This is a genomic window from Lacrimispora sp. YZC11 (genome assembly GCF_057543815.1).
Map to the genome: position 1 here is coordinate 57,672 of NZ_BAAJYQ010000008.1, position 57,671 is coordinate 115,342.

47 protein-coding genes and 1 tRNA gene (2 of these 48 cut by a window edge) are annotated in these 57,671 nt (G+C 43.4%); 7 read left to right on the forward strand and 41 right to left on the reverse strand.

The genetic code is table 11. From position 1 onward, the window contains the following. The 11 genes from gap to AC27IJ_RS12540 all read right to left on the reverse strand — a co-directional run. Positions 1 to 816 carry the 5' portion of a type I glyceraldehyde-3-phosphate dehydrogenase gene (gap, locus tag AC27IJ_RS12490; protein ID WP_312447672.1) on the reverse strand. It extends 216 nt beyond the left edge of the window, so 816 of the gene's 1,032 nt are visible here — the first part of the coding sequence; the start codon lies at positions 814 to 816; its stop codon lies off the left edge, out of view. Between the two features lie 120 nt (positions 817 to 936). Continuing rightward, complete coding sequence (locus tag AC27IJ_RS12495) at positions 937 to 2,607, reverse strand: Na/Pi cotransporter family protein (RefSeq protein WP_312447674.1); 1,671 nt, start codon at positions 2,605 to 2,607, stop codon at positions 937 to 939. 223 nt (positions 2,608 to 2,830) lie between these two features. Further along, positions 2,831 to 3,358 carry a GNAT family N-acetyltransferase gene (locus AC27IJ_RS12500; RefSeq protein ID WP_487149135.1) on the reverse strand — a complete coding sequence of 176 codons (528 nt, stop codon included), beginning with the start codon at positions 3,356 to 3,358 and terminating at the stop codon, positions 2,831 to 2,833. Between the two features lie 62 nt (positions 3,359 to 3,420). Further along, positions 3,421 to 6,540 (reverse strand): hypothetical protein, encoded by a 3,120-nt coding sequence (locus AC27IJ_RS12505; RefSeq protein WP_487149137.1) that lies wholly within the window; start codon positions 6,538 to 6,540, stop codon positions 3,421 to 3,423. A 7-nt stretch (positions 6,541 to 6,547) separates the two neighbouring features. Continuing rightward, complete coding sequence (locus tag AC27IJ_RS12510) at positions 6,548 to 7,369, reverse strand: carbohydrate ABC transporter permease (protein ID WP_312447677.1); 822 nt, start codon at positions 7,367 to 7,369, stop codon at positions 6,548 to 6,550. Positions 7,370 to 7,385: 16 nt separating this feature from the next. Further along, entirely contained in the window at positions 7,386 to 8,279 is an 894-nt protein-coding gene (locus tag AC27IJ_RS12515; RefSeq protein WP_312447678.1) for a carbohydrate ABC transporter permease, read from the reverse strand. Positions 8,280 to 8,348: 69 nt separating this feature from the next. Further along, the gene (locus tag AC27IJ_RS12520; protein WP_487149140.1) at positions 8,349 to 9,674 is read right to left on the reverse strand and encodes an ABC transporter substrate-binding protein; all 1,326 of its coding nucleotides are present in this window, start codon (positions 9,672 to 9,674) and stop codon (positions 8,349 to 8,351) included. Between the two features lie 104 nt (positions 9,675 to 9,778). After that, positions 9,779 to 11,347 (reverse strand): response regulator, encoded by a 1,569-nt coding sequence (locus AC27IJ_RS12525; protein WP_487149142.1) that lies wholly within the window; start codon positions 11,345 to 11,347, stop codon positions 9,779 to 9,781. After that, entirely contained in the window at positions 11,319 to 13,058 is a 1,740-nt protein-coding gene (locus tag AC27IJ_RS12530) for a cache domain-containing sensor histidine kinase (protein ID WP_487149144.1), read from the reverse strand. Before AC27IJ_RS12530 ends, AC27IJ_RS12525 begins: the two co-directional genes overlap by 29 nt. Before the next feature lie 58 nt (positions 13,059 to 13,116). Continuing rightward, the gene (locus AC27IJ_RS12535; protein ID WP_312447684.1) at positions 13,117 to 13,521 is read right to left on the reverse strand and encodes a cupin domain-containing protein; all 405 of its coding nucleotides are present in this window, start codon (positions 13,519 to 13,521) and stop codon (positions 13,117 to 13,119) included. Positions 13,522 to 13,587: 66 nt separating this feature from the next. After that, positions 13,588 to 16,290 (reverse strand): GH36-type glycosyl hydrolase domain-containing protein, encoded by a 2,703-nt coding sequence (locus tag AC27IJ_RS12540; protein ID WP_487149148.1) that lies wholly within the window; start codon positions 16,288 to 16,290, stop codon positions 13,588 to 13,590. A gap of 198 nt (positions 16,291 to 16,488) precedes the next feature. Between AC27IJ_RS12540 and AC27IJ_RS12545 the strand changes: the two genes are divergently transcribed. Genes AC27IJ_RS12545 through sdaAA form a run of 3 tightly spaced genes read left to right on the forward strand, consistent with a single transcriptional unit; the run spans position 16,489 to position 18,877 of the window. After that, a complete protein-coding gene (locus tag AC27IJ_RS12545) occupies positions 16,489 to 17,286 on the forward strand; it encodes a histidinol-phosphatase HisJ family protein (protein WP_487149150.1) in 798 nt (265 codons plus the stop codon). 39 nt (positions 17,287 to 17,325) lie between these two features. Further along, positions 17,326 to 17,985: an L-serine ammonia-lyase, iron-sulfur-dependent subunit beta gene (gene sdaAB, locus AC27IJ_RS12550; protein WP_313258817.1), complete on the forward strand. Its 660-nt coding sequence runs from the start codon at positions 17,326 to 17,328 to the stop codon at positions 17,983 to 17,985. A 13-nt stretch (positions 17,986 to 17,998) separates the two neighbouring features. Next, positions 17,999 to 18,877: an L-serine ammonia-lyase, iron-sulfur-dependent, subunit alpha gene (gene sdaAA / locus AC27IJ_RS12555; RefSeq protein ID WP_312447688.1), complete on the forward strand. Its 879-nt coding sequence runs from the start codon at positions 17,999 to 18,001 to the stop codon at positions 18,875 to 18,877. Between the two features lie 72 nt (positions 18,878 to 18,949). Here the strand turns inward: sdaAA and argH are convergent, their stop codons facing one another. The 10 genes from argH to AC27IJ_RS12605 form a co-directional block, all read right to left on the reverse strand. Next, complete coding sequence (gene argH / locus AC27IJ_RS12560) at positions 18,950 to 20,323, reverse strand: argininosuccinate lyase (RefSeq protein ID WP_487149153.1); 1,374 nt, start codon at positions 20,321 to 20,323, stop codon at positions 18,950 to 18,952. Between the two features lie 126 nt (positions 20,324 to 20,449). After that, the gene (locus AC27IJ_RS12565) at positions 20,450 to 23,347 is read right to left on the reverse strand and encodes a YfhO family protein (protein WP_487149155.1); all 2,898 of its coding nucleotides are present in this window, start codon (positions 23,345 to 23,347) and stop codon (positions 20,450 to 20,452) included. 15 nt (positions 23,348 to 23,362) lie between these two features. Next, complete coding sequence (locus tag AC27IJ_RS12570) at positions 23,363 to 23,788, reverse strand: GtrA family protein (protein WP_312447693.1); 426 nt, start codon at positions 23,786 to 23,788, stop codon at positions 23,363 to 23,365. 274 nt (positions 23,789 to 24,062) lie between these two features. Further along, entirely contained in the window at positions 24,063 to 25,028 is a 966-nt protein-coding gene (locus AC27IJ_RS12575) for an FAD:protein FMN transferase (RefSeq protein WP_487149218.1), read from the reverse strand. 32 nt (positions 25,029 to 25,060) lie between these two features. Further along, positions 25,061 to 25,858 (reverse strand): sirohydrochlorin cobaltochelatase, encoded by a 798-nt coding sequence (locus AC27IJ_RS12580; protein ID WP_487149157.1) that lies wholly within the window; start codon positions 25,856 to 25,858, stop codon positions 25,061 to 25,063. A gap of 237 nt (positions 25,859 to 26,095) precedes the next feature. Beyond that, complete coding sequence (locus tag AC27IJ_RS12585; protein ID WP_312447819.1) at positions 26,096 to 27,286, reverse strand: iron-containing alcohol dehydrogenase; 1,191 nt, start codon at positions 27,284 to 27,286, stop codon at positions 26,096 to 26,098. 129 nt (positions 27,287 to 27,415) lie between these two features. Beyond that, positions 27,416 to 28,330, reverse strand: coding sequence for a LysR family transcriptional regulator (locus tag AC27IJ_RS12590; protein WP_312447821.1), 915 nt, complete (start codon positions 28,328 to 28,330; stop codon positions 27,416 to 27,418). A gap of 17 nt (positions 28,331 to 28,347) precedes the next feature. Next, the gene (locus AC27IJ_RS12595; RefSeq protein WP_312447822.1) at positions 28,348 to 29,010 is read right to left on the reverse strand and encodes a redox-sensing transcriptional repressor Rex; all 663 of its coding nucleotides are present in this window, start codon (positions 29,008 to 29,010) and stop codon (positions 28,348 to 28,350) included. Positions 29,011 to 29,088: 78 nt separating this feature from the next. Then, entirely contained in the window at positions 29,089 to 30,138 is a 1,050-nt protein-coding gene (queA, locus tag AC27IJ_RS12600) for a tRNA preQ1(34) S-adenosylmethionine ribosyltransferase-isomerase QueA (RefSeq protein ID WP_487149160.1), read from the reverse strand. Positions 30,139 to 30,202: 64 nt separating this feature from the next. Next, positions 30,203 to 30,970, reverse strand: a complete 768-nt coding sequence (locus tag AC27IJ_RS12605; RefSeq protein WP_487149162.1) for a hypothetical protein — start codon at positions 30,968 to 30,970, stop codon at positions 30,203 to 30,205. A gap of 112 nt (positions 30,971 to 31,082) precedes the next feature. Here AC27IJ_RS12605 and AC27IJ_RS12610 point away from each other — a divergent pair. Continuing rightward, positions 31,083 to 31,154: transfer RNA gene (locus AC27IJ_RS12610), tRNA-Arg, on the forward strand. Positions 31,155 to 31,477: 323 nt separating this feature from the next. On the opposite strand, the gene AC27IJ_RS12615 is transcribed toward AC27IJ_RS12610, so the two are convergent. From AC27IJ_RS12615 to AC27IJ_RS12625, 3 genes are all read right to left on the reverse strand, one after another. Then, the gene (locus tag AC27IJ_RS12615; RefSeq protein ID WP_312447826.1) at positions 31,478 to 32,575 is read right to left on the reverse strand and encodes a tyrosine-type recombinase/integrase; all 1,098 of its coding nucleotides are present in this window, start codon (positions 32,573 to 32,575) and stop codon (positions 31,478 to 31,480) included. Between the two features lie 854 nt (positions 32,576 to 33,429). Next, the gene (locus tag AC27IJ_RS12620; RefSeq protein WP_312447829.1) at positions 33,430 to 34,575 is read right to left on the reverse strand and encodes a PspC-like choline-binding domain-containing protein; all 1,146 of its coding nucleotides are present in this window, start codon (positions 34,573 to 34,575) and stop codon (positions 33,430 to 33,432) included. 663 nt (positions 34,576 to 35,238) lie between these two features. Beyond that, complete coding sequence (locus tag AC27IJ_RS12625) at positions 35,239 to 35,793, reverse strand: hypothetical protein (RefSeq protein ID WP_312447830.1); 555 nt, start codon at positions 35,791 to 35,793, stop codon at positions 35,239 to 35,241. Positions 35,794 to 37,381: 1,588 nt separating this feature from the next. Here AC27IJ_RS12625 and AC27IJ_RS12630 point away from each other — a divergent pair. Continuing rightward, on the forward strand, positions 37,382 to 38,011 hold the full coding sequence (locus AC27IJ_RS12630) for a hypothetical protein (RefSeq protein ID WP_487149165.1): 630 nt from the start codon (positions 37,382 to 37,384) through the stop codon (positions 38,009 to 38,011). A gap of 2,251 nt (positions 38,012 to 40,262) precedes the next feature. Here AC27IJ_RS12630 and AC27IJ_RS12635 read toward each other — a convergent pair. The 3 genes from AC27IJ_RS12635 to AC27IJ_RS12645 all read right to left on the reverse strand — a co-directional run bounded on the left by AC27IJ_RS12635 (position 40,263) and on the right by AC27IJ_RS12645 (position 41,216). Then, positions 40,263 to 40,718: an HNH endonuclease family protein gene (locus AC27IJ_RS12635; protein ID WP_442913732.1), complete on the reverse strand. Its 456-nt coding sequence runs from the start codon at positions 40,716 to 40,718 to the stop codon at positions 40,263 to 40,265. Beyond that, entirely contained in the window at positions 40,706 to 40,879 is a 174-nt protein-coding gene (locus AC27IJ_RS12640; RefSeq protein ID WP_312447836.1) for a cold-shock protein, read from the reverse strand. The genes AC27IJ_RS12635 and AC27IJ_RS12640 overlap by 13 nt, the downstream gene beginning before the upstream one ends. A 136-nt stretch (positions 40,880 to 41,015) precedes the next feature. Beyond that, on the reverse strand, positions 41,016 to 41,216 hold the full coding sequence (locus tag AC27IJ_RS12645; RefSeq protein WP_487149168.1) for a hypothetical protein: 201 nt from the start codon (positions 41,214 to 41,216) through the stop codon (positions 41,016 to 41,018). A gap of 372 nt (positions 41,217 to 41,588) precedes the next feature. Between AC27IJ_RS12645 and AC27IJ_RS12650 the strand changes: the two genes are divergently transcribed. After that, positions 41,589 to 42,554, forward strand: coding sequence for a DUF5688 family protein (locus tag AC27IJ_RS12650; protein WP_487149170.1), 966 nt, complete (start codon positions 41,589 to 41,591; stop codon positions 42,552 to 42,554). Here AC27IJ_RS12650 and AC27IJ_RS12655 read toward each other — a convergent pair. The 5 genes from AC27IJ_RS12655 to uvrB all read right to left on the reverse strand — a co-directional run bounded on the left by AC27IJ_RS12655 (position 42,517) and on the right by uvrB (position 48,078). Then, on the reverse strand, positions 42,517 to 42,936 hold the full coding sequence (locus AC27IJ_RS12655) for a threonine/serine exporter family protein (RefSeq protein ID WP_312447840.1): 420 nt from the start codon (positions 42,934 to 42,936) through the stop codon (positions 42,517 to 42,519). The two genes, AC27IJ_RS12650 and AC27IJ_RS12655, sit on opposite strands and share 38 nt — an antisense overlap. Then, positions 42,930 to 43,706 carry a threonine/serine exporter family protein gene (locus AC27IJ_RS12660; protein WP_312503700.1) on the reverse strand — a complete coding sequence of 259 codons (777 nt, stop codon included), beginning with the start codon at positions 43,704 to 43,706 and terminating at the stop codon, positions 42,930 to 42,932. The genes AC27IJ_RS12655 and AC27IJ_RS12660 overlap by 7 nt, the downstream gene beginning before the upstream one ends. Before the next feature lie 23 nt (positions 43,707 to 43,729). Next, positions 43,730 to 45,727 (reverse strand): ferrous iron transport protein B, encoded by a 1,998-nt coding sequence (gene feoB, locus AC27IJ_RS12665; RefSeq protein WP_312447844.1) that lies wholly within the window; start codon positions 45,725 to 45,727, stop codon positions 43,730 to 43,732. Beyond that, a complete protein-coding gene (locus tag AC27IJ_RS12670) occupies positions 45,720 to 45,959 on the reverse strand; it encodes a FeoA family protein (RefSeq protein ID WP_312447933.1) in 240 nt (79 codons plus the stop codon). The genes feoB and AC27IJ_RS12670 overlap by 8 nt, the downstream gene beginning before the upstream one ends. A gap of 133 nt (positions 45,960 to 46,092) precedes the next feature. Next, positions 46,093 to 48,078 carry an excinuclease ABC subunit UvrB gene (gene uvrB / locus AC27IJ_RS12675; protein ID WP_312447846.1) on the reverse strand — a complete coding sequence of 662 codons (1,986 nt, stop codon included), beginning with the start codon at positions 48,076 to 48,078 and terminating at the stop codon, positions 46,093 to 46,095. A 230-nt stretch (positions 48,079 to 48,308) separates the two neighbouring features. Between uvrB and AC27IJ_RS12680 the strand changes: the two genes are divergently transcribed. Then, positions 48,309 to 49,331, forward strand: a complete 1,023-nt coding sequence (locus AC27IJ_RS12680) for a threonine aldolase family protein (protein WP_487149173.1) — start codon at positions 48,309 to 48,311, stop codon at positions 49,329 to 49,331. A gap of 77 nt (positions 49,332 to 49,408) precedes the next feature. On the opposite strand, the gene AC27IJ_RS12685 is transcribed toward AC27IJ_RS12680, so the two are convergent. The 9 genes from AC27IJ_RS12685 to AC27IJ_RS12725 all read right to left on the reverse strand — a co-directional run. Then, positions 49,409 to 50,716, reverse strand: coding sequence for a S41 family peptidase (locus AC27IJ_RS12685; protein WP_312447850.1), 1,308 nt, complete (start codon positions 50,714 to 50,716; stop codon positions 49,409 to 49,411). A gap of 48 nt (positions 50,717 to 50,764) precedes the next feature. Further along, positions 50,765 to 50,905 carry a M23 family metallopeptidase gene (locus AC27IJ_RS12690; RefSeq protein WP_312503698.1) on the reverse strand — a complete coding sequence of 47 codons (141 nt, stop codon included), beginning with the start codon at positions 50,903 to 50,905 and terminating at the stop codon, positions 50,765 to 50,767. Positions 50,906 to 51,214: 309 nt separating this feature from the next. Next, the gene (ftsX, locus tag AC27IJ_RS12695) at positions 51,215 to 52,123 is read right to left on the reverse strand and encodes a permease-like cell division protein FtsX (RefSeq protein WP_312447854.1); all 909 of its coding nucleotides are present in this window, start codon (positions 52,121 to 52,123) and stop codon (positions 51,215 to 51,217) included. After that, positions 52,113 to 52,799, reverse strand: a complete 687-nt coding sequence (gene ftsE, locus AC27IJ_RS12700) for a cell division ATP-binding protein FtsE (RefSeq protein WP_312447856.1) — start codon at positions 52,797 to 52,799, stop codon at positions 52,113 to 52,115. Before ftsE ends, ftsX begins: the two co-directional genes overlap by 11 nt. Positions 52,800 to 53,026: 227 nt before the next feature. Further along, a complete protein-coding gene (locus AC27IJ_RS12705; RefSeq protein WP_312447858.1) occupies positions 53,027 to 54,115 on the reverse strand; it encodes a PucR family transcriptional regulator in 1,089 nt (362 codons plus the stop codon). 103 nt (positions 54,116 to 54,218) lie between these two features. Continuing rightward, the gene (locus tag AC27IJ_RS12710; protein ID WP_312447859.1) at positions 54,219 to 55,331 is read right to left on the reverse strand and encodes an ABC transporter ATP-binding protein; all 1,113 of its coding nucleotides are present in this window, start codon (positions 55,329 to 55,331) and stop codon (positions 54,219 to 54,221) included. 416 nt (positions 55,332 to 55,747) lie between these two features. Continuing rightward, a complete protein-coding gene (locus AC27IJ_RS12715) occupies positions 55,748 to 56,332 on the reverse strand; it encodes a class I SAM-dependent methyltransferase (RefSeq protein ID WP_313155696.1) in 585 nt (194 codons plus the stop codon). A gap of 29 nt (positions 56,333 to 56,361) precedes the next feature. Next, positions 56,362 to 57,201 carry a CvfB family protein gene (locus AC27IJ_RS12720; RefSeq protein WP_312447863.1) on the reverse strand — a complete coding sequence of 280 codons (840 nt, stop codon included), beginning with the start codon at positions 57,199 to 57,201 and terminating at the stop codon, positions 56,362 to 56,364. Position 57,202: 1 nt separating this feature from the next. Then, on the reverse strand, positions 57,203 to 57,671 hold the 3' portion of the coding sequence (locus tag AC27IJ_RS12725) for an acyl-[acyl-carrier-protein] thioesterase (RefSeq protein WP_312447865.1). The gene runs 257 nt beyond the window's last position; only the last 469 of its 726 coding nucleotides appear in the window; its start codon lies beyond the right edge, outside the window; its stop codon occupies positions 57,203 to 57,205.

A 57,671-nucleotide genomic window follows, 5' to 3' on the forward strand; every position in this document is an offset into this window, starting at 1 on the left:
TGCCTTCATAACTGCGTTAATGCTTTCCTTGGTTACGTCTGCACCCTTAACAACTGCTGTTAAGATGGTTGTGGAGCCTGTAGGAACCGGAACACGCTGTGCGGAACCGATTAACTTGCCGTTTAAATCCGGAATAACCAGACCGATTGCCTTAGCAGCACCGGTGGAGTTAGGAACGATGTTGGCAGCGCCTGCTCTTGCTCTTCTTAAGTCGCCTTTTCTGTGAGGTCCGTCAAGAATCATCTGATCGCCTGTGTAAGCATGGATTGTGCTCATGATACCAGACTGGATCGGTGCATAATCGTTAAGAGCCTTAGCCATAGGAGCCAGGCAGTTTGTTGTACAGGAAGCAGCGGAGATGATCTTATCATCTGCTGTTAAGACATTCTCATTTACGCTGTAAACGATGGTTGGAAGATCGTTTCCTGCCGGAGCGGAGATAACAACCTTCTTAGCGCCTGCATCAATGTGAGCCTGAGCCTTGTCCTTGGAGCAATAGAATCCTGTACACTCAAGAACTACATCAACACCGATTTCTCCCCAAGGAAGCTCTGCAGCTTTTGCCTGAGCATAAATTTTAATAGTCTTTCCATCTACAGTAATGGAGTCCTCGGAAGCCTCTACGGTGTGAATACCCTCACCATAGTATCCAGCGTATCCGCCCTGTGCAGTGTCATATTTTAATAAATGTGCTAACATCTTTGGATCTGTTAAATCGTTAATAGCTACTACTTCATAGCCCTCTGCGCCAAACATCTGTCTGAATGCAAGACGGCCAATACGGCCGAAACCATTAATCGCCACTTTTACTGCCATAATTCAATTCCTCCTAAGAATAAAATTAAATTTGATTGTTAAATATTAATCAACTACCCTTTATTCTACCTAATATTCCACTAAATAGCAAGTCCTTTTTTATTTTTAATCCTGTTCCCCTTAAATCTCATTCTTTACATAGCTGGCAAGATTATAGGAATGATCAGAAATACGTTCCAGATTGCTTATAAGCTCCAGGAACACAACGCCTGACGAAGGATTGCACTCGCCTGAGGAAAGCCGTTCGATATGCTTTTCCCTCAGTTCCTCTTCAAGAAGATCCACCTCATCCTCCCACTGGCTCACCTTACGGACATCTTCCATGTCCCCTTTCCTTCTGGCTTCTATGGAATGGAAAAAGGATTTGTAAGCCGCCTGACAGATGACCTCTAAATCAGAAGCACCAGTACCGGAGAAACTGACTTCATGCTGGACCATATATTCTGCCTGTTCGGCCAGGTTTTCCGCGTGGTCTCCTACCCGCTCTATATCATTAATGCTGTAAAATAAGTTGTTGACTACCAATTTTTGCTCCTCTGTCAGGGACAGATTGTTGATTTTGACCAGATATTCGATCAGCATCTTTTCCATATTATTGATCGTCTTTTCTGTTTTATACACTTCCTTTACTTTATCCGCATTTTTCGTGAGAACTGCGTCCATGGCCCGCTTCACGTTTTCCAGGGCGATCTGTCCCATATGCACTACCTCCATGGAGGCTGTTTCCACCGCAAAAGCCGGGGATTCAAAGATTCTCTCATCCAGGTGCTTCATGGTCACAGCTTCTTCTCCCGCCAGCTCTCCATCACCGGTTCCTCTTTCCGGAACAACCAATCCGGATAAGTCCACCAGCTGCTTCGCAAAGGGGAACAGGAGGAGTGTATTGGTCAGGTTAAAGAACGTATGGAATATGGAAATCTGAACTGCAGTTATGTTATGGGCCGCCAAAACCGGGGTGGCCATAAAAAGGAGGAAAGAACCGATGCCAAATATAACTGCCCCCATCACATTAAAAGACAAATGGATCACTGCCGCGCGCTTTGCTGTCCTGGATCCGCCGATACTGGAAATGAGGGCGGTTACGCAGGAGCCGATGTTTTGCCCCAGAGTGATAAAGATAGCGGCATTGGTAGTGACCACACCGTTCATGGCAAGGGTCTGCAGGATACCTACCGATGCGGATGAGCTCTGAAGGAGAGCCGTAACTATGGCGCCGATCAGCATGCCCAGCAAAGGATTTTTCCCTAAAATACGGAATGCCTCAGAAAAAATAGGGGCATCAGTATAAGGAGAAATTGCTCCTGACATAAAATCCAGGCCAATAAACAGCATGCCAAGGCCCACCAGGATCTCCCCTATGGTTTTCATCCTCTGCTTTTTGCTAAACAGCAGAAGGACAGCTCCGATTCCGATAAAAAGAGGGGCTGAAAAGGACGGCTGCAATATGGAATATGCATCTCCTAACTGATTCATGGATACGATCCAGGCCGTAATGGTGGTACCAATATTGGCTCCCATGATAACGCCGACAGCCTGAGACAGATTAAGCACTCCTGCGCTTACAAAGCCGACTACCATGACCGTGGTCGCTCCGCTGCTCTGGATGATGGCTGTAATGAGAGCCCCCAGGAGCACTGCCAGAAAACGGTTGTTAGTAAGCATTCCCAAAAACTGGCTCATCCTGCTTCCTGCACTCTTCTGCATTCCATCTGCCATGGTGTTCATGCCATACAGGAACATTCCCAGTCCCCCTAAAAAACCAAACAGACTCGATATGTCATTTATAGACATGTGTTACCTCCTTATAAACACTGATTATGGTTTTATTCCGGCTCGTCTCCCTCTTTCCGGAAGGCGCACCGTTTAAAATATAGCATAGGCGGAATTGCTTTTTCAATGTTTTTTAAAAATTATGTAAAATTTTGGTGAAATTTAAGTAAAACCAGTGCCCCATGAATGCCAAAAAGCCGCTCTGCTGATTGAAAATCAGCGGGCAGCTTTTCCGTGGTGAAATTTAAAGTATCTTTTCATATAACTTAAAACAATGCAATCCATATTTTCCAAGTCCCAAATCTACGGTATCCACATACTTAAATCCGCATTTTTCATACAGCCTGACAGCAGGTAAGTTCTTTTCATAAACATCAAGGCGGATAGCTTTTGCGTGTTCTTTCATGCCATGCTGGACTGCAAAATTCATAAGTGCCATGCCAATTCCATTTTTGAGATACGCAGGATGAACAGCAAACGTATAAATCACAAATATACCAGAATAGTCAGTATTTATTCCCCATTGAACCTTATGATATACAGGTTCCGGCTTATGGCTTAATATCATTGAACCCACGATCTTTCCTGCTATCTTTGCGACATAAAGATTGTCATTTACAACACCATTAACTGCGTCTTCACGGGTAGGATAGATGCCTTTCCTCCAACCGGGATAGTTAATGCTATTCTCAAGATAATCATTCAGATCGTCATAGAGCTGCTCAAGTTGATCAATATCGTATTTTGTTCCCTTTTCAATAAGAATGTTCATATAAGACCTTTCACCTTTTAAAATTTTTCAACTGGTATGAATGCAGGAGCAGGCCTTTTAACCTATGAGATACCGTTTGCTTTTCCAATCTTTATAACAAGAGATTTCACCTTACCGTCTCTCAGATTTATGGCAGCCGCTCCAAAAAGTCCTGCTTCCTTTACTTGCGACCTTTGCCCATCCAAGTATTCCAGTTCCATCTCCTCAATGCGGTAGCATCCCGGTATCATATCCTGCTTTTCAAAAAACTCATAAACGATCTTGGTTTTTCCTAAAAAGATGGCTTCAACGGTTTTGTCCTCCGGTATAAGATACCCGGGGATCGCCGGCTCAAAAAAGCAGCAAAGCTGCCCCTCTTCCATGCGGAAGGGTTTTTCTCCGAACATCATAATCTGCCACATTTGCAGGAATTCAGCCGTGGAACCGCTCAGTCTTGCCACAAAGCCTCTTCCATGAAGCTTATCATCGGCATTTGCGCTGCTTACAAGAAAAGAGGAATTCTCCAACAAGCTTCTTCCGTATACCTCCTCATCCAAAAAAGGAATGCAGGCATTGTGGAAATCCCGGAAGAATTCATCATATAATTTTGATTTGAGTAATTCCAGCAGATACTTATATTCCATGTGAAGCCAGATGGACTCATTTTCCAGCCAGCCGGGTGAAAATGCTTTTGCTCTCCCGATCTCAAAGGAGGCATTGTCCAGAGATTCATTGACTTTGTACATCTTTAATTTTGTATCATATAATCCGGTTTCCTTAACCTTATGATACAAGGATAATTTTTCTTCCCTGGATACCGGCAGTTTCATATACCGGACAAATCCTTCCAGGAACAGAGGAAGCGCAGTGACCTGCAGATTTTCAGGAATGATATGATTTCCAGCCATTTCATAGCTGTCAAGCTGATGAATATAATAGGTGGGAATCCCTCCATCTTTTTTGCAGGCTGATTGTATGCCGTCTTCCACATAGGAAATCCACTTTAAAAGAATTCCCCGAAACTCCCGTCCAGACATGAATATCTCATCTCCCCGGACTCCTTTCGCCGTAATCGCTCTGTAGCGCTCCTTGTAACCATTGCACTCATTCCATACCCACAGCCTGCTCTTAGCCTTTTTTTCATAGGAAGCAAAGGTTTTATCCTGACCTTTGATAAATTCATACAGCTCGGCCGGTACCGTAACCCCTTCTTCAAACCGTTCCAGAGCGCTTTCCATAAATTTCAGCAGACGGTACAGCTCAAAGGTTTCCGGCATAGAGGAGCCTAAAAGTCCTGGCAGGCCATTTAAGGCGTCATACCAGCCCGGCTTTCCCGCCTCCATTTCTATCCCTAAGCCGGACATGTCCAGAGAAGCGGTTTTATTGGCAGCCACCACCACAAGCTTTGTCATCAGGTTTGTGACATAAACGGTTCCTTTTCCATAATCAGTGGATACCGTATCCTTTAATACTTCCTTTTTCCGGTCCTCACAAAGGGCGTGGTACTGCCTGATTCCCCGTTCCGTCTTCACATAACGCTCATGGCGTGGCCTCACAGACGCTCTTGATTCATAATACGTGTAGCTTTTATCAGAAAACAGCAGGTGTTCTTCCATTTCAGGATAAACGGAAAGGTAAGTTTCAATCAAATCAAGATGATATGTCCAGTGATCAGTCCAGTATCCTTCGCCAAAATCTGCGTGGAACTTAAGAATGCTGTGTTCCACCACTGCACTTAAGAATTCCTCCCTGCCGCATTCTAAGGAAATGGAATGCTGCTCCAGAAAGGCAAACAGGCTTCCAGGCGAAAATTCCTTGCGAAAAAATTCTTCCATAAGGCTTTTGCCTCCCTGTTTCACAACCTTAAGAATCTTATCCAGCCGCACGGCTTTATAAGTAACCTGGCGTACTACCAGGGGATTATACCCATCCAACTGCAGCAGATTGTAAAACAGCTTGATGTTATGGTCCTTCACATAAGGCGTAAACAATACATCGCTTCTCCGGTTTTGGTTTACATCTCTGAAATTTCCGTTACCCTGAGTGTAATACTCCGGAACCATGGAAAAATCATTGTAATCCCGCTCCATATCCCCATGCTTCCTGGAATACACGTAAAAAACAGAATCCTTCCCTGTTTTTATTGGAAACCCGCCCCGCAGTACGTTATCCACATAGGTCTGTTCACAATAGGCATCAAACACCGGATCAGAGGTTTTCGTGTGGATAAAGCTTCCCAGTTCCCGTGTTTTTTCAGCCGCCTTGTTGTATTTCTCCTCAAAATAGCTCCTGTCTAAGTGACCTTCCCCATAATCGGACAGGATCTTCTTGGTTGAGGCCTGACCTGCCACACTGTTCCAGCCCACAGCCTCCCCAGCAGGCAGAACACTTGTCAGGCAGGAAAAGCCGGAAGGCACAATATTTTGAGTGATCTGCTTTTTTTGAAGAAGCTCATCAAGACTGTGGCGGATCAGGCCCACCGGATGTTCCATTGCCGTATCATGTTCAAACACAAGCTCAGGATCTGCAATAATGGGTAGCAACTGACCGGATTCTGATAAGGAGAGCATGAAATTCCCTTCTTCCACCCTTGAAACAACCGCCGAATCTCCTGTGCTGTACCGCACCCGGTAATAAGGCATCCTCTTCTCCACATCCTCCACCTGCATCCAGGCTTTCATGGTCTGGGCCATTTCCTTCATTTCTTTTAATCCGATTCCATAAGGGATGACTCCAGGCATTCCATCCAGTATCTGCAGGTCCAGCTCTTGTTTGGAGATATTTTGTATGGTCACCCTTCTCACCAGACCAGCAACCGCTTCATCGGGAAGGGTATAAAACAGAACATTGGTTTTTAAGCCTCTTTCTTCGTTGATTTCTTCCAGCTCCAACTCATTCATGCCCACATACATACGGGTTTTCACAGAATCCAGACGAAAGGGTTCGTATACTTCACTCCCAACCTTTATAAAGGTGCGAAACCCCATGTTCCTCACAAGCTGGTATGCCTGATGGGCCGGATAAAATTCCATAATGGAATGATTTTTGTTTTCTACACCAAAGCTTGCAACTGCCTGGCCCCGGTTCGTGTAGAAACACCAGAGAGGAATGCCGTAAATTCCGCTGATCCCGGGCAGAAAACTGGAGAATACCGGTTTCTGATTAAAATTCTCTATAATAAATCTTCCTCTTGAATCAAACATAATCCTATCATCCTTTCACCGCACCTGCAACCAGACTATCCTGGATTTGATTGCTCAGTATAAAATAAATTACAATGGTGGGCAGGGTGGCAATGACCATGCCCGCTCCGATCAGACCCCAATCAGTGGAATATTGACCCGCAAAGGACATGATTCCCACGGGCAAGGTCCGGTACCGGTCGCTGTCCACAAAGGTATTGGCTAACATCAGCTCATTCCAGGTCCCTAAAAATGTAAATATAGAGGCAGTGGCAATCGCCGGCTTGACGATGGGAAGTATAATGGTTGCAAAGCACCGGAAAATCCCGCAGCCATCAATACAGGCTGCCTCTTCTATTTCTATGGGGATGCTTTTGTAAAATCCGATTAATATCATGATGCTCATGGGAAGAGCTCCCGAAATATAAGGAATAAGCAGCCCTAAGTATCCGCCCTTTAATCCAGTTTTATCAAGGACCTGAAACAGGGGCAGCAGGGCGGCCTGAGCCGGAATCATGATTCCCAATGCGAAAACTCCAAATACCAGGGATTTAAGCTTCCATTTCATTCTGGCTATGGCATAGGCAGCCATAGCGGACAAAATTCCTGCAACGGCCACGGTTGCCATGGAATAGAATACGGAGTTTAAAAAGTACCGGATTAAGTTTGTCTGGGTAAAAGCATTTCCGTAATTTTCCCATCTCCAGACCTGGGGAAGCCCGATGGGGTTTACCCCAAATATCTCTCCATTGCTTTTTAAGGAAAAGGTAAAAAGCCAATATAAGGGAAAAAGCTGAGTCAGTGCAATGAGGCACAGCAGCAAAAACTTTATCTTTTTTTTCATCTTCATAGGACCGTCTCCTCATTTATATGGCTGATGCATTTTCTTCCGCTTTTTTAAACAGCCTGCTCACAATAAAGGTAAACAGCAGGCATTCCACTACAATAAAAAATGCCTGCGCGCTTCCATACCCGTATAGGCCTCTGCGGAATAAATTGTTGTACATCAGGGTTGCAGGCACTTCACTGGCATGGTTTGGGCCGCCTCCGGTCATGACATAGATTAAGTCAAAGGCCCTTAGGGAACCGGTAATTGAGAATATGACACAGGTCTTGATAACCGGTGCAAGGAGAGGCAGGGTAATCTTTGTATTCACCTGCCACTTACTGGCGCCATCGATTTGAGCCGCCTCATAATAATCCTGGGAAATGGATTTGATCCCTGCATAAAAAATCAGCATGTGATAGCCGATGTACTGCCACACCGCAGGAATCAGAGTGGAAAGAAATGCGGTTTTGGGATTGGAAAGCCAGGAATAGTTGAAATCAGAGGCTCCCAGGGCACGGATTAAATGGTTTAAAAGTCCATATTCGCTGTTGAACATCTTCATCCAAAGCTGACCGATCACCATACTGGAAATAACCACCGGCAAAAAGTAAACGGTACGAAAGAACTTTTCTCCTTTCACCCCCCTTGCCAGAACCATAGCCAGAAAAAGGGAGATGGGCAGCTGAATGAGTAAGGATGCGCCCACTAAAAGAAAGGAATTTAAAACGGCGTTCACAAAGTGGCGATCCTCTGCAAGCAGCCTTATATAATTTCCAAGTCCGATAAACTTCATTTCCCCCATGCCATCGTACTGGAATAGACTGTAGGCCCCGGAAATAAAGAGGGGTATCATACTAAAGCTGATAAACAGGATGAGCGCAGGCAGCACAAAGCAGGCCACAAAGCTCTTTTTTCCCAACATGTTATTCATGATCAATCTCCTTTGGGCAAAAAATGGGTATCGCCTGTTTTTTGTAAGCGATACCCCCTTTGCTCTTACTTACTTATTGATAGCTGCTTCATGTTCCTTTATAAACTCACCCGTATCGGCGCCTGGAGCGAACAGGGTCTGCACCTGCTCATTGTGAATGGTGGCAGGTTCCGCATCAAGTGAGGTATCCCATGCAAGGACTGAGGTCTTTCCTTGGGAAAGGAGATCCTTGATCTGTACGAAAAGAGGATTTAAGCCCTTTTCATCCACCTCTGTTTTCCAGCCGCTGAAGCCTGTGCCTGACTCATAAGCAGCTTCTCCCATCTTTTCGTTTATGTAAATTGCGAATTTAGCAGCCTCATCCGGGTTCTTCGTGCTCTTATTTACCCAGAAGGATTCTACGAATCCACCGCAATAATCGGTCTCATTTCCTTTGCCGGTAATCATGGGGATTTTCATTGCCACCACATCCTCCGGATTGATGGTAACGGCTTTATCCGTATAAATGCCGTTTGCAAACCAGCTTCCCATAAGCCTCATAGCTGCCCTGCCGGTTCCAAAAGCTGCATTGGCATCATCATTGCTCTGCTCCAGTGGATTGGCTCCAAATGCGCCCATCTTGTATAACTCCTGGACCTTATCAGACGCTTCTGCGTAGCCCTCTCCTTCAAAGGGAGCCTGGCCGGAGAGCATCTTGTTGATTCCCTCTGCCCCTACAGTTCGAAGTGCCAGCGCCTGATAGATGAATGCCGCATTCCAGCCATCCTTTGCGCCGGAAGCCAGAGGAGTTACCCCTTCAAGAGCCTTCAGCTTTTCAACTGCGGATACCATTTTGTCGTATGTATCGGGAAGCTCTGCTCCTGCCTGATCAAATAATGCCTTATTGCAGTATAAGGTCATGTACCAGGAAAAGGAAGGAAGAGAATAGGTGTTTCCATTGTATTCAAAAGCTGCCGTAGAACCCTCCAGAAGTTTTCCCTTGATATCATCTGTGATATAAGAATCCAGAGGAAGGAGTTTATCCGCATTGATCATCTTTCTAGCGGTTCCTGCCCCCCAGTAATAGAACACATCAATTCCCTTTGCATCTCCTGCAAACTCTGCGGAAATCTTAGTCTTATAAGCCTCCGTATCCAGGGTCTGGGTGTTGATTTCCACATTTGGGTTTTCCGTTAAGTAAGTTGCAACCGCCTCGTCATATTTTTTCTTTAGTTCATTGGTATCATTGGACCACTGGTGCCAGACATTTAACACGGTCTTTTCCGTCTTTCCCTCCCCTGAACTGCCGGCGTTTGTTGGAGCAGCACTGCCTTTGCTTCCACAGCCTGTCATACCTGCTGCCAAAGCTACCGTAAGTGCCACGGCTGAAACTCTTTTTAATAAACTTTTTTTCATCTCAATCTCCTCCTGGGTTTTCTTTGTTTCCTTCTGATATCAGTATACCGAAACTCCTATTTTAACTCAATTTAATATTTTGACCCAAAAGGTTAGAAATTTTACTACCTTTGCTTAAATTCCTTAACGGTTACTCCCACATGCTTTTTAAAGCAGATGCCAAAGTAATGGGAATCCCGGAATCCCACCTTTTCCGCTATTTCGTATACCTTGAAATCCGTTGTATTAAGAAGGCGGATGCTCTCTTCAATCCTTTTTTTCAAGACATATTCAATAAGGCTCTGACCTGCCTCTTTTTTAAATACCCTGCTTAAGTAGCTTTCATTGGAAAAGACAGCCGAGGCTACGGTTTTAAGAGAAAGAGCGGGGTCACAAAAGTTTTTATCGATATATTCCAGGGCCTCGTTTACCACCTTATTTCCTTGCTTTGCTTTCTTGCTGTTATGATAGTTTAAAATCATACGGATGGAATCATCCAGAAACGGACGGCACTCCTCCACCGTCTGTATGGATTGTATGGATTCATACAGACGGTCTTCTCCTATGAGCTGTTCCAAGCTGACCCCATACTTATTAAGGGTGCTTCCGGCCTTGGACATTAAATCCATAACCGTAAGCCTTAAATATTCCACTTCCGTTACCCTTGAATTCCTGACTCCTTCCACATAATCCTCGATTGCAGCAGACACCCTGTCGGAAATTCCATTGGTCAGGGAAAAAAGGAAGTCCTCCCAGTCAAAGGCCAGCTTATCCGGATTTTTCTCCATAATATGCATATATTCTTCGTACGTGATGATCCGGTTATCCCCTAAAAGCACCGATGCGCTGAGGGCATGTTCCGACTCGGCAAAGGCCTCTGCAATTCCCCCATAGCCCTCATGGCTGCGGCTGATGCCAATGGTGGAATCAATGTGGTTTTCCCTCAGCCTTTGATGGATTTGCCGTGCAATTTCCCCGCTGTCCTTTAAGCGCCTGACCGTACAAAACAAGATAATATTTTTCATGTAATGAAGAAAGGATATGGTTCCGTCAATGGGATCCCTGCCAAGGAGTTCCATGGCCCTTTTATGGAGGCTGCCGTCTGCTTCCCCTGACCGTTCCTCCTTTAAGTGGAGGTTTAAGCAGCAGCACCCTTCTAACAGCGCTTCACAGCCATAGGCAAGAAGCTTTTTCTCTGCTTCCTCCTCACTGGTCCGCTTTTCCACCAGCCGCTGAAAGAAGCTTTCCATTAAAATGTCCTGGTCGGCGGAAACGCTCTGCTTTAACATCTCCACCTCCTTGCGGCGGGCCTTTTCCTTTATGATTTTTCCCCTGATCTTAAGAGTGATTTCCTTTAGTTCATTCATATCAATGGGCTTTAAAAGAAAATCCTCTACTCCCAGCTTTACCGCCCGCCTTGCGTATTCAAATTCCCGGTATCCTGTGATCATAATTACATGAATGCTCTCATCCAAAGCTGAAATATGTTCCGCAAGCTCAAGACCATCCATATGGGGCATATTGATATCAGTTAAAACCAGCTCCGGCTTTCTGTATTTTATAAATTCCAATGCTTCCGTACCGGAGGAAGCCTCCCCAATGACTGAAAACCCATGATCTTCCCAAGGAAATCCCCGTTTGATCAGCACCCGTTCCAGTTTTTCATCATCCACAATCAGTACCTTGATCTCCATGTTCCAACCCCTTTGCTTCCATACGCTTTACTCTTACCGCTATTTCCGTTCCATTTCCGATCTCACTGTGGATAAGGACCGGCTGCCTGATTCCATGGTAGAGGGTAATCCGCTGCATCAGGTTATAAAGTCCGAATCCTGACTTACCGGTCACTGTCCTGCCTTCCATGATTTCTTCGATCTTTTCCTCGCTCATGCCGATCCCGTCATCAGACACCAGAAAAATAATTTCATCCTCATCGGAAAAGGCCTTGATGGAAATGGTTCCTTTTCCTTCCCTTGGCTTGATTCCATGGTGGACGGCGTTCTCCACCAAAGGCTGTAAAAGCAGCTTTAATATCCTGCAATCCTTCACCTCTTCTTCCACGTCCACCTCTACCTTTATTTCATTGTCATAGCGGATATTTAAGATGGTTAAGTAGCTTTGTATACAACTTATTTCATCCTTTACCGTAATAAAATCCAATCCGCTGTTTAAGCTGTTCCTGTAAAAACTTCCAAGGGCCTGGGTCATTTTAAAGCAATTATCATAATCCCGCATGAGGGCAAGAGCGGATACCGCATCAAGGGTATTGTACAGGAAATGGGGATTGATCTGAGCCTGGAGCAGATCTAGTTCTACCTTTGCAATGATCTGCTCTTCTTCCTTTACCTTTTGGATCAGGTTTTTAATGGATCTTGCCATATGATTAAATACCCGCTTCAGATTATTGATTTCATTTTTCTGCTGGTCCACCTCCATTTCATCAAACTGCCCCTTTTCCACCAGCATCATATGCTTTTCCACCTTTAACAGGGGATGGAAGATAAAACGGGTGAGCATGACCGAGCAGACAAAGACAAAAGCAACATTCATACACATGATCAACAGGATAACGGTGGAATAATAGGGCGCCATGGCAGTCATATTATCCAACTGAAAGGATCCGGCCAGCTTCCAGTTTTCTATGCCGATGTCCTGGGTGATCACCAGCCGGTTTTCGCCGGTCCGCTGTCCGGGATTCCCAGGAGCTACAATGTATTCATCCTCATCGCCCAGGATATAAAAATCACTGTCACTGGAATTGCTGACTCCATTGAAGTAATTGCGTATTGTTTCCTCATTGACCGTGACCAGCAGGATGGCCAAAGGCTTATATGTATTTTCATCCCGGATTTCCCGGATATAGGTAATATAAGGAGTGTCTCCATAAAATTCAATGACCCCCTCGCTGCCTTTCATAAAAAAACCGTTTCCTCTGTGCTCACTTAAGTGCCGGTACCACTCAGAATCCAGAATCTTTTCACCGTAAATGCCCTTGGGAGTCTTTTTATAAGAGCTGTACACATTATGATAGGAATCCATAATCAGGACGCTGGAAATATATTCCCCTGACAGAATCATATTCACCAGACTCTGCTTAATGGTTCGCTGGATAGACGGATCAATGGCCCTGTTATCTACATTTCTTAAAGCCTCCTGAACATTTTTATCAAAATAGATCAGGTTTGAGAACTGGGTCACATTATCAAAGATCAGGGATAAATTACCCTTAAGGGCGCTGACCGTCTGAGTGCCTGCTCCCAGAATTTCTCTTTTCGTGTAGGAGCTGTTAATGACAGATATGACCGAAAAGGTGATTACAAAGGATAATAATACGACCGTTAAATACATAATCAGGATCTTTGTCTTAATCCTCATATTCTTCCATGCAGCCATCAGATTAGTCATAGCAACCTCCCATTCATATGATTTTTCACCCTTATTCTAACGAGTTTGGCAGGGGATGTCAAAAGAAAGTTCGGATTGCCTCTATCTGCTCCTTGTTTAAAAGCTCAGTAGGGGAATTCTTATCGCAGGTATCCTGATTCTCAATAATTAGGACGCTCCCTTCCTCATCCAGGGCATGAGTATGCCAGACGCCTTTCTTCACGTTATAGAGATGGTTTTTTACCATTCTCACACACTCCACCTCTCCAGGCCGTTCTCCGTTCCCGCCACAAATCAGGACGCAGCTGCCTTCCAGCAATACAAATACCTCATCTGTTTCCAAGTGCCTCTGCATGGAAACCAGGCGTTCTGCTCTTACATCATCGCAATACTTAAGCACTGCCACTCTCCATGTCTGATAATCCACAAGAGGGGTATACCCCTCTTGTGAAATCTTAATGATATCAATCAATTCTTTTTCCATTCTGTCCTCCTAAATAAAGCAAATATTCCAAATCCGCTCCCATACCTGGTTTTAGACACTGACCGCTTATTCTGCGTTCAAATCAACCGTAATGGTATGAAGCTCCTGATCCGGAAGTTTTAATAGCTCTTCTCTCTTAATGCTCCAATCCCCACCAAGGCACCGGCAGGGAATCCCATTCAATGAAATACCGGTTATCCCATAAGTATCCGGGTCCAAATTCTTAGGATTTTTGTAAATGACCTTTATGTTTTTTCCGGCAAATATTAGAGAAACCGAAGCCTCATGCTGTTTGTCAAACTGTTCCTTCAAAAGCTGGGGCTTAAAAACCAGATTCCCATAATGCCCTCTGATTCCAAACATCTGGGTGACAACCGTAACCAGATACCAACTGGCGGCTCCTGTCAGATAATGATACATTCCTCTTCCCCTGGCATCCACATATTCAGGAATTCCCGGATATATTCTGCTCTTCCCGGAATCGCTGCAATGGTCAAATAAGGACATGAGAGCATGATATCCTTCCTTTGAAGCGTTTCGCCTGTACAAGGCATTCCCAAACATGGTGGCCATATGGGAGAATACTGCTCCGTTTTCCTTGTGTCCGTAAGCAAAGCCAAACATCCTGCCTAAGTCCATTTTTACCTCATGGAAATCCGTATTTAAGCGGTATCCTCCGATTTCCTCCCTGTAAAGATAAGCATCGGAAGCCTCCACGATCTCCCTGACCTGCCGGTCCGTTGCAACTCCCGACATAAGGGAAAATACCTGGCTGGTGAGCATCATGCGCACCCCTGCTTCTGTTTCACCCTCCACTTTGTTTCCGGAATTGTCGTAATATCCGTTATACCATCCAAACCCTTCCATAGAAGCGATCCATTCCGTTTCCCGTATATGATCGTATATCCAGGAAGCCTTTGCCCGCAGATCCTCCTGTAATTCCTCTCCTTTTATCATTGCCTTTTTTCCTGAAATATGGTGGGAGCAGTTTTTGCAATAACGTGCCAGTACTTCCTGTTTCTTCCCGATGTCATCATAAACTGTCCTGTCCTTTATCAGCAGATGCCTTATTTCTTCGGCAACTTCAAATTCCTCCACTCCCTGTGCTTTCAGCTCTTTAAGGAAATCGGCAAGCCCCATTAAGTTATACCCATACATACAGGTAAATGCTACGCTCTCCCCTCTCTGGGAAGCTAAGTCCAGGGCATCATTCCAGTCTGCGCCTCTGAGCCTGATGTGGTTGTGCTCTCCCACATCATAAAAGGATGTGAGATTCTGAACCAGCAGATGTTCCAGGACGGTTCCAGAATAAATCTGGTCCCCGTCATCCCGAAGCCGTTCCCCGTCTTCTGTCTTCCACTTAAGATCTTTTTCCTCCCCACGGCAGACTTCCATATCCTTAAAATAGCTGTTGTTTTCCAGCAGGATCCCAAGATCTCCGGTCTGGTGGATGTATAATTCCGTGGTCAAAAAGGGCCATACCCCATGGTCCATCCAGACCCTTGTAATGTTGTTTCTATCCGCAATAAACTCTCCCTGCCCGCTTCCAATGATTGTGGCATTGGTCCCATCCATCCGTACACCGCCAAAATTATCAATTAACATCTGACGGACCCCTGACGAGTCCATCATCAGCAATGCCAGGCAGTCCTGCCATAAATCTCTCCAGCCCCGTCCGCCTTTTCCATAGTCATGATGGGGCAAAAAGGAACATCCATAAATTCTCCGCAGCATGGGCTGAAAGCTTACCCATCGCATCCAGCGGTCGAAAACAGAGTTGCCTGTGTTCAGTCTCACATTGACCTTTTGGTTCCAATATTCTGCGGTCTGTTTCCAGCACCTGTCAAATGCTGTTTCATTAAGAAACTGCACACAGCTATGCATCAGTTCTTCTTCCGTATTTCCATATCCCATGGCCACAAGATAAGTTATCTTTTCCTTAGGCCCTATCCGGCATTCCTGAAAGCAAAGCCCTCCCAGAGCTTCATAGCCGCCTGTCTCAAAATCCACCCCCTGAGGCTTTAAAGGGGTTTCATATAAGGCTTTTGGATTTTCAAGATTGCCGCCTTCCCCAGTAAAATCCTCTAAAACCGGATAATACCCCACAGGATGCTGGGATTCATTCCCTCCGAATACGCCGTAAGCCCGGTGGTTCCTCTTATGGCCCCGTTCATCAAAGGTCATAGTGGGAGTCACAATGACTCCGGAAGACGTCGTCTTAATTCTATGGAGAAGGGATGTCACATGCCGGTGGTCCCTGATATTATCCGCAGAACGGGCATAGAGAGGAATGGCCGTGACGACCTGAAGACTTTTATATTCTTCAGAGGTATTTTCAATCTGGATTTTCATCAGCTCCACCTTCTCTCCGGTGGCCGGAACAAGGCTGCTTATTGACCCTTTTATGCCCAGTTGATTTGAAGTTCTGGTCAACTTATGATGCATGAAGCCAGCTTCCACAGCCACTTGCTCCTTGTTTTCGGAAAAAAGCTGGGCCTGCTGCCAGGAGGAACGGCCGGTCAGGGACCATAATACCGTCCCGTTAACCCTGCACCATACATTTCTGGAGGATTTGTCGTTATGTAGATTTTCACAACTGGCAGGAGGCATAAAAAAGGAATTCTGATCCATCTTGCTGTCCCCTCCCAGATCAGGAGATACGCAGCTCATTACCCCGGACTCATTTGCCAGGGGAAAATACAAATAGCTGGTCAGATCCGGATTTTCCATATAAAAATCGCCCTGATTTCCTTTAAACTCATATTTCATCCCAATTTCCCATCCTTTCATACCGGTAGTTTTATTAAAGTATATCCCAGGTGGATGGATTACTAAATTTAATTATTTTGCTGAAAAGGTGATTTTTTTTACTTTATTAAATTCCTTTCGTTAAAAACTCCGCTTCCCTGCGTTGCTTTTCTTCCTGAGATTGATTATAATGAATTTAATTTTTGAAAGGAGAACCCCATGCTGCCAGATTATCATTTTCATACAAATTTTTCAGGAGACTCCGAAACCCCTATGCGGGCCCAGCTGGAACGGGCCATAAGCCTTGGAATGGCTTCCCTCTGTGTTACGGACCACCACGATTATGACGTGGACTCTGTCATCGATTTTACCCTTCAGACGGACCAGTATTTTGAAGCAATGTCTGCCTTAAGAGAAGAGTTCAAAGACCGGATCGACCTTCACATAGGGATCGAGCTGGGACTTCAGACCCATTTAAAAGAATACTACAGGGAATTGTTATCAAGCTATCCCTTTGATTTTGTCATCGGCTCCACCCATTTTATTAACAGAAAGGATCCTGCTTATCCTGAGTATTTTGAAGGAAGAGAGGAGCAGAAAGCATATCTTCAGTATTTCCAGGCCACACTGGATAATGTGAAAAATATTGACAACTATGACGTAGCAGGCCATATTGACTACATCGTCCGTTATGGCCCGAATAAGGCTCTTTACTACAGCTATGAAGCATACCGGGATATTTTAGATGACATTTTAAAAGTGATTATAGAGCGGGGCAAAGGAATTGAATGCAACACAGCCGGTTTCCGGAAAGGGATCGGACAGCCAAACCCATGTGCTGATATTTTAAAGCGTTATAAGGAATTAGGCGGGGAGATCATAACCATCGGTTCCGATGCCCATATACCGGAAGATTTAGGAGCAGACTTTCATACAGCGGGTGAACTTCTTAAGCAATGCGGATTTTCCTATTATACAGAATTCCGAGGACGGAATCCGAAATTCAAACCCCTGTAAACAAATGAGAGAAACAATACTCGGAATTGGAGAATTGCCATGAATGTATTTGATATTATCGGTCCTGTTATGATCGGACCTTCCAGCTCCCATACGGCCGGGGCTGCCCGCATCGGTAAAACGGCTGCCCTGCTTTTAGGTGCTCCAGTGGCTAAGGCAGATATCCTGTTTCACGGTTCCTTTGCCAAAACCTACAAAGGGCATGGCACAGACAAAGCCATTGTGGGGGGAATCTTAAAGCTGGACCCCTGGGACCCGGGAATCCGTACAAGCCTTGAAACGGCCAAGGAGCAAGGGATAGCCATCACGATACACACCGGAACCATTGAAAATGCCCATCCAAACACGGCGCTGATCACCCTTACCTCAGATCATGGCAGCACCATCTCCGTCCAGGGAGCATCGGTGGGAGGCGGCAACATCGTCATAAACAAGGTAAATGACATGGAGGTTTATTTTACCGGGCAAAATACCACCCTGATCGTCATGCATCAGGATGTCCCCGGAATCATCGCCCATGTTACGAACCTGGTGGCCGTGGGCAATGCCAACATCTGCAATTTCCGCTTAAACAGGCAGGAAAAACGCGGACTTGCCATTATGACCATTGAAATGGATTCTGACTTCGACCAGTCCCTGGTCTCCCAAATTCAAACCATCCCTCATGTATACAACACGATTTTGTTAAAATTAAACTGACCAGGAGGATCCTATGCAATTAAAATATAATTCCGTGGAAGAGCTTGTGGCAGCCGCTTCATCTTCCAATAAAAAAATATCGGAAATTGTGCTGGAGCAGCAGGCCGAGGATATGGAGACCAGTCCGGAAGATGTCTACTCCACCATGGAAAGCAGTTTTGAGGTCATGAGACAGTCTGTGTTAAACGGCATGGATGAGACCCTCCGTTCTTCCAGCGGACTTTCCGGAGGAGCTGCCGCCAAATTAAAAAAGGCGGTAGAGGAAGGAAAAAACCATTACGGCCATCTCCTCGGCAATGCCATAAGCATGGCCCTGGCCGTGACAGAATACAATTCCTGCATGGGGCAGATCGTGGCGGCTCCTACGGCAGGATCCTGCGGAGTCATTCCGGCAGCCCTCATATCCGTTATGGAAGAATTTGACTTACCAAAACATGATATCATCATGTCCCTGTTCACCGCATCGGCCATTGGCATGGTCATTGCCAAATGCGCCAGCATCGCCGGAGCCGAGGGAGGGTGTCAGGCCGAGGTGGGATCAGCGTCAGCCATGGCTGCTGCAGCTCTAACGGAAATCTTTGGCGGAACGCCCCAGATGGTTTCCGACAGCTGTGCCATCGCCCTGAAAAATACCATGGGCCTGGTGTGCGACCCGGTGGCAGGTCTGGTAGAGGTTCCCTGTATCAAACGCAATGCCATGGGAGTTGCTAATGCATTTACCGCTTCAGAGCTTGCCTGTGCCGGAATCACAAGTGCCATTCCCGCAGATGAGGTGATCTTTGCCATGAAGCAGGTGGGCAACCTCATGTCTTCCTCCTTAAAGGAAACTTCAGAAGGCGGCCTGGCTGCAACCCCTACCGGCTGCCGCTTGCGAAAGCAGATCTTCGGATAAGCAAAGAATACCATAAAAACAGGAAAACAGCGGTTCAATCTTCCGCTGTTTTCCTGTTTTTTCTAAATGATTCTATTTTTCAAGCTTCTTCTTATAAATTTCAATGACTCTTTTCATTGCCTCCTGACCAGGAGCTCCAATGGTCATTCTTTTTTCCACACAGGTTTTTAAGCTGATGGCTTCATAAATATCTTCCTCAAACACCGGACTGATGGCCTTATATTTTTCCAGGCTCATATCATCCAGGGCGATGCCCTTTTCAATGCAGAAAAGCACAAGCTGCCCAACGATCCCATGGGCATCCCGGAAAGCCACCCCATGATTTACCAGATAGTCAGCCGCATCGGTTGCATTGGTAAAGCCGTTTTTGGCGCTGGCTTCCATCACATCCTTTCGGAAGGTCATGGTGGAAATCATTCCTGTAAACAGGGCAAGACAGCCTTTTACCGTGTCAATGGCGTCAAAAGCCAGCTCCTTATCCTCCTGCATGTCCTTATTGTATGCAAGGGGAATCCCCTTCATAGTGGTCAGCAGCGATACCAGCGCGCCGTAAACCCTGCCGGTCTTTCCCCGGATCAGTTCTGCAATGTCCGGGTTCTTTTTCTGAGGCATGATGCTGCTTCCGGTACTGTAGGAATCATCAATTTCCACAAAACGGTATTCATTGGTATTCCAGATAATGATCTCTTCGCAGAATCTGCTTAAATGCATGGCAATGGTGGATAAAGCACTTAAAAGCTCGATTAAGTAATCCCGGTCGGCCACGGAATCCATGCTGTTAAGAGTCGGCCCTGCAAATCCCAGAAGCTCTGCCGTATATTCCCGGTCCAGGGGGTAAGTGGTTCCAGCCAGGGCGCCAGAGCCAAGGGGACAATAGTTCATTCTTTTTTTAATGTCATGAAGGCGGGAATGATCCCTGTCAAACATCTCAAAGTAAGCACCCAGATGGTGAGCCAGAGTGATTGGCTGCGCTTTTTGCAGATGGGTAAATCCAGGCATGTAAGTGTCAAGATTTTCTTCCATGAGCTTTAAAAGCTCTGAGAGAAGTCCTTCCACCAAAAGGGTAAGCTCATCGATCTCATCTCTGGTATACAGCTTCATGTCAAGAGCCACCTGGTCATTGCGGCTCCTTCCGGTATGAAGGCGCTTTCCGGCCTCCCCGATCCGTTCCGTTAAAACTGCTTCCACGAAAGAATGAATGTCTTCATGCTCCCCTGTTATTACCAGGGCACCGCTTTCTAAATCCTCCCGGATCTCCATAAGGCCTTTTACGATCTTGTCCTTATCTTCATCCGTAAGAAGCCCTTGTTTTGCCAGCATCTTCACATGAGCAATGCTGCCCTCAATATCCTGATGATAGAATTTTTGGTCAAATGATATGGATGCATTAAAATTGTGAACCAGCTGATTGGTTTCCTTTGTGAAGCGTCCGCCCCATAGTTTCATAATTCAGAATTCCCCTTTCTTTTTCTGCATGTAATGAGCCAGGCGCAGATATAAAAGCATCTCTACGGCTGGCGGATGCTGCAGGGGCTAAATTCCCCGCAGCCTTCTACATAAACAAGTGGTTATTTAACCTGTGGAATGAACCCGCATGGGTCTGCGCTTTTTTCCTTTTCCTGCGGATACACCTGCAAGTATCAGCAGAAAGACCACGCTTCCAGCCGTAATCATACCGCCTGTTTTAAGTCCCTGGGGCATATATTCCAGAGTAATATCATGAGTACCGGCGGTCATATGCACACTTAGAAACGTATCAAATAATTTATAAGGCTCCACCATTTTCCCATCAACCTTGACGGTCCAGCCCTTGTCATAGGGAATGCTTAAAAACAGCAGCCCGGCTTTATCGGCCGTGACGGTACCATGTATCTGTGTATCCGTCCATTTTGTAAGCTTCATGGAATTCCTGTTTAAAATATTATACACAGATTCGAGGCCTTCAGGCTGAAAACGGTAAGCGGCCGCTACCAGATCCTGATCATTGTCATCGTTGCGCAGGGTAATCTTTTCCCCGGATTTTAAATAGCCCAGTTCCAGCAGAAAGCCGCGGCTCACATTATCAAAGCTTTTGGTCTTTTCTCCCAATTGGGCGTTTACCTTTTCCACCTTTTTATTGCTGACAAACACATAATAGTCTCCATCCGCTTCCGGTGTAAAGGTAAAGCTGGTTCCGGTGATTTCGCTCGGAACCTCAGAAAGAACAGGGTTGGCACCTAGTACCACAGAAAGATCATTCTGAACCTCCGCCGGATTTGTTAAGTCCAGCTGCCAGTTATTCTCAAGGTCATAAGGCACCATAAAGCCCAGGGACAAGGCATAGGTGTTCTCTCGGAGATACATCTCATCCTTTGAAGAAACCGGTACGGATATGCCATCATCCTCTGTTTCCTCAGAGTACAGCCCGTATTTAACCGCAAACAGGGCATCTACCAAAGGCGTGCTTCCAGTAATGCTGTAAGCATTAGTGGAGCTTTCACATCCCAGCTTTTTAAAGAAAGCCGTAAGGTCTGAATTAGCTGTGGAAGAAAAGAGAGAGACCGTGGGGAAGTTCAACCAGGCACCATCATTCTTGGTTTTCCGGGTGACCTTCTCGATCCGGTAAAAGGATGTCCCCGGCATTAAGCTGTCTGCCAGCTCCGAAGACGCTTTATTATCCTTCACATAATTGGTCCTGCTGGTTGTCGTCACACTGGTGACCGTGGTATTAACCGCAGCTTCCAGGGAAACCACGCCAAGGGCCAGTAGCACCAGCACGTTCCGGCTGATCCCTTTCTGGTAAAGGCTGATAAGGCCGGCATAAATGGAAAGGAACAAAATAGCCACGTAAAATACGGAAAAATGGTAGGCCTCATCGGTTATAAGCTTCTGCGCCATTAAAACAAAGATCACCGAAGCAAAAAAGGCCGTTACTACATGCTTCCATGGAATTTCATGTAAGTGGATATAAGCCTGATAGCAGGTAAACAGCATGAGAAAAATATAAATAAAGGACTGTCTGCATGGCAGGCTGTTGGGAAAATGAAATCCATGCCAAATAAAATTCAGAGTATTAACGGAAAAGCTGGCAAAGAAAAACAGCAGCAGGGAGCACATAACAATCTTTTCTTTCTGCCTGATCTGCCTGCAACCCAGGTAAAGAAGGAAAAACATGAGGACAGCCACACCACAGTAGATATTTGGCCAGTGATCCAGTCCGATTTCCGGCTCTACCGCCGGAAGATGTCTGGCAATCATATCAAATATGGAAAAGTAGGAACTGATTGTCTGGGGAAAATTAAAATCTCCCGATGCAGTCGACTGCAGCGCATAAATTTCAGGAAGCAGGACTGCTGCTGAAAGACCTCCTGCCAGCAGGGAAAACAGGGCAAACAGCCCCCCGCGGATGAGGATTTCCTTCCAGGATTTCAAACCTTCTAATATAAGAAGAGCAATAAAATAAAATACCATAAAAATACATATCATAATAGATATGTAATAATTAGATAAAATTGATAATCCCAGTGTTAAACAATATAAAAAACACTTCTTTTCTTTTACCAGCTTTTCAAGGCCCAGCATAATGAGCGGGAAGAGAAGAATGCAGTCCAGCCACATGATATTCCAGCTGTAAGCCGCCATATATCCGGACAGAGCATAGAAGATGCCAAAAAAAGCCACACCAAAGTCCATGGTCTTGTTATGCCTGCGCAGATACCAGGAAAAGGAAAGACCGCTTAATCCGATCTTAAATACGATCAGATAGGTCATAAATTCTATGACATAATTCTTCGGACAAAGTACCAGCAGCCAGTTTAAAGGGCTTGCCAGATAATAGGCATAAAGGGCTGCAAAATTCACGCCCATGCCGATATCCCAGCTGTACAGCAGGCTCCCTCCATGGGTCAGCTTATAACGGAACTCAGAAAAGAATGGAGCATACTGATGATACATATCAGTCCTTAAAAAGCTTTCCTCGCCAAAAGGAAAAATCCCCCGCTGGGCAAATATGATGACCATGATCACCATTGGCACAAAAAAAGCTGCAAGGAGTCCGTCGGAAGGCCTTACCAGGCTGCTGGCTATCCCTTCTTTTTTACCGGTTATCCTTTCTTTAAAGCTTTCTGACTGCCCAATTTCCAATTCTTCCTCATCTTCATCGTCTTCCGGTTCCTCAGGAATGTCCATGAAATCCTGATCAGGAAAGGCCTCTTTCTCTTTCTCCTGCTCCAAGTCCTCTCCATAATCCAAATCCCTGTCATACAGCTCCTCCATACCGTCAACCGGAATATCAAGGCGTATCCTGGGCGCGGAAGCCAGGTCAAATTCCTGTTCCGCCCGTTCCACCTGGGGATCGTAAGTCACCCTCTCCTCTTCATTTCCTTCTTTCAAGTCATTTTCCCCTGTTGTAATTTCTTTTTCACCTGATGTCATTTGCAGCATATCCTCTAGTTCTTTCGATATCTTTTCAATCTCGTCATCGTGTTCCATTTCATTTACCTCTCTTTACAGGGGTTCTTCCTCTCTCTTCCGGAATATGAAAACCTTGCTGAATCCATAGTTTGCAATTACAACGACCACGGATACCAGTATTTTACTTACATATTCATCCATTTTGAGCCAGGAAACCATTATCACCATAAGAATCATTTCCATGACGCCTGACGCTGCTCTGCATGCGGTAAACGATAGAATCTCCTTCATGACAAAGCTCAGATGCAGGTCATAGCTTTGAAAAACAAAGATTTTATTTACAATAAAGGCAAACAGGACGGATACCACCCATGCTGCCGCTGTTGCGGCCCGGTAATCGATGCCGGCCCTCACCATTAACCAATAGACAGCCCAGTTTACCAGGGTCGTCAGCACTCCAAATATCAGATAGGAAATGACTTCCCGGTTCATGACCTTGTCCCAGATTTTTCTAATCATCTTTTCTCTCCTGCAAAATTACATTTCCTCTTTTCTGCCCATGTTTTCTGGGCATATAGGTATACCCGCAGGGTGTTTCCTCTTTTCTGCCCATGTTTTCTGGGCATATAGGTATACCCGCAGGGTGTTTCCTCTTTTCTGCCCATGTTTTCTGGGCATATAGGTATACCCGCAGGGTGTTTCCTCTTTCCTGCCCATGTATTTTGGGCATACAGGTATGCCCGCAGGGTATTTCCTCTATTGTATTATAGGGAAAGAAAATTGTAAAGGGATTCTAAGGCTTCCCAGCCAGAAACTCCCTGGCTCCCTGGGAATAATAAACCTCACCATCCTCCGCAATGAACACGCCGTACGCGCCGTCCGTAGAATCCAGAAGCTCCATTCCCTTTTTGAGCCCAAGGGAAAAACAGGTGGTGGAAAGCGCGTCCCCGTCAGCAGACAGTTCTGACAAAATAGTTACGGACACAAGCCCGTTTTCATATGGATAACCGTCCTTTGGGTTTAAAATATGATGGTAGTTCACATCATCCTTTTCAAAATGCCGCTCATACACCCCGGAAGATACCACTGACATGTCATTGATATCCAGGGTTTCTATGGTTTCATTCCTATCTGCATAAGGCTTTTGAAGGCCGATTTTAAATGGCGTGCCGCCAGGCTTCTGCCCTACACAAAGAACATTTCCGCCCAGATTGATCACTGCGCTCTTTACTCCCTGCTCTAAAAGAAAATCTTTCATCCGGTCCGCAATATATCCCTTGGCTATTGCCCCAAAATCAAGGGAAGTATCAGGGGATAAAAATGTGAGGGCATTTCCCTCAAGCTTTAAATTCCGGTAATCAACCTTTTTCCTGGCCTCCTGGATTTCTGCATCAGGCGGTACAACCGGATTGGGGGAGGTAAAATCCCATAGAGAGGATAAGGGTTCCACAGTAATGTCAAAAGCCCCGTCTGAGATTTGGGAATAATAAAGACTCTTTGAAAGAAGAGCCTCCACATCCGTGGATACTGTCATGGTCTTTTCACTGGCAGGCCTGTGATTTAACTTGTAAACCTCACTGCCCTCAATGGTTTTGCTGAAAATATTTTCATAGGACCGGCACAAATCCAGACAGTCAGATAAAATTTTAGGATCGTCTTTATCGTAAAGAGTCACAGTCACAAAGGTGTTCAGCATAAAACCGGTTTTGCTGAGCGGCTCCACCCTTCTTTCACAGCCCATAAGCAAGAGCGAAACCATGCCTGTGATCAAAACAACTGCTCTCCATTTTTTCATTCCGTATCCTCCAGCCTTTTGCATGCTTCTCTGGCATGATCCAGGAACATCCGGCGGACTCCCTCCAGTTCTCCCATCCCCTTTAGCCGGCAGACCACCTGGTAACCGGCAGACTCTAACTGGCTTTTCCAGGACTCTTCTCCTTCTCCTGCCATATCATTGTGAGCGTGGTCACCGGAAACGATCATAAGAGGCTGCAGCACCATCCGGCTGGATTGGGTTTTTTCCACCTCTTCTTTTACGGCTTCAAAGGTTGGCTCCGCCTCCACGGTCCCTATGTGATACCTTCCGTATCCGTTTTGTCTGAAAACCTCCGCCAGGCGGGGATAGCATTCATTGGCCTCATGCTCCGTGCCATGTCCCATGAATATGATCTCCGTTCCTTCCCTGTCATATTCCTTCGTGTCCTCTGTCAGCACGCTGCAAAGCCTTTTATAATCCTCTTCTTCTGAAAGCAGCGGCTTTCCCCACAGGATCCGTTGGAACCGGTTCTCATATTGTTTCACGGCAGCTACCATGCCGTCATTCTCTTCCCCTCCCATAACCAGGGTCGGCTGTACGATCACACGCTGAAACCCTTCCAGAGCCAGCTTTTCTAATGCCTCCGCCACGCTGTCTATGTGTATGTTATCCCGATTTTTTAATATTCCAATAATGATCCGGCTAGTAAATGCCCGGCGAAGCTCATACTCCGGAAACTCTTCTTTTATAGCCTGTTCAATGGCCTCTATGGTTTTCTTTCTGCTTTCATGATAGCTTGTTCCAAAACTCACTACTAAAATTGCCTGCTTCATTCTGTTATCCCATGCTTTCCGTTATGGTTCGGCCATACCATTCCTAATCCGTGTTTTGTGAACAAGTTCGCACAAAAAAATCCCGTAAATGTTACTGCATGGCTGAACTCTAACCATTTTCCCGATTACCATATCACAGATGAACTTTACTGTCAAACCTCTTTTCACGCACAACAGGCGCAAAACCATAAGGTTCTGCGCCTGCTGCACACATTGCATTCATTTACTGGAGATTATTTAAAAATCTACCTCTTTATCATAGTAACAACAGGTTAACAGTTTCTCCATCTCTGCGGGCGCAATCGGCCTTGGATTGGAGCCGGTGCATGCATCACCTACTGCCAGCTCTGCTACTGTCTTTAATTTATCATTGAACTCTGCTTCGTCAATGATTCCACCTTCATATTCCTTAATACAAGCAGGAATATCCAGCTTTTTGTTCATGGAACGGATCTCTGCGATCAATGCATCAACCAGCTCCTCATCATTATTCCCCTTTAAGTCAATGAAGCGGGCAATCTCTGCATAACGTTTTGCAGCCTCAGAAACCTTGGAATTAAACTTAATTACTTTTGGAAGATACATGGCGTTTGCACAGCCATGGACAATATGTCCCCCTGAATAAGCGGCACCTGTCTTATGTGCCATGGAATGAACAATTCCCAAAAGAGCATTGGAGAATGCCATACCGGCCAGACACTGGGCATTATGCATGCGGGCACGGGCTTCTTTGTCCCCATTGTAAGAATCATTTAAGTCATTATGTATCATCTTGATCGCATGAAGAGCCAGAGGATCAGTATAATCGCAATGAAGGGTGGATACGTAAGCTTCAACCGCATGAGTCAGGGCATCCATACCGGTATGGGCGGTCAGCTTCTGAGGCATGGTCTCAGCCAGGTCCGGATCAACGATTGCAATATCCGGTGTGATGTTGAAATCTGCCAGCGGATATTTCACTCCCTTTTTATAGTCCGTAATTACGCTGAATGCTGTAACCTCGGTAGCCGTACCAGAGGTAGACGGAATGGCACAGAATCTTGCCTTTGTTCTCAAAGTCGGGAAATTAAAAGGAATGCATAAATCTTCAAATGTGGTATCAGGATACTCATAGAATGCCCACATAGCTTTTGCCGCATCAATAGGGGATCCTCCGCCGATGGCAACGATCCAATCCGGCTCAAACTCCCGCATCATTTCAGCGCCCTTCATCACCGTATCCACGCTGGGATCCGGCTCTACGCCTTCAAACAGCTTTACTTCCATTCCGGCTTCCTTTAGACAGGCTTCGACCCTGCCAAGAAATCCAAAACGTTTCATGGAGCCGCCGCCGACAACCACAATTGCCTTTTTTCCTTTTATATTCTTAAGCTCTTCCAGGGCGCCCTTTCCGTGATACAAGTCTCTCGGTAATGTAAATCTTGCCATCGTATAATCCTCCTTGTAAAATTCCAGTTCTTTGTTATAGCTATATTGTAGCTCAACCATGCAGGAATTACAAAGGTAAAAAAATATATATCAGTATATAGATACTGATATATATTTAACATTCCTATTCTAAAAAATATTCTTCACTGCTTCCAGCTCATTTAAAAATCCTTTATCCCAGGCCGTAAACGAATACCCTTTCCTGTAAACCAGCACATCCCGAAAGGTCCCGGTCTTTTTTCTGCACTGCCGTTCCACCAGGCCATACCTTGTAAGGAGCTCTTCCGGCATGGGAGAAACCCACATATACGTATGAGGATCTTCCAGCAAAAGATTGAACTGGCTTCCTCTCTCAAATACGTAAACGCGTTTTGGAGATTCCAAAAGTCTTCCCTTCTTTTCAAAATTCTCCCGGCGGCCCGTTGCTCCGTCACCATGGACAATTTCTATATACGGCAGCAAATCCTCTCCCGTGATTTCCTCTTTTTCTGCCAGGGGATGATCTGCGGACATGAGAAGCCTTAAGGAATATTCCAAAACCGGTTCCATAAGAAGGCCTTTTGCCGCTGCTGCCTGGGTATAATGCCCTTCTAAAGAGGACTGATACCGGATGATTCCCAGATTATATTCTCCTGTTTCCACATCCTTTAAAGTATCTGCGGAATTTGTCTCCCGAAGCCATACACAAATTCCTTCCTCCTGGTAAAGACTTCGGATGAATCTGGAAAATGCAAGGCTTAGATAGCTTGCCCTTGGCATGGAAAGAGAAAACTCCACCCCTCTTACCTCATCCGGTTTATATAAATGTTCCATCTTCTCGATCTGGTCCAGGACATTTCTGGCATGCTCCAGAAAAATCCTTCCTCTTGCCGTAGGAACCATGCCTTTGGAAGTCCGTCTGAAAATCGGTGCGCCCAGGCTTTCTTCCAACGTTTTAATCGCCTTGCTTAAATTAGGCTGGTCCATGTAAAGGTTGACGGCAGCCTGGGTAATGGAGCCTGTTTTTTCCACCTCAACGGCATATTGTAACAATACGGTATTCAATCATCTTCCTCCTTGGCCTACTGGCTGCCTTCCTTGTCCGCCTCATAAAGATATTTGGACAGAGCGGCCAGCGACACAGCCATGTTCTCGTTCTGCACCAGCACATGATCGGGTACGGTTAAGTGGGTTGGAGCAAAATTCCATATGGCCTTTACACCGCCGTTTACCAGGCGGTTGCATACCTCCTGGGCACATTCCGCCGGAACCGTGATGATGCCGATGTGTATGTTCATTCTCTGGCAGAGGTTTTCCAGCTTTTCCATGGGAAAAACCGGCTTTCCTCCTGTTTTTGTATTCACCCTTCTTCCATCGGAATCAAAAGCCAGGACTATCTCCACACCATACTGCTCAAACCCTTTATAAGACAGAAGGGCTTTGCCCAGGGATCCGACTCCTACCAGAGCTGCCTGGTTCGCATTATGAAACCCCAAAAACTCCTCCATGTCTCTGATTAAGTTCTTCACCACATATCCCAATTTGGGCTTTCCGGCTGTTTTTGCCACCATTGCCAGATCCTTGCGCACCTGAACCTCATTAAGCTGAAGATCCAGGGCAATGGCCGGCGCCGATATTGTCTCTGTTCCTTCCCGATATTTCCGTTCCAGATAATGATGATACATCGGAAGGCGCTCCAAAGTCTTCCTGGATATTCCTCCGACCATGTTTTTTTTCTCTTCCATAAGTGTGTACCCCCACCTTATTTTTAACTGCTGGATTCATCATTTCCCTTAATTTTCAAAGCTGTTGCGTTTCAGTTCTTAAGACTCCCCTTCCTTATGAAGGTCCGTAAGAAGCATGGCATCGCCGAAACTAAAGAAACGGTAACGCTCTTTAATGGCTTCCTCATAGGCATGAAGCACATGATCCCTCCCTGCAAGAGCGGATACCAGCATTACCAGCGTAGATTCAGGCAAATGAAAATTCGTGATCAGGCAGTCCAGAATCTTAAAACGGTATCCTGGATAAATAAAGATTTCCGTCCATCCGCTTCCTGCCTTTAAATTCCCTTCTTCTGTGGAAGCAGATTCCACCGTACGGCAGCTGGTCGTTCCCACACAGACGATGCGGCCGCCGTTTTTTTTCGTGTCATTGACCTTTTTCGCCTCTTCCTCTTCTATAATATAGAATTCAGAGTGCATATGATGTGCTTCGATCTCATCCACCTTCACCGGGCGAAAGGTACCAAGACCCACGTGAAGAGTCACATGAGCGATGGACACTCCCATATCCTCAATTTCCTTTAGCAGCTCTTTTGTAAAATGCAGACCGGCCGTTGGCGCGGCCGCTGATCCCTCATGCTTTGCATAAACCGTCTGATAGCGGTTCTTATCCTTTAACTGGTGGGTAATATAAGGAGGCAGAGGCATCTGTCCCAAACGGTCCAGTATCTCTTCAAAAATTCCCTCATAGGAGAACTGGATAAGACGGTTTCCTTCTTCCACCACATCGATTACAGTTCCCTTTAACAAGCCCTCCCCAAAGGAGATAACCGTTCCTGCCTTTGCCTTTTTCCCGGGCTTTACAAGAGTTTCCCAAATATCGTTTTCTCTTCTCTTTAATAAGAGGATTTCTATTTTTGCCTCGGTCCCTTCTTTCACACCAAACAATCTTGCCGGAATGACCTTGGTATCATTTATGACCAGACAATCCCCTTTCCGTAAATAGGAAAGGATGTCCCTAAAATGCCTGTGCTGAATATCTCCCGTGTGTTTATCCAATACCAGAAGCCTGGAAGCAGAACGGTCCTCAAGGGGGTCCTGGGCAATCAGTTCCTGGGGGAGATCAAAATAAAAGTCCCTAACGTTCATAAATCTGTACTCTCCTTTGCCAAAAATGCTCCTCTGCAGGGTGCTACGCAGAGAAGCATCTGTTTTACGTATTGTTTGATTGGCTGTCTGAATCGGTTGTATCTTCCGGCGCTTCCTTCTCATCCATCAGAATGTGATAGACAGCAAGGAGATTTTCGTCAGACTTTAAGACATTCTCAAGACTATCGTTTACCTCTTTTGCTTGCCTTTGCACGGCCTCAGACTTGTTTGCCCTCTCCATAAATTCAGACTGTTCTGCGCTGGTATCTGCAGCCAGATAATAGCTTCCATCTGCTGCTGTCTTTACATAGCATACAACCAGGCTTGGCGCTAAGGTTTCCGCCTGACGGAATTTGATATCAAATCTGGCATATACCAGGTATTCGCCCTCGTCCACTCCCGGAACCGTATAGCATACCAGGTTTTCAAAACTCTGGTAGAATTTCACTTCCTCTTCCATTCTGGCTCCCTGTTCTCTCAGTACCTCTTCAGAATAGGTATTGCCATATACCTTTGAAAGCGCCTCTATATCGCAGGTTTTCCTGGCTTTAAAATATGCTTCCATCAAATCATGAATTGCCGGTATGGCCTCTTCCTGCAGCGTAATCTCTACCTTTGCTGAATCTGATGGTGTGCTTTCAGCCTCAGAAGCCGATGAATCCACTGCTTCTGAGGATACATGAGCCGGATCATTTCCTGTCTGTTCGGGCTTATCCAAAACAATAACGGCAAAAATCAATATAATCGCTGCCAAGGGAAAAAACAGAAATTTCAGTATCCGTCTGACTTCTTCCTTGGAACACTTCTTCCATTTTTCAAATAAGTCCTTCATATGGGCTTGACCTCCTGGAGAATCAATCTCCTTTTCATTCTAACAAAAAAACAGACAAAAATCAACAAATACTATTGCGCTTTAAAAGAAACTATAGTAGAATATAAAAGATGCATCTGTAGCTCAGTGGATAGAGCAGTGGCCTCCGGAGCCGCGTGCGTAGGTTCGATTCCTATCAGATGCATTCTTTTTTTATCTATTTTTAATCCTCTCGAAAGCCTTATTTTATAAGGACTTTCTCGTATTTATCAGCATTTCGCGAATCTTCCCATTTACTGGTTTTTACTGGTTTTTACTGGTTTTTACTGATTTCTACTGGTTTTTACTGAAAGATAATGGGTCAATAATGGGTCGCGTAATGGTCAGATAATGGGTCAAAATAATACCCCTCTAAACCTTAGAGATACCGGACATTACGTCTGTCATCTGATCATTCAAAACGTGGATATATGTGCTGTATGTAGTATTAATATCGGTGTGTCCCAATAGTTTGCTGACAACACTAATCTATGTTCCTGCTTTTAACAGCCTGGAAACAAATGTATGTCTGAATGCATGAATCGTATAATCTTCCGCTCCTACTACTCCAAGAACACTTTTAAACGTTCTCAAAATATTCCGTTCAGAAACATAACCACCATCAGCAGTACTTGCTACATAATCCGTTTTAATCTTCTTTCTTCTATTATAATCCTGTATCTGTGTCAGAAGAGAGACCGCCATGTCATTCAAAGGTATCAGCCGATTTCCCAATTCCGTTTTCGTTATATCACTGAAGGTCTTCTTTTGCTTTCCTACAACAGAGCCGCTTTTGTCTCGTTCTTTTGCTATGGTCAATGTTTTGTTTACCCTTAGAGTCCTCTTTTCAAAATCAATGTCTTGCCATTCCAAAGCCAAAGCTTCACCAATTCTCATTCCAGTGTTTAAAATCAGCAGCAGGACAGGCATATGCTTAAAGAACTGACTATTGCTCTCCCGTAATGTATTATTAAACTCAAACATTTTGTCAGTTATGTTTTCAGGTAGAATTTCAGTCTTTTTTGTTTTTACTTTCATGTTACGCTCAATTGGTAATCGAACAGCGGGGCATGGATCAAGGGCTATCTTCTGAGAGTTATAAGCATACTGGAATACCCCTTTTACAAATTCATAATGCTTCTTAACCGTAGAATATGCCTTTGTGGCTGATAAATCGTTAATCATGTACTGTTTGTCCTCTGTGGTTACACTTCCAAGTTGAATACAACCTATGTAATTACAAACAGTGTTGTATGTCTGCTCAAGACGGTCATATGATACTGGCTTTAATATAGGATATTTTACTGTCTTCATCCAAAATTCTGCATAGTCGTGAAAGGATGTGGATTCTGCTTTTACAGTATATTTTGTCCTGTCCTCATTATATTCCTTAATTTTACGTTTAAGTTCTCTTTCGGTTTTAGCGGTAAATGACTTGTATAATGCCTTTCCGTCTGGTCTTTTTCCTGCTACATAGCGGTATTCATATCGTCCATCCTTCCTTAATCTTGTTGAACCTTCACCTTTATCTTTTCTTTTTGTTGCATATCGCTCATTATACGAATCCTTTCCATAATAGTAGAGCATAGGCAATCAATTTGACCATGCTCATATTTTATCAAAATAAGTCATATTTTATAGTTTTTCCAGAATTTTTCTTGAACCAATCATCAAGAGCCTCTTTTGTAAGCATTGACCTCGCCCTTAATCACTCACTAATTTGTAATTTCTTTGCGTCCTCTATCTGCTGTTCAAGCGTCATAGTCCTCAACATATACCTCTTCGCCATTTCTGATTTCTTTATATACCTTCTGAGATAGAGACCTTGCAAGATTGTATTCTGCCTGCTCCAACGACATCTGTAACTTCAACTTTTCATTGGTTTTCTCTAATAGATCAGCCTTTTCCTGCAAGGCATCAATTTCCGCCTGATGTGCATCAGACGCACACCTTTTTCACCCACGCGTGAAAAACTATAACTTAATCCCACGCGGGAAAATCCGATTAGTTACCAATATAGCGAAAAAGACTTCTGCTCAAATAAGAGCAAAAGAACCGATTCCCAAATAGAAAACGGATAAGGCTAATATTGGGAGTAAAATTATTTGACTCTAACCTTTTGTTATTGTGCCTCTGAATCTTAAATTTAAGACGCAGATATTCGAGTGCCATTCTGACACGTAGCATAACAAATCCCAATGTATCTACAATACGTTTTAAAGGCTAATAAGGGCTTCTAAAACCATATCCTTACAAGTTTAACGCCCAAGACATTTTAAGCGGTATTTGAGGCAAAATTTGAATGATATGGTTGATATATTTGAAATGTGAAACTGCTTATTACATTAATTTGGCGGAATTCATATGTACATCTCATTCTACTCATCTACATGGCATAAAAACGAAAAGAACCTGCAAGCATTGGCTCACAGGCTCATCTATTATTGGCAAACACCATCTGAATCAAGCAAATATCCATCAACAGTTTTATTCACCTGCATTACTCCGCTTTTCAGGTCGAAATAATACCATTTTCCATCCATATCCTGGAACCACCCCTTATTCATATAGCCAATTTCATCAAAGTGATACCACTCGCCATCTGCCGGATTCTTTACCCAGCAAGATATGGCATATGTATTATCATTCCGCAGATATTTCCATTTCCCACTGTCTAATAACCACTGTCCCTGAGCTAATTCCGGCGAAAGCTGTGTTGCTGCTTCTCCCTCATAGGCGGCTAGGATAATCATAATACTGGTACCTTGTTTGTAATATCCTACTCTAGTGAACCAGAGATTTAACAAAACCTCCTCTGCGCCGCTTGAAAGAAACAAGCTATATCCCTCAGCAGGAGCCTCACAATGAATATAAGCAACATGAATAATATTATTCTGGGTCTGGTTCGCTGTTAGCGAATACACTTTATCAAGTGTTATGCTGCCTTGATTTGCAACAGTAATATCAAATGCCTGTTTTGCAACTACATTCAGATTATTATCATGGATTAATGGGGTAATACCCTTTTCCTTACGGGTAAAGTTAATATAATCCAACTGATTTTTACTGCCGTAACGATATCCAGTTCCGGCATGTTTGTCGTCTCCTGAATAAATAATCCTTCCCTGCTCATCAAATGTATACAAAGATCCTTCTCTTGTAATACTCTCATTCCTATAAATAGTACCATGAAGATTAAACATATAGTAAAAACCATCAATCTCCTGAATCAAACTATCACCAATTATAGCACTACCATCCGACTGCAGGTAAAACCAATCATTATCAAAAAACAACCAGCCTATTTGCATGACTCCGCTTTCGTTAAAATAATACCATTTCCTTACTTCTTTATTTCCTTCTTTTTTATAAATTGAAACCCACTGCCCTGTAAACTGCTGCCCATCTCGGTTGTAACTGCAAGTCCACCCCTGATCAGTCTGCGTCCATGCAATATTCTCCGATTTAAATACCGTTCCTGCACTGTTCTTTGGTGAATACGGCTTGTTTGATTCCGCAGATGATGAAAAAACCAACATGATTGAAAAAATAGCAGCAAGAACTGCTCCTTTTATTTTCTTCCTCATATTCCTCCTCTAAATAACTTCAAAATAAAGTGCTATATAACACGATTATATGGTATTTATATGGCAATTACAATACTCTCTCCCCTTGATTTTCCGCAAAAATAAAATCGAATGAAAAAGCGGACTTATCAATTTGGTGGGTTTGCTTTTTTGACTTTAGCTATAATTGAAATTTCTAAAGTATACCCCGGTTTCGCGTAGGATACTTTGAGTAAAAATGTGAAAGTATACCCCGGTTTGGCGTAGCAAAAAGTGCAGTCCCCTATCATATAAGAATATATATTCATATAAGACCCCTATTTTCGCTTTCGCTCAAATTTGAAATATCATAGGTATTAAAACTTTTTATATCCTTTTCTTCTATAATAAATCCACAAGGGTTTAAGTATAATGTTGACTTTCATTATTAATTTACTATTATTGATAAAATTAATTTTTTCACTACATATCCTCCTAGTTAAATGCGAAAAAAATTATATCAGATAGTCTTAAAATCACATATAGGCAAACAACCAAGAGTGAGAGTAATTAATCACTCCCACTCTTGGTTGCTATAATCTTTAGCTTTTGCGTTTTTTGATAAATATTATTATCAAAATAATAACAATTATAAGTAATGAATAATTTATAGCTGTCCAAATATAATTAAACAATACCATATTATCACCGAATTACAGATACAGTACCAGACATACTAATTGGTCTGCTGTAAAGTTTTAACAATCCATCTATTAAAAGATAATAATCAATTGTTCCGTCAGTATAAACATATACATCTTTTCTACTAGAAGTAATTGTTGCACCAATACTGTTTTCTGTCCAACCAAAACCTAAAGTAAAACCAGTAAATGTCGTATATGGGTCAAGGCTAGTGATCGTCCCTGTGTTTCCATTGCCAGAAGTTGTATATCTTAATTTTAAAGAAATCGTACCAGTACTAACTTTGGTAGTAGCTACTGTTGTATTCCCGTTAGTAGCACGAGTTAGGATATCGAAATTTGTTTGTACATTAATATTGTTAAACACCTGATTTAGGTATGCCACAGCTTCTTCATCTGATTTGAATGATACTGGGGTTACATTAGATGGAATCTCTTTTTTTGATATTACCTTTAAATCATCTGTAGTGACAGAATCTTGTCCCGAAGCTAATGCAGTTCCAGTGCAAAAAAAAGTAAGCAATAAAACGAGGCTAGTTATTTTTTTAATCATAGTCATAATAAATTCCCCCTTTGAGATGTGCTTATAAGGTAAGCGTCATATAGTTATCCGGTTTAAATCAACTCAAACCATTGGAATCACCTTCTTTCAAAATATATAAAACTCATATAAAAAGCATTTCATATTTAATAATGTTAATTAGTATATACAAAATTCACTAACTTATATTGATATTATACTACAATATATCTCTGAATAAATATTTTTGCAATTTTCGTTAATTTTTTCTTCCTTAACGCAATTTATATTTAATTACTATAAATAAGTAAATCTAGAAACATTCACAAATTTCGAACATAAATAATATAAAATAGAGATTTTTCAGTTTTTTCTTTTCCAAAAATTCATATCATAGCCATTTTATTGTAACTTTTCTAATATACCCATTTGTAGTTATTTAACTAAATTCAAACTCTAATACAACAAGTTCCGTCATAGAGCGAGATCCATACTCCTATCCTCCTATATACACGTACTTCCTATTCATTATGCATAATCATCAATCATTAACTTCAATCTTCCATTTTTTCTGCTCGTAAACCCACTTACCATTGCACAAAACATTTTTTGATACACGATATCCTAAAGTTCCATTATTGTCACAACTGCCTGTAAGCAAGGAATATTTTTTGTATGCGTAATGAATCATGAGACCATAGTTAGAAATCCAGTAGTCCTTATAATCCATCAGTCTTATAAATGTTTCATCTGTGCCTATTGGAATTATTGGATATATGATAAATTCAAAACTCTTTCTTGCTTTATTTTTTTAAAGTGTCGATTCATTAGTATATCTAAGTTGTCTGAAAACTTTATTTCTTGTTTAGTCTCAATATATTCTCGCTGATACATGTATTCACACGCTTTACACTGCTCCAGGTAATAAGGTACATTCACTTTGTTATCCATAAGCCTGAAACTGCCCATCGGTAATTCTCTTCCGCATTTATTACATATCCTAGTTTCTAGGTTATAAGAAACCTCGTTGTTCTTGTCGTAATTAATTCTAATGTCATTCATTGAACCACCTTTATATTAACCAGAGATTCAAGAAAATCACTATGGGGGGTGTGATTAACATTATGACTTTTATATCCCAGGGGCAATCCCTTAAATGCCGTATTTTAAGGGGAATCTTTGTCATAACTCCTATAAAATAAGGCTCCATATATGGTCCCATCAAAGAAACGCTTATTCTATAAGCATTACTTCAATATTGGCCACTTACAAAACCGCCATTTTACGTTAATTCAGTCCCATAGCAAATAAGCCCAGAATACATATATCCTGAACTAGATAAATCCAATTATCCTATATCTATTTTTCATGTCTTTATCACAGGAAATAGTTGTGCTGATATGTTGACGCTCCCAATTCTGGGAACGTGGATTGCACATGGAAAAACACATTACTGTATCTAATACTAAACCCTTTATAATAATGTCGATATTTGTCGTATATCGGTATTTTGTCAGACAAATATATAGTTATTAGCGTAATTAAGTTAATAATAATAAATTTGTAATTTTCTTTCCTCTATAATGTGTTATGCTTTTATTATAATATTAATGTAGGAGAAAAACCAATGAAAAATCGAACAAAAGTCAAGAGTATTGCAATTGCACTATCTCTATTTCTGATTACACTATTTATTTTTGAAATTTTTATTAAAGAGAATTCTATTTCTAAACCAGAATTGATTTCGATTACTAATAGGCATCTAATCGGTAGAGAGGTAATTACTAATGGCGCTACTGTCTATACCAAAGATGACCAAAGCGGTAAAGAGCCTATTCTTCATTCCATGCCAGATAATTCAATTATTATTGATAGTGAAGAATTTATACCTGTTGCTATATCCCAATTCAAAACAACTAAAGAAAATGATAGGTATATTACTCCTAAAATAATATTTAATAATGGCAGTGTAGCAGTTTTTACAAAACCCGATGGATCAGGTTGGGAATTAGAGAAAGGGGATTCCATTATTTATTCTTTTGAAAAATATCTTGTAGATTTTTCAGAAACGCAGTCAATGGCCGTAGGGTATATTAAAAATAACACTATGACTAAGGGCAATATTTATGAAAATAGAACGGGGAAGTATACAGAAGAAATCCAAGAAACCGGAGAGTATTATTTGTATATTGCTAATTTTTCCTCGGAAAATATTGCATTAAAAGAGGGTAGTATTACATTCAATACCAATAGATAAGAAAGGGGCAGTTGCCTCATTTGCCGAAGAAACCTCCCAGAATATTAATGAAGTTCAGTGGGAATATGAGGTACATAGCAAGGACGGTAATAAGATTACGGTAAATTATCAGTTAAATAGATCTGCTTCCCACCACTGGTCATTAAATGAAGTTAATTTAGGTGAAGTAGCTGGTGAAACTTTACAAGCAATTGCTGTTAAACAGAGTTATACACCGTCTGAAGCTGGCTATTTCTATGGTATAATTGCGAATTATTCATCAGATCCTATTACAGTAAATACTTTTTCAATAACATTTAAATAAAGTCAATTATCATATTGGTATTGAATGTATCATTTATATTTCCGCCATTAGCAGGTGGTTAGTCAAGAGGATGTCCTTCTAGTTTTGGGACATCTTCTTTGGACTTTTGCAGTCTTTTTCTTGGTGGCATTATTGCTTACATTTCTACTTAAAAACATCTGTACTTTTCGTATTCTTAATCTCCTATCACATTGGAAATAAAATCATGTCCAACTGATCTAGGCAATATGAAAACATTTGAACTTAAGAAACGCAACAGATTTAAAGAGCTGTTCTACAATATTTATAACGAAGCAGAAGGCCTGGCATTTTCCATCTTACTGAAATTACCAGAGAATCTTATTCGATCTTCCTTATTGACTGGATTGACAGATATACTGCAAAAAGAAATAGCATCCCACCGTCCAAAGTAGATGCTATTTCAAAATAGGTATTTTACTGAGGGCAATCGGAAAATCAATTCCGAAAACCTTTCTAAGTAGATTATACAATGGAGGGCTTGGGAAATCAAGTCCTCTTTTATTATTGTTCTAATATACCTTCAATATTCTGCATCTACTGTCTTGACCTCTTTTATCCCAGTAGGAATTTCCTCCATACCCTTATCCTAAGAAATTGAGCATTGACGATATAAGGAACTATTATGGAAGTACTGAGGTACAGACAGAGGAAAGAAAGAAGTTGAAACAGGCGGAAAAAATAAGGGTGTAACCAAATGAAACGGCTACACCCTACCATACTTAATTTCAGACCAAATGTTACCTCTCAACAATGAGTCTATTTTTTTATAATATAAATCAAAATCACCTAATGCTACTTGCCTAATCACATTACTAACTTAGTTTCGGTATCAATTATTATATAACACACCATAGCAGAAGTCGTACTGAAGATACATAATATTATAATTAATCCGTACTTTAATAAAAACCCTTATGATTAAAGATACTAGCACAAAGACTTCACCCCTTGCAATCAATTCCATACCGGACTTATTTGTATCAATAACTTTTTTATTAGCAATTTGTTCCTTAGTCGTTTTTAATTCTCCTCACTTTTCACACAAGAAAAGAGGCAATACGAATAATTCATACCGCCTCTTCACTCATTTCAATATTCACTTCAAAAGGAGAGGCATCAAATTGTGAATTTAATCCTTTATTATATCTGGAAACAATGATAAATCCAATAACTCGCCTTATTTCGACTATAAGTACCTAATATTCGTGCGGCTTGCACCTTGTTGCTAAATATCCTATAATTATATGTAGAGATGTGAGCATTTTACTCTGATTCCTTTTTGATAGGTTATGTGAATGCGATATTTCACTACAATTATGGAGGTTTCATTATTTATGCAAACACCACAAATATAAAATATATTCCAATAAAATTATCTTCCAATAATTACATGAAACTGCTACATTTATATGCATAAAGCCAGCACTATCTAAAATGATAGGCCGGCTTAGCAACCCTGGGTTTCACCAGTAAAAATCAAACTATAGTACTTATATAAGCATACCATATCTTTAAAATAAAAAAAGAGGCATATCAGATATTTTTATCCCATATGCCTTACTAACTTATTCAAATAATATTTCTTAACAATTTTATTATTACATTTCTCGCAGTACATTATATTTTTCGAAACTTTATATCCACAGAAATCAAAATAATACCTTCTCTTTATTTCTTTCCATTCATGATTACACTTCATATTTTCGCCTTTCATCATGAATAATTTCAGATCAATACAATTGACTTATGCCATATAAAGAGGTAATATAGTAACAATAAAATCTCTAAGGGGGGCTATATAGTAAAGAAAAAGGGGTTTGTTTCATTTGATTATACTAACGCTAAACATTACAAATATCTATTAAATGCTTGGGATTATAACAAAAATATGGATTTCGTTTTTAATGACTGTTCTTCAGACGAAAATCACTTTCCATTTTTGCATACTATGCTTTTACATTTAAACAGCATAATATTGATTGTCTGTGGTATAATACAGCATTTGTCAGGATCATATTCAGAGTTACCAGGACACAATAAATCCTTATCGACCGCCATGGATTCCCCCTCGCACTCATAATAATTTGCATTGTGCCATTCTGCAAAAATATCCTTGTCTTTTAACCACTGTTCACACATTGTAGCCTTATCATAACTTGACCCTATATTACTTTCGGTCGTCCGATAGCAACGATTATATATACCATTCCAGATGGAATAGGCAACATTGCTTTTCAATGTGATATAAAGGACATATTCCTGTTGTCTGCCTAATTCAGATACAAGTAATACCTCTCTATCCAAGTCAACATATTCTCTCTTTGTCACCCATACCAAATTTTTGTAATAACAGTTATCTTTGTTCCTGTCTATATGCCACACTCTAATCTATCATTAGAAAACGGCCTGAAAAGCACCAAATATCCGGTTTTTATTTGTTCACCGTTTAATTTGGATGCATGAATAAAATATGTCTGGTTGTCGTCTCTACGAATAAATCCGTATCTCTTTTCATTAAAATATCTGGTCACTCTTCCGATCATTCTCCTCCTCCTTCCAATCCAACAATTCCCTTTTTTAGATTTTCACTTAACCTTTCCTTTAATTGTTCCTTCAATATGTCACTAACGTCCATAGAATCTGTATCAATGTACACAGAAGCTATTACTTTATTACCTTTTACTTTTGGTTCAACCTTACTGCTGAACGCAAAAAATCACGTTGTCTGCGGTAGTATTTGGGATCATAACTGTCATAATACTCTTGTAGAAAATAATTCAATGTCTGATAGACTCTTTCTGCCATCTCATCAACAATACCTAACATAGTAGGTTTTGAAGCAGCAGCCAATTCATTCATATTACTTACTCTCTTTGCCATAATTCTTTGTTCCTTCCTTTTACTGTTTTTTACATCAAACGAAACCCATGTTTCAAGGTATACCTTAACAATGCCTCTATGGCGCACCAGAATCTCCATATTCGGCTTTCATGTACGTCAGTGCGGAAATGATAATTTAAGGCACTAAAATAAGCCCATATACTCATATCTCTACAAGCATATGGACTTATTTAGATGTCCAACTATATAAGTGGTCAATAAGTTGTCAAATTGTTATTAACAACGCTTAGAACGTTGGTTTTTACTACATTGTATGATAATTAACTTCATTCAACATTTCTGTCTCCACTCTATTCTTATTGTAATTCTGCTCCAAGCAGTTTACATAAACAAATCTAAGGAGGTATACATATGGTATACGAAACATTTCTGGAAACTGTCAAACAATCCATGAAAGAGAGGCTGGGGCCGGATTTCACTCTGATTCTCCAGCCTATCACAAAGAACAACGGACTTATCCTTCATGGGCTTTGCATTGGAAAGGAGGACGAACGGGCAGCCCCCACCATCTATTTAAACCACTTCTATGAATCATACCAAAAGGGCAGACCTCTTAATGCCATCCTGGATGACATCATGGCTCTTTACCAAAGCAGCCCTCTTCCGGATGACCTTCCAATCGAAGAATTCCTGTCCCAGGAACAGATCATGGAAAAGGTCATCTTCCGCCTTATCAACGAGCCGGCCAACCGGGAACTGCTAAAGGAAGTCCCTCATATCAACTATCCGCAGCTAGATCTTTCCATTATATTCTACATTTCCTTTCAAAAAGACGAAGACAGTCTCCTTACCGCCCTCATCCACAACCGCCATCAAAAGGCCTGGAACCGGTCTACAGAGGAATTATCCCTGGCAGCCATAACAAATACTCCCCGCCTTTTTCCTGCCCGCATCCGTTCTCTTCCCGAAGCCATAAAAGACATTGTAAAAAAGTCGTCCGAAGACGAGATAAACGAAGACACCCTGGAAGAGTTCTTTGATGATTCCCCCCTGTCTCCTCCTATGTACGTGCTGTCCAATTCCTCCGGAATAAACGGAGCCGGGTGCCTGCTATATGAAGGAATATTAAAAGACTTCGCATCATGCAGCGGCAGCGATTTGATCATACTGCCCTCCAGCATTCACGAAGTCCTCATCATTCCATATAACGAAGATATTTCTTTTGATGAATTAGCAGAAACCGTCTTCTCCATTAACCAGGAAGAAGTACCGGAAGAAGACCGTCTGTCCAATCACATCTATTTCTATTCCAGAAGCAGCGGTAAACTTACCATTGCATTCACTTCTTCTGCCCCAATCGGAACAAAGAATCCATGATAAAAATAGCCATTGCTATGGCACCTGAAACTTGAAGTGTTTCCACCAGATAGTGGCTGGAAAGTTCCGGGTTATTTGCGATCACATATGACACGCTCCGGTAGATGGACGTTCCTGGAACAGACGGCAGAATTCCTGCCACCAGAAACACCGTGACCGGAGCTTTAAAAATCCGCGCAAAGATATGGCTGGATAAAGCCACCAGCAGACTGGATAAAAAGGCCGCGGCTATGACGGATCCGGCTGCGGCATGCACCAATAGATAGACAAGCCAACTGGCCGCACCGATTCCTCCAGCCAGAACCACATGCTTCTTTGGAAGCTCCAAAATTAAAGAAAAGCTGATTACAGCCAGGAAAGCACCAATCGTCTGTACTACCATGAAAGCCCTCCTGTCATCCACTGATATAAGCCCATGCCAGCTCCCACCCCTGCCGCCACAGCAAGAGCGATCACTACTGCCTCCATGATCCTGGCCGTTCCCGAGGCATAGTCTCCGTTTAAGGTATCCCGGATCGCCGTTGTAAATATAACACCGGGAACCAGAGGCATGATAGCACCGATGATGATAATGTCACTTTTGATCCCAGGCATAAACCACCGTTCCATAAAAAGGGTGGTAATTGCAATTAATAATGCGCAGATCCCATTGGCACAGAAGTCGTTGAGCCTGATCCTTGCGGAAGCCTCCATGGCCGCTGCTAATGAAATTCCGGTCACGGCAGCCGCCAGGCAGTCTCTTGCTCCTCCGCCTAAAAGCAGGGTAAAGAATACTGCCACTCCTATAACTCCAATATCCTTTAGTCTCCTGCCGTACTGAACCGAATCCCGTATCCCCTTCAGCCTGTCATAGGCCTCCTCCACCGTCATACGGTCTTCACACAGCATTCTGGAAACTTCATTGACCAGATAGACCCTGTTTAAGTTGGTGGATCTTCCGGTAACTCTTCTGGCTACTGTTATAGCCTCAATGGAGGGATCGTTAAGGGACGCGAAAATCCCTGTAGAAAAAACAATGGCTTCCGCAGTATCCCTGCCTGCCTTTCGTAAAATGTGGTCAATGGTATTCTCCACCCGGTAAATTTCCGCACCGCTTACCAGCATAATTTCACCTGCCAGAACCGCAGTTTCCACAAGCAGCTTATCATTCATAGGCTTATTCCTCTAATATTAAGTTAAAAAATCAGACTTCCAATCTGAAATACCAGCACTGAAGCGGCCCAGGCCACTGCCAGCTGGAAAAACACCATGCCAAGGGTCCATCTCATAGAACCTGTTTCCTTTTTAATTGTTGCCACAGCCGCAATACAGGGGGAATAGAGGAGGCAGAAGATCATAAGGGCATAAGCATTGACGCCGCCAAAACCAAAGCTCCCAAGAATCCCGGACAGCTCTCCCATTCCCGCTGCAGAATTTATATTGTTGATTCCAAACAGAACCGAAAAGCTGGAAACCACCACTTCCTTTGCCGAAAGTCCTGAAATCAGGGCCACTGCGATTCTCCAGTCCCCAAGGCCTGCAGGACGGAGTACAGGAATTAAAACACGGCCGATGGCGGCTGCAAAGCTTTGTGATACATCTGCCACAAATCCCGACGGCCCGCTGTTCAAAACAAACCAAAGCACTATGGTAGCAAGGAAAATAGTAGTTCCCGCCTTGCTCAGATAGTCCTTTACTTTGTCCCATACATAAATTGCTACCGTCCTCACGTTAGGAGTCTTATATTCTGGAAGCTCAATAAGAAGGGTATCCTCTTCCTCCGCCTTATGCGTCAGGTGGGTCACATACGCAATCGTAATAGCCACCATTAACCCGATAAGATATAGGGAATAGGCTACGATCAAAGCATGTTTCGGGAAAAACATCTGGGAAAAAAGCACGTAGATGGGAAGTCTGGCGGAGCAGGACATAAATGGCGTAATTAAAATGGTTCTCTTCCTGTCCTTTTCACTGGGAAGGGACCTGGCAGCCATAACTGCCGGAACCGTACAGCCAAACCCCAAAAGCATGGGAAGGAAAGCCTTTCCGGACAGTCCTACCCGCCCCATGATCTCATTCATAATATAGGCAACCCTTGCCATATACCCACTGTCTTCCAGAAAAGCCAGGGCAAGAAACAAGATAAAGATATTGGGCAGAAACGTAAGTATTCCTCCTACTCCGGCTATAATTCCGTCTACCACCAGAGAAGTGATCCAGGCAGAAGCATGGATTCCTTCCATAAACTGCAGCATGTAGGTGGAAAGCAGACTTAAGGCGACTTCAAAATACCCCTTTAAAAAATCGCCCACAGTAAAGGTCAAAAAGAACACCATAGCCATGATACCCAGGAAAAGGGGCAATCCCAAAAAGGGATGGGTCAGATACTCATCGATCTTATCTGTAAATGCTGCCTTCTGTTCTTTATTCACCAGGCATTCGTGGATGATGCTTTCTATATAATCGTATTTCTGGTTGATGATTTCCTTCTCATAATTATGGTCAACGATGTTGCTTAAATCCAGGGGGTGATCATTACAGACCTCCTCATCATATTCCATAAACTTGATGGCATGCCATCTTAGATTGTCCATGCTTCCGTAATGGGCCTTTAGTACGGTCTCTATCTTGGAAATTTTATTCTCGATTTTAGGCGTATAATTTACGACCACACCTTGAGGGCCTTCTTCATAATGATGGACTACCGCATGAAGCAGCACATCAAGACCGGTCCGTTTTCTTGCGGAAACCGGAACTACAGGGATGGATCCAAGCATCTCAGGAAGACGGTGCAAATCAATTTCCATTCCCCTGTCCTCAACGATGTCCATCATGTTAAGGGCTAAAATAACCGGTTTTTTAAGTTCCAGAAGCTGAAGGGTTAAATACAGATTCCGTTCCAGGGATGAGGCGTCCACCACATTGATGATCACATCCACTTCCCCGCTTTCCAGGCATTTTCTTGTTACTTTTTCTTCCAGAGTATAACAGGTCAGGCTATAAATTCCAGGTGTGTCGATCACCCGGATGGGGCGTCCCTTGTAGCTGGTTTCTCCTTCCATTCTCTCCACAGTAACGCCAGGCCAGTTGGCCACCTTAAGCTTTGCCCCTGTAAAAGCATTGAACAAGGTTGTTTTTCCACAGTTTGGGTTTCCCACAAAACCGACTCGAATCATTCTGCTACCCTCACTCATGCTCCACAGCCTCCCTGATTTCAATTCCTTCCGATATCCTTCTCCCAAGAGCGAGACGGGTACCCCTGACCTTGATAATCACAGTGCCGCTTCCCTTCTTATTCATCAGGGTAACTGGCGTCAGTTCATTGACTCCAAGGGCTTCCAGCCGCCTGGTGATGGCATCTCTTACCATCACGCTGTAAACGATGTAGGTTTTTCCGATTTCTCCTTCATATAGCTTCATAATAATCTCCTCTGGATGCAGCCATTTCCAACCGATGGCGTTCAAGGCTCCTGCCTCGGATGCATCCACTGAGATTTTACTCTTATTGAGAATCATTGTCAATACCATTCACCCGTTCCGGGCAACATTTTTTAATACCTTAATCATCCATATCCTGAAGCATCTTTTTCACCTGGACCATCCGGTCACGCAGCTTTGCCGCCTCCTCAAAATTAAGCTCTGCCGCTGCCTGGTGCATCTTCTTGGTAAGCTCTTTGGCAAGCTTTTCCAGTTCCTTTGCATCCATGGATTCCGGATCTTTCTTAAAGTCCTTCTCAGCCTCAATGGCTGCCTTTGAGATGGCAATGAGATCGCGGACCGCCTTTTTAATGGTAGTGGGAGTGATCCCATGTTCTTCATTATAGCTCTGCTGAATGGCTCTCCTTCGGTTGGTCTCCTCAATAGCCACGCGCATGGAATCAGTCACCCGATCCGCGTACATGATTACATGGCCCTCGGAGTTTCTGGCCGCCCTTCCAACGGTCTGGATCAGGGAGGTTTGCGAGCGGAGAAAACCTTCCTTATCTGCATCTAAAATGGCCACCAGGGTAATCTCCGGGATATCAAGGCCCTCCCGCAGTAAATTGATTCCCACCAGTACATCAAACACATCCAGACGCATGTCCCGGATAATTTCGGATCGCTCCAGGGTATCGATGTCGGAGTGGAGGTATTTTACCCGGATTCCCACCTCTCTCATATAATCGGTCAGATCCTCGGCCATCCGCTTGGTTAAGGTGGTGATCAGAATCTTGTTTTTCTTTGCCACTTCTTTATTAACCTCGGAAACCAGGTCGTCGATCTGTCCTTCTACCGGCCTGACATCGATTTCAGGGTCAAGAAGCCCTGTAGGCCGGATGATCTGTTCCACTCTTAAAAGCTCATGCTGTTCCTCATAAACAGATGGTGTGGCAGAAACGAACATCATCTGATTGATCTTGGATTCAAATTCCTCAAAATTCAAGGGACGGTTATCAAGGGCTGATGGAAGGCGGAAACCGAAATTCACAAGTGTTGACTTTCTGGAACGGTCTCCTGCAAACATGCCCCGCACCTGAGGCAGGGTAATGTGGGATTCATCTACTATGATAAGAAAATCATCCGAAAAATAATCGATCAGGGTATAGGGAGGCTCTCCCTCCTTGCCTCCAACTAAATGCCTGGAATAGTTTTCGATCCCAGAGCAAAAGCCGGTTTCCTTCATCATTTCCACATCAAAATTCGTCCGTTCCGAAATCCTCTGTGCCTCTAGCAGCTTGTCCTCACTCTTAAAATACGCCACCTGTTCCTTTAATTCCTCCAGGATGGTCTGGGCGGCACGCTCCATCTTATCCCTGGACACGACGTAATGGGAAGCAGGAAATATGGCCACATGTCCCAGATCCGCCCGGATCTCTCCTGTCAGGGTATCTATCTCCGTAATGCGTTCCACTTCATCTCCAAAAAACTCGATCCGGTAAGCCTCGCTGCCGGAATAGGCCGGGAATATCTCAACTACATCTCCTCTTACCCGGAAGGTCCCCCGTCTGAAATCCATATCATTCCGGTCATACTGGATATCAATCAGCTTATGGACCATTTCATCCCGGTCCTTTATCATGCCGGGTCTTAAGGAAATAACCATTTCCTGATAGTCAATAGGGCTTCCCAAGCCATAAATGCAGGAAACCGATGCCACGATGATCACATCTTTCCGCTCCGAAAGAGCAGCCGTAGCCGAATGCCGAAGCTTGTCAATCTCATCATTAATCGCCGAATCCTTCTCTATATAGGTATCCGTAGAAGGCACGTAAGCCTCCGGCTGGTAATAATCATAATAGGAAACAAAATACTCTACAGCATTTTCAGGAAAAAATTCCTTGAACTCACCGTAAAGCTGGGCTGCAAGCGTCTTATTATGAGCGATAATGAGAGTAGGCCTTTGCAGCTTCTGGATTACATTTGCCATGGTAAAGGTCTTTCCAGAGCCGGTAACTCCCAATAATGTCTGGAATTGATTTCCCTCCTGGAATCCCTTCACAAGCTGGTCAATGGCCTCTGGCTGGTCACCGGTAGGGGCATATTCTGAATGTAATATAAAGTCCATGATTATTTTACCTCCAAATCCTTCTCCGCGGGCAATCCCAAATGGGCATGCAAGCATATCCACCTGGTCCGCTGCCTTTGCAAGAATAACAATGTCTGTTACCGCCAATTATAGCATATGACCGTAAAAAAGTATAGCAAAACAGGGAACATCTGTTCCTTTGGTATTGAAATTCTCCTCTTTTTAGTATATCATACATCCTATACTACGAAACAGCAGGAGGATAATTAATGTACAGCTTTAATAATGACTATAGCGAAGGCGCACATCCGAAGATTTTAGAAGCAATGATCAATGCCAATTTAATCCAAAACAATGGATACGGACTGGATGACCATTGCAGCCGTGCCCGCGCCCTCATCAGACAGGAAATCGGCAGAGAGGATGCTGATGTCCATTTTATCGTGGGCGGCACCCAGACCAACCTGATCACCATCGGCACTGCCCTGCGCCCCTGGCAGGCAGTTATCTCCACGGATAAGGGCCATATAAACGTCCATGAGACAGGAGCCATTGAAGCCACCGGTCATAAGGTTTTAGCCATGCCAAGCAAAGATGGAAAGCTGACTCCTGCCCATATCCAGAAAGCCCTGGATCTTCACACCGATGAGCACATGGTTCAGCCGAAGATGGTCTATATTTCCAACTCAACGGAGATCGGCACCCAATACAGCAAAGCAGAGTTAGAAGCCATTCACCACATCTGCCGCCAGAAGGGACTGTACCTGTTTTTAGATGGAGCCCGCATTGGATCAGCACTCACAAGCTCTGTGAATGATTTAACATTACAGGATATAGCTAAGCTTACCGATGTATTTTATATTGGCGGAACAAAAGGAGGCGCTTTGTTTGGAGAAGCCCTTGTGATCTGCCATCAGGATTTAAAACCGGATTTCCGGTTTATGGTTAAGCAGCGGGGAGCCATGCTGGCAAAGGGCTGGCTGCTGGGAATCCAGTTTGAAGAGCTGTTTTCCAACAATCTCTTCTATGATCTGGCTTCCCATGCAAATGAGATGGCCGCCATCCTGAGAAGGGGAATTGAAAAATGCGGATATTCCTTTCTTTCTGATTCCATGACAAACCAGCTTTTCCCAATCCTTCCTGACCAGGTGATTGCAAAGCTGGAAAAGGACTTCCTTTTCTCCATTCAGGAGCGGGTCGATGACAGCCACACCTCCATCCGGCTGGTTACTTCCTGGGCTGCCAGCGAAGAAGCATGCCGCCGGTTTGTCAGTCTCCTGGAAACGAGCTGATAAAAAAATCCCTCTATGGCCAGCAGTTAAATTTGCCGGCCATAGAAGGCTTCTTCCTTTTACGATATAGTTAAAATCTAACGGTTCTCATTCAATGCTTTTATCGCTTCCGCAAGCTGGTTATCTTCGCTATGCTCTATTTTGATCTTAGTTTTTAAATCCTCTTTTAAATCAACTGCAACATCCGGCTCCAGGCCTTTTCCATGAAGGTCAAAACCGCTTGGGGTATAATAATGGGCCACAGTCATCTTAATAGCCGTACCATGGTCAAGAGGAAACAGTGTCTGGACAATTCCTTTTCCAAAAGTCTTTGTTCCCACCAGTTTCGCCCTGCCATAAGCCTTAAGAGCTCCGGAAAATACTTCAGAGGCACTGGCGGACTGTCCATTGACTAATACAGCCATGGGAACATCTACCTTATGACCGTCAGAGGCGTAATATTGCTCCCCTTCTCCATTCTTATCCGCCATATAGAGCAGAAGCGTTTTATTCTTCTTGGACTTAACCAGATTAGGATCCCCTTCGATTATCAGATCGTCCGGAAGAATGTAATCCAGCATGGAAACCACCGCATCCACAACTCCTCCAGGATTATTTCTCAAATCCACGATCATTTTCTCCATACCCTGCTTTTCCAGATCATCAATGGCACTCTTAAACTGGCCTGCTGTAACCGTATCAAATTGGCTGACTGATATATATCCGATATGGTCCGCCAGCATTTCATGCTCTACAGTAGGAACCGTAATCTGACGGCGCTCCATTGACATGTCAATATAGGCTCCGGTATCCGGACGAAGGACTGTGACCATTACTGATGTTCCTTCCGCCCCTTTGATATGATCCTTTACCACCAGTTCTAAATCCATGCCGGTCACTTCCTCATCGGCCACCTTGTAGATTAAGTCGCCGGGCAGCATTCCTGCTTCAGCCCCAGGTGTTCCTTCAAAGACCTTGGTTACCGTGATGATACCAGTGGTAGCACTCTGGCTGACCATGACTCCGATTCCGCAGTATTCTCCTGCGGTGTCCTCCACCAGCTTCTCATACTCGTCTGCCGTATAGTAAACCGTATAAGGGTCCTCAAGCCCATACAGCATTCCCTTGTAAATCCAGTCTTCCACATTTTTCGTATCCTCATCAAAGAGGTAATACTTATCGATCACGCTCTGAATGGTCTGGATTTTGGCTACGATCCGGTTCATATCCAGATTGCCTTCCTGGTTCTCCGCCTGGGCAGATTCAGCTGCCTGACCCTTTCCGTCAATTGCAGCCCTGCCGATCAGAAAGATTCCTAAAGACATACCCACAATAACAAGACCTGCCAATGTGGTCAGAAGCGCTCCTACTAGGGCACCCTTCCAAAATTTATTCTTACTTTCCACTGTTATTCTCCTATCTAGCTCTTTATGGGCTTGCGTATTTCACCGGATTTACATGGCGGCCATTTGCCTGATCCCAAAATGGAGACAAGGCCCTGTGGAATATCCAGTATCACCCACATTTGCAATTACCTGCCCCTGCCATACTTCCCGCTCATTCCAGAAGCCGGGAGCAGTGCATACAGACGGCATAAACTTCTCCGCCAAAAGAGAATAATATATGCCGGCAGAATAACTGTATGTAGATATGGCAGATTCCCGGCGCAAAACCGAAATGATCCAGCTTAATGCGGGCAGAACCATATAAACTTAATATTCCCCATAGAAACCGTATTATACGTTTTTCCGGCTCAGAAAAGCTCTCTGATGGGCCTTAATCTGTTTTCCGTAACTGGAAAGCTGAGAATTTTTTCCTGGACCGGATATCACTCTCCGGCATTTTTTATCTTATGCAGCAATGCTGCCAATATATTCCCACGTTCAAAAGCCGAAATTCTTCCCTTATACCTTTAAATGCTTCCGGATGGTAAAGAAGCTTACAAAAAATCCGATTCCAACGCCAAGAGCCAGCGCCGTTGCCGCCATATAGGGGAATATGGCTTCCACCGGAAGGAACTGAAACAGCCCTGATAAGATGCTGAACTTTGTGACCACATATTCAACTGTGGACCGGTATAGAAAATAAATAGATACCAGAGGAATGCATGCGCCCACCAGTCCGATGACAACTCCTTCCACCACAAAGGGAGCCCGGATCATATAGTTGGTGGCGCCAATTAATTTCATGATCTCGTTTTCACTCTTCCGGAAGGCCGCTGCCACTGAAATGGTATTGCTGATCAGGAATATGGCCACAGCCAATAAGACGCCGATGATCAGCATGGAAAGAACTCCGATCACCTTGCTTAAGCTATTCATTCCTTCTGCTGCGGTTTTGGAATAATTGACCTTCCTGACACCGTCAATGCTCTTCAGCCAGTCAACAACCTGGTCCTGATCCACCAGGTCCTTTAAAAATATGGTATAAGAAGCTGAATTGGCCAGCGGGTTGTCCTCCTCAAATCCCTCTGCAAGGTCCTGCATATCCCCGAAGTATTCCTGTTTCGCTTCCTCCCATGCATCCTCTGCTGAAGTGTATGTCACTTCCTTTACATCGTCTCTGGCTTTGATCTTATTTCCAATTTCCTTGATCTTATTCTCGTCCAGCCCATCATCAAAAAACACCGTGATACCCACCGTGCTTTCCGTATTCTTAATCACATATTGCACGTTAATAACAATAGAAAAAAACAGGCAGAACAAAAAAATGCAGGCGGAAACCGTTGCAATGGACGCCAGGGAAAACAAAATGTTCCTGCATATATTATTTACACCTTGTTTCAGGCAATACCAAAACGTACTAATTCTCATATGTATAACCGCCTTTTTTCTCGTCGCTTATGATGGTTCCACGGTCCATCACAATCACCCGTTTTTTCATCCGGTCTACGATCTCCTGGCTATGGGTGACAACAATCACCGTTGTCCCCAGCTTATTAACCTCATTTAATAGCTTCATGATCTCCATGGAGTTATGTCCATCCAAGTTTCCGGTAGGCTCGTCTGCCAACAGGATCTCCGGACGGTTAATTAAAGCCCTGGCAATGGCAACGCGCTGCTGCTCCCCGCCGGACAACTGCTGAGGAAAAAACTTGTATTTTGAAGAAAGTCCCACCATCTTTAACATGGCGGGAACCGATTCTTTTATGCTCCTTGTGGATGCTCCGATCACCCGCTGCGCAAAGGCTACATTTTCATAAACATTCCGTTCCTTTAACAAACGGAAATCCTGGAAAACCATGCCAAGCTTCCGCCGGTATTTGGGAATGAACCCTCTGGGCATCTTGCTCAAATTCATATCATTCACAATGATTTTACCGGAGGTAGGTTCCACTTCCTTTAACAGCATTTTTAAAAGCGTGGATTTGCCAGAACCGCTGCGGCCGATGATAAAAACGAATTCCCCGTCCTCAATGGTTATGCTGACATTACGCAACGCCTTATTTCCGGCCTCATATGTTTTGCTTACATTCCATAGTTCAATCATTTCAGTCCTCTAATTTTTGTGCTTTGATTACTTTTGCTTTTGGCGGATTGGGAAAAGAATTTGATACTGCTGACCTCAACCCCGCAGTAAAACCCCGAATGCTCTTCGCTCCATCTCGGTTAACGGGCTTCGCATTATGAAAAGAGGCAGCTATACAACTGCTTTTGTGCAAGCACAACGCAGCTGTATAGCTGCCTCTTTTCTCACTGCTCATTGCCAGACTAATATCAATAGTCCTGATTCTCCATATATTTCATGTATTTTACTACCATCAGGGCAATCTTAAAGGTGATGGCATCTTCAAATACACGCAGATCCAGGCCGGTGCTTTTCTGAAGCTTGTCTAAACGGTAAACAAGTGTATTTCTGTGAATATAAAGCTGTCTGGATGTCTCAGAAACATTCAAGCTGTTCTCAAAGAATTTATTAATTGTTGAGAGAGTTTCATCATCGAAATCATCCGGAGACTTTCCGTCGAAAATTTCTTTGATGAACATGCGGCATAAAGGCAGCGGAAGCTGATAAATCAGACGTCCGATTCCCAGTTTGCTATAGGCAACCACGTTTTTATTGCTGTAGAAAATCTTGCCAACATCCATGGCCATTTTGGCTTCCTTATAAGATCTGGAAACCTCTTTAATTTCGCTCACAATAGTACCGAATGCTACATGGACCTGGGTCATTGCCTCGGTATTGAGCATGTCCAAAACAGTGTTGGCGGTTTTTTCCAGATCCTCGTAAGTTTCGCCTTCCTTTACTTCTTTTACAAGGATGATGTTCTTTTCGTCAACGGCGGTAACAAAATCTTTGGTCTTTGCAGCAAATAAGTTGCGGACTGTCTCCAGTGCGTTCACATCTTTTTCATGCTGGGTTTCAATGATGAATACGACCCTTTTGATATTTGTTTCAATATGAAGTTTCTTTGCTCTGTTGTAGATATCCACCAAAAGCAGATTGTCAAGCAATAAGTTCTTAATGAAATTATCCTTGTCAAATCTTTCTTTATACGCTACCAGCAAGCTCTGAATCTGGAAAGCGGCCAGCTTGCCGACCATATAAACATCGTCACTTCCACCCTTTGCAAGAAGGATGTACTCTAACTGGTGCTCATCTAGCACTTTAAAAAACTGATATCCCTGGATTACCTGGCTGTCGGCCGGAGAATCCACGAACGCCAGGATTGAACTTTCATAATCTTCCGCATCAGGAAATGTGGTTGCCAGTACCTTTCCTTCTGTATCACAAATACACAGATCAATTCTCGTAATCCCTTTTAATCCTTCAATGGTTGTTTGAAGTATTTGATTCGAAATCATGGCATATTCTCCTTTTTCGTAAATTTACCTTATTATATATTAAAGCAAAAAGAAAAAAAAAGCAAGCGGGTAGAATAACCGCTTGCTTAAAATTTCATAAATTTTAGTTTAAAACGACGATTTCTGTGTCTTTATCGAATACATGGATCTTTGTTAAGTCAAGAGCCAGCTTAATTGTATCCCCAGGTCTTGCTGTTGTACGAGGATTTACTCTTGCTGTAAAGTTCACATCTTCCACATCAAAGTATAAGTAAACTTCCGCACCTAACAATTCGTAAACTCTGATAGTAGCGTCAATTACACTATCCGGAGAAGATGTAAGGAAAGCTTCCTCATCATGTAAATCTTCCGGACGAATGCCTAAGGCAACAGTTTTTCCGATATAACCGGCAGCCTCTAATTTTTTCGCTTTTCCTTCTGGAAGAGCAATTGTATTTCCGCCAAATGTTAAAGTAACGTCGCTTCCTCTCTTAGCTACAGTAGCTTCGATTAAGTTCATCTGAGGAGCTCCGATAAAACCTGCAACGAATTTATTACCTGGCTTATCATATAAGCTCTGAGGAGAATCAACCTGCTGGATAACGCCATCCTTCATTACTACGATTCTGGTACCGAGGGTCATAGCCTCTGTCTGGTCATGGGTTACGTAGACCATGGTTGCCTGAAGTCTCTGATGCAGCTTGGAAATCTCAATACGCATCTGGCCTCTCAGCTTGGCATCAAGGTTGGATAACGGCTCATCCATTAAGAAGACCTTTGGGTTACGAACAATAGCACGTCCCATAGCAACACGCTGTCTTTGTCCACCGGATAAAGCCTTTGGCTTACGGTCTAATAAATGCTCAAGATCAAGGATTCTTGCAGCTTCATGTACCAGCTTATCAATCTCGTCCTTTGGAGTTTTTCTCAGTTTCAGACCAAACGCCATGTTATCGAATACTGACATATGAGGATACAAAGCGTAGTTCTGGAATACCATTGCAATATCTCTGTCTTTTGGTTCTACATCATTCATTAATTTTCCATCAATGTAAAGTTCACCAGAAGAAATATCTTCCAGACCCGCAATCATACGAAGGGTTGTGGACTTACCACATCCGGATGGTCCTACGAAAATGACGAACTCCTTATCAGCAATATCCAGATTAAAATCCTTAACTGCTTCAAATCCGTTAGGATATCTCTTGACGATGTTTTTCAGTGATAAACTAGCCATTTACTAATCCTCCTAAAATAAAGTGTTTATACTCTGATTTAAACCGGCAGCCCCCACAGCTGCGGCCCTTGTTCTGAAACAATCATACATGAATTAAATTTCTTTTACCATATTGTTATTTACCAAAATACAATTCTGGCTTTTGGCTAATTTGTATAACGGGTTTTAAAAATGATTGAAACGTCAAAATATCAAGAGAAACGCTCAGTTATTTCTGTTTATATTCGATAGCCAGGGAGTATTTCCTCCCTGTTTTAGTCAGAAATCACAAGACGGTGCCAATAATTTTGGCACCGTCTTGTAAATCTTATACGTTGTATTATGAAAACAAAAGGATGTTTTCATAATCGGATTGACGGCAGTAAAAAGCACTGCCTTTTATCAGAAATCTAAAAAGCGATTTCTGATAAGTTGTATTATCGCTTTCTCACAAGAACGTTCAGCCATTTTACGTCAGAATGACCAGAACGCACATCCTCTGTTTCCCAAAGCTTTACGATATCAAACCTTTCATTATCTCTTAAAAGTTCAGTCATGGAATCTGCCGTAAAGTCGCAGAAATACCGTTTTCCTCTAAATCCCTCATAGTCTCCCAGTTTAAAAGACATATAAAGGATTCCCTTATCATTTAAGGCCCTTGCTATCTTTGTAAGAATGTCAGACAGTTCCTTTTTCGGAGTGTGAAGTAAGGATGCACAGGCCCAGATTCCATCAAACACATTGTCAAAATCTATTTGTTCAAATGTCATATGAAGCACTTCCAGACCGGTATGGATTTCTGCCAGCTTACACATCTCTTCCGACGCATCAAGCGGTGTCACATCATATCCCAGTTCATAGAAAGACAGGCTGTCCCTGCCTGATCCGCATCCTAAATCCAGAATCGTATCACCTTCTTCCAGAAGATCCAGGAATTCTTTCATAATTCCTGACATATCCTGGTTCACTGTTTCTTCAAATTCCTTTGCTGCATACTTATTATAATAGTCTATCGAGTCCAAAATAATCCTCCTGTTATCCTTTTTACCCGTTATTTGATTCTTTCGATCTTACTTTCTGTTATCCTGACTTTTCCTTCTTTCAGGAGATGTCCTATTGCCCGCTTAAATGCATTTTTGCTCATAGAAAATTCCCGTTTGATAATCTCTGGCTCTGCCTTATCGGTAAATGGCAGACTGCCGCCAAACTGTGTTTCTATGATCTCAAGAACCTTGCCGGAATCCGTATCCATCTGAATATAAGCCTTCTGTCTGGGACTTAAATCAAGTTTCCCGTCTTCTCTTACCTTAGTTACCCGCGCCGTTACCTCATCGCCTTCCCGATAATTTTCAAACACTTCTTTCCGGGGAATCAGCCCGTAATATTTATGATCTACTGCCACAAAGGCTCCCAGGCTTTCATTGATTTCATAAATGATCCCGGTTACCTGATCCTCCTTGTTATAAGGCGACTGATTGCTCATATGGGAATATACCTTCATGGTAGCCGCCAGACGCTTGCTTTTATCAACGTAGAGGGCTACCAGCACATTCTCTCCCTGCCGTACCTTATGGGTTTGCTCCTTAAAAGGAAGAAGCAGATCCTTTTCAAGTCCCATATCGAGAAATGCGCCGATCTTACCCACTTCTTTCACTTGAAGCACAGCGGTTTCACCTGCCTGAAGTTTCGGTGTTGTTGTTGTGGCTATGAGCCGGTCCTCCGAATCCTTATAGATAAATACAGGGATCCTGTCTCCGGGCCCGGCTCCCTCCGGTACCTGTTTTTTTGGCAGAAGCACGGAAACATCGCTTCCTGCTTCCTCACCTAGATATACGCCGAACTCCTTGACCCTCTGTACCACCAGGGTCTGCATCTTTCCTAATTCAATCATGTTACTTCCTCTCTGTTGTTCCCCGCAGCCAGATGACTGCGTAAGCTGCTCCCCGCTCATCACACAGGGAAACCGTATAGCCTTCCTCTGTCTGGCTCACACGGGGATAAACTGCATCTCCAAAGACTGCCGCCTTTTTATATTCCACTCTCAGTTCGGAAACCTCCATTTCATCCGGAAGCACCTCCCTGGCAATCTCTACATATTGAGCATTATTGACATGGTGGTTCGTATCAATATGATGCTTTCCAACGATGACCGGCTCAGTGTTTTCATATTCCTCCGGTAATTGGATCTTACGTGAAGCATAGTCCATGGAAAGCCTCTTTTCATTGCCGCTTCCATATCCCCGGATGTCATCCGGTTCAATCTTAACTGGACGTCCCTTTTCCGTATCAAATAAAAACCATACGGAATTAGCCCTTACAAGGTACTCACCGGCCTGATCACATATGGTAAAATTCCGGTAT

Coding starts and splice junctions, on each gene's coding strand:
- AC27IJ_RS12495 (WP_312447674.1), bottom strand. CDS start 2,607: ATGTCTATAAATGACATATCGAGTCTGTTTGGTTTTTTAGGGGGACTG.
- AC27IJ_RS12500 (WP_487149135.1), bottom strand. CDS start 3,358: ATGAACATTCTTATTGAAAAGGGAACAAAATACGATATTGATCAACTT.
- AC27IJ_RS12505 (WP_487149137.1), bottom strand. CDS start 6,540: ATGTTTGATTCAAGAGGAAGATTTATTATAGAGAATTTTAATCAGAAA.
- AC27IJ_RS12510 (WP_312447677.1), bottom strand. CDS start 7,369: ATGAAGATGAAAAAAAAGATAAAGTTTTTGCTGCTGTGCCTCATTGCA.
- AC27IJ_RS12515 (WP_312447678.1), bottom strand. CDS start 8,279: ATGAATAACATGTTGGGAAAAAAGAGCTTTGTGGCCTGCTTTGTGCTG.
- AC27IJ_RS12520 (WP_487149140.1), bottom strand. CDS start 9,674: ATGAAAAAAAGTTTATTAAAAAGAGTTTCAGCCGTGGCACTTACGGTA.
- AC27IJ_RS12525 (WP_487149142.1), bottom strand. CDS start 11,347: ATGGAGATCAAGGTACTGATTGTGGATGATGAAAAACTGGAACGGGTG.
- AC27IJ_RS12530 (WP_487149144.1), bottom strand. CDS start 13,058: ATGACTAATCTGATGGCTGCATGGAAGAATATGAGGATTAAGACAAAG.
- AC27IJ_RS12535 (WP_312447684.1), bottom strand. CDS start 13,521: ATGGAAAAAGAATTGATTGATATCATTAAGATTTCACAAGAGGGGTAT.
- AC27IJ_RS12540 (WP_487149148.1), bottom strand. CDS start 16,290: ATGAAATATGAGTTTAAAGGAAATCAGGGCGATTTTTATATGGAAAAT.
- AC27IJ_RS12545 (WP_487149150.1), top strand. CDS start 16,489: ATGCTGCCAGATTATCATTTTCATACAAATTTTTCAGGAGACTCCGAA.
- sdaAB (WP_313258817.1), top strand. CDS start 17,326: ATGAATGTATTTGATATTATCGGTCCTGTTATGATCGGACCTTCCAGC.
- sdaAA (WP_312447688.1), top strand. CDS start 17,999: ATGCAATTAAAATATAATTCCGTGGAAGAGCTTGTGGCAGCCGCTTCA.
- argH (WP_487149153.1), bottom strand. CDS start 20,323: ATGAAACTATGGGGCGGACGCTTCACAAAGGAAACCAATCAGCTGGTT.
- AC27IJ_RS12565 (WP_487149155.1), bottom strand. CDS start 23,347: ATGGAACACGATGACGAGATTGAAAAGATATCGAAAGAACTAGAGGAT.
- AC27IJ_RS12570 (WP_312447693.1), bottom strand. CDS start 23,788: ATGATTAGAAAAATCTGGGACAAGGTCATGAACCGGGAAGTCATTTCC.
- AC27IJ_RS12575 (WP_487149218.1), bottom strand. CDS start 25,028: ATGGTTTCGCTCTTGCTTATGGGCTGTGAAAGAAGGGTGGAGCCGCTC.
- AC27IJ_RS12580 (WP_487149157.1), bottom strand. CDS start 25,858: ATGAAGCAGGCAATTTTAGTAGTGAGTTTTGGAACAAGCTATCATGAA.
- AC27IJ_RS12585 (WP_312447819.1), bottom strand. CDS start 27,286: ATGGCAAGATTTACATTACCGAGAGACTTGTATCACGGAAAGGGCGCC.
- AC27IJ_RS12595 (WP_312447822.1), bottom strand. CDS start 29,010: ATGGAAGAGAAAAAAAACATGGTCGGAGGAATATCCAGGAAGACTTTG.
- queA (WP_487149160.1), bottom strand. CDS start 30,138: ATGAACGTTAGGGACTTTTATTTTGATCTCCCCCAGGAACTGATTGCC.
- AC27IJ_RS12605 (WP_487149162.1), bottom strand. CDS start 30,970: ATGAAGGACTTATTTGAAAAATGGAAGAAGTGTTCCAAGGAAGAAGTC.
- AC27IJ_RS12615 (WP_312447826.1), bottom strand. CDS start 32,575: ATGCTCTACTATTATGGAAAGGATTCGTATAATGAGCGATATGCAACA.
- AC27IJ_RS12620 (WP_312447829.1), bottom strand. CDS start 34,575: ATGAGGAAGAAAATAAAAGGAGCAGTTCTTGCTGCTATTTTTTCAATC.
- AC27IJ_RS12625 (WP_312447830.1), bottom strand. CDS start 35,793: ATGACTATGATTAAAAAAATAACTAGCCTCGTTTTATTGCTTACTTTT.
- AC27IJ_RS12630 (WP_487149165.1), top strand. CDS start 37,382: ATGAAAAATCGAACAAAAGTCAAGAGTATTGCAATTGCACTATCTCTA.
- AC27IJ_RS12640 (WP_312447836.1), bottom strand. CDS start 40,879: ATGATCGGAAGAGTGACCAGATATTTTAATGAAAAGAGATACGGATTT.
- AC27IJ_RS12645 (WP_487149168.1), bottom strand. CDS start 41,216: ATGGCAAAGAGAGTAAGTAATATGAATGAATTGGCTGCTGCTTCAAAA.
- AC27IJ_RS12650 (WP_487149170.1), top strand. CDS start 41,589: ATGGTATACGAAACATTTCTGGAAACTGTCAAACAATCCATGAAAGAG.
- AC27IJ_RS12655 (WP_312447840.1), bottom strand. CDS start 42,936: ATGGTAGTACAGACGATTGGTGCTTTCCTGGCTGTAATCAGCTTTTCT.
- AC27IJ_RS12660 (WP_312503700.1), bottom strand. CDS start 43,706: ATGAATGATAAGCTGCTTGTGGAAACTGCGGTTCTGGCAGGTGAAATT.
- feoB (WP_312447844.1), bottom strand. CDS start 45,727: ATGAGTGAGGGTAGCAGAATGATTCGAGTCGGTTTTGTGGGAAACCCA.
- uvrB (WP_312447846.1), bottom strand. CDS start 48,078: ATGGACTTTATATTACATTCAGAATATGCCCCTACCGGTGACCAGCCA.
- AC27IJ_RS12680 (WP_487149173.1), top strand. CDS start 48,309: ATGTACAGCTTTAATAATGACTATAGCGAAGGCGCACATCCGAAGATT.
- AC27IJ_RS12690 (WP_312503698.1), bottom strand. CDS start 50,905: ATGCCGTCTGTATGCACTGCTCCCGGCTTCTGGAATGAGCGGGAAGTA.
- ftsX (WP_312447854.1), bottom strand. CDS start 52,123: ATGAGAATTAGTACGTTTTGGTATTGCCTGAAACAAGGTGTAAATAAT.
- ftsE (WP_312447856.1), bottom strand. CDS start 52,799: ATGATTGAACTATGGAATGTAAGCAAAACATATGAGGCCGGAAATAAG.
- AC27IJ_RS12705 (WP_312447858.1), bottom strand. CDS start 54,115: ATGATTTCGAATCAAATACTTCAAACAACCATTGAAGGATTAAAAGGG.
- AC27IJ_RS12710 (WP_312447859.1), bottom strand. CDS start 55,331: ATGGCTAGTTTATCACTGAAAAACATCGTCAAGAGATATCCTAACGGA.
- AC27IJ_RS12720 (WP_312447863.1), bottom strand. CDS start 57,201: ATGATTGAATTAGGAAAGATGCAGACCCTGGTGGTACAGAGGGTCAAG.